Here is a 55,100-nt window from a genome sequence, read left to right on the forward strand (position 1 = left end):
ATCATGATGGAGATGTACGAGTCGGGCGAGCTGCAGCAGGTGATCGGCGGCGGCGCGTCCGCCTGAGCCTCCCGCTCCCCGTTTGACGGGCGCCGCGCCCCGCGCGCGCCCGGACCCGGTGCCAATCATGGCACCATGGCGGTCTACGACTTGCCGCCATGACCCTCACCCAAAGCCTGCTCATCATCGCGCTGCTGATCGCGATGAGCGCCTTCTTCTCCCTCGCCGAAATCTGCCTGGCCGCCTCGCGCCGCCTGCGTCTGCGCCAGATGGCCGACGAGGGCGACCCACGCGCGGAAAAGGTGCTGCGCGTGCAGGAGCAGCCGGGCCACTACTTCACCGTGGTGCAGATCGGCCTGAACGCCGTGGCGATCCTCGGCGGCGTGGTGGGCGAAGGCTCGTTGAGCCCGTATTTCGCCCGCTTCTTCGAGAACTGGCTGAGCGTGGAGGTGGCGGCCAACATCGCCTTCCTGTGCTCGTTCGTGATCGTGATCGCGGTGTTCCTGGTGTTCGCCGACCTGTTCCCCAAGCGCCTGGGCATGAGCGCGCCCGAGCGGCTTGCGGTGCGCATCGTCGGCCCGATGCTGCTGCTGATCACCGCCTTCAAGCCGCTGGTGTGGTTCTTCACGCGCGCGACCGACCTGCTGTTCAAGGTGCTGGGCATGCCGATGGCGCGCGACGACAAGATCACCTCGGCCGACATCCTGGCCATGACCGAGGCCGGCGCGCAGGCCGGCGTGCTGGCGGCGCGCGAGCAGCAGGTGATCGCCAACGTGTTCGAGCTGGACACGCGCCTCGTCAGCAGCGTGATGACCGCGCGCGAGAGCATCGCCTGGTTTCTGCACGACGACCCCGAGTCGGTGCTGCGCGCGCGCATCGTGGCCGAGCCCTTCTCGGCCTACCCGGTGTGCGACGGCGACATCGACCACGTGCTGGGCTACGTCGACGCCAAGGACATGTTCCAGCGCGTGCTCAGCGGCCAGCCGCTGGCCTTCGACCAGGGCCTGACGCTGCACAAGGCGCTGGTGATTCCCGACCGCCTCTCGCTCACCGAAGTGCTCGAGCAGTTCCAGCAGGCGCACGAAGACTTCGCGATCATCGTCAACGAGTACAGCCTGGTGGTGGGCGTGATCACGCTGAACGACGTGATGAGCACGGTGATGGGCGACCTGGTGTCGACCTCGACACCCGAAGAAGAGCAGATCGTGAAGCGCGACGAGAACTCGTGGCTGATCGACGGCATCACGCCCATCCAGGACGTTCAGCGCGCCCTGCACATCGACGAGTTGCCGCATGCCGAGGAGTACGAGACGCTGGCGGGCTTCCTGATGGTGATGCTGCGCCGCGTGCCCAAGCGCACGGACAGCGTGACCTGGGGCGGCTACACCTTCGAGGTGATGGACGTCGACAGCTACCGCATCGACCAGGTGATGGTCACCAAAGGCTCGGCGACCGCCAAGGCGGTGGTCGCCGACTGAGCAACGACCTTCAGGCCGCCGAGCGGTCCCTGTCGACGTACGCCCACAGCCGTTGGTTCGCGAACACCGCGTTCGGGTACGGCGCGCGGCCCCGGCTGCCGTTGTAGCGGCCCAGCGTCATGAACAGGTCGCCCTTCTCGCGGTCGAGGTAGTGGCGCAGGATCACGCAGCCGAAGCGCAGGTTGGTCTGCATGTGGAACAGCTTGGCCGAGTCGCTGTCGCCGATCACGCGGGTCCAGAACGGCATCACCTGCATGTAGCCACGCGCACCGGCGCTGGAAACCGCGAACTTGCGGAAGTTGCTCTCGACCTGGATCAGGCCCAGCACCAGGCTCACGTCGAGCCCCGAACGCTTGGCCTCGTACCAGACGGTCTGCAGGAACTCGATGCGCGTGGCCGGGTCGGCGACCTTCTTGCGCAGGCGCTCGCTCATCTCGCCGAGCCACCGCAGGTACGCGAGGCGGGCCTCGGTGTCGGCGAACTGCGGCACCGGCGGCGCCTTGTTGTGGATGGCCGAACTCAGCGCGGTGCGCACCGAGTCGATCAGCGGCTCTTCGATCTGCGCGCCGGCCCAGGCCGTTTGCGGCAGCGACAGAGCAGTGAGGGCGCCGGCGGCGGCGCTGCCCAACAGGCAGCTGCGTCGCGAAAGCCCCCCCACCACGCTCATGCCGCGAGCTTGCCGGCGATGAAGTCGGCGACGCCGGCCGCGGGCACCTTGGTGGCGGCGGTGTCGCGCCGGCCCTGGTACTCGAGCTGGCCTTCCTTGAGGCCGCGGTCGGAGATGACCACGCGGTGCGGCACGCCGATCAGTTCCCAGTCGGCGAACATCGCGCCCGGGCGCTCGCCACGGTCGTCCAGCAGCACGTCGACGCCCTTGGCCAGCAGTTCTTCGTAGAGCGCTTCGGCCGCGACCTTGACCTCGGGGCTGCGGTCCATGCCGATCGGGCAGACCACCACGGTGAACGGTGCCAGCGCGTCGGGCCAGATGATGCCGCGCTCGTCGTGGTTCTGTTCGATGGCGGCGGCCGGCAGGCGCGTGATGCCGATGCCGTAGCAGCCCATCTCGAGGAACTGAGGCTTACCGCCTTCGTCGAGGTAGGTGGCGTTCATGTCCTTGCTGTACTTGGTGCCCAGCACGAAGACGTGGCCCACCTCGATGCCGCGCTCGATGGCCAGCACGCCCTTGCCGTCGGGCGAGGCGTCGCCGGCGACCACGTTGCGCAGGTCGGCGACCAGGTCGGGCTCGGGCAGGTCGCGGCCCCAGTTGACGCCGGTCATGTGGAAGTCGATCTCGTTGGCGCCGGTGATCCAGTCGGCCAGCACGGCGGCCTCGCGGTCGGCCACGAGCTTGACGGGCTTCTTGAGGTTCAGCGGGCCGAGGTAGCCCGGCTTGCAGCCGAAGTGCTCGTCGATCTCGGCGGTGGTGGCAAAGCGGAAGCCCTTGTCCAGGCCAGGCAGCTTGCTGACCTTGATCTCGTTCATGTCGTGGTCGCCGCGCAGCAGCAGCAGCCAGATCTGCGCGCCTTGGATATTGCCGGCGTCGTCGAGGATGTCGGTGGCCAGCACCAGCGACTTGACCGTGGTGGCCAGCGGCACGCCGAGCAGTTCGGCCACGTCGGCGCAGGTGCTCTTGCCGGGCGTGGGCGTCTTCTCGAGCGCGTTGGCGGCGGCAGGACGCGGACCGGCCGGGGCCAGCGCCTCGGCCTTTTCCATGTTGGCGGCGTAGTTGCTGTCGGGGCAGTAGACGATCGCGTCTTCGCCGGTGGCAGCGATCACCTGGAACTCTTCGCTCAGGTCGCCGCCGATGGCGCCACTGTCGGCCGCCACGGCGCGGTAGCGCAGACCGAAGCGGTCGAAGATGTTGCGGTAGGCCTGGGCCATCACCTGGTAGCTGGCCTTGGCCGCGTCGAGGTCGCGGTCGAAGCTGTAGGCGTCCTTCATGATGAACTCACGCCCGCGCATCAGGCCGAAGCGCGGACGGCGCTCGTCGCGGAACTTGGTCTGGATCTGGTAGAAATTCTTCGGCAGCTGCTTGTAGCTGCGGATTTCCTGGCGCGCGATGTCGGTCACCACCTCTTCGCTGGTCGGCTGGATCACGAAGTCGCGGTCGTGGCGGTCCTTGATGCGCAAGAGCTCGGGGCCCATCTTGTCGAAGCGGCCGGTCTCCTGCCAGAACTCGGCCGGCTGCACCACGGGCATCGTGAGCTCGACGGCGCCGGCGCGGTTCATTTCCTCGCGCACGATCGCCTCGACCTTGCGGATCACGCGCAGGCCCATGGGCATGTACGTGTAGATGCCCGTGCCGAGCTTCTTGATCATGCCGGCGCGCATCATGAGCCGATGGCTCGCGACCTCGGCGTCAGCGGGCGCTTCCTTCAGGGTGGAGACAAAAAATCGGGAAGCTTTCATCGGGATCGCGCAGGTGGGTTCGAAGTGAGGAGGGAGACAGGCCCCCCGGAGAGACCCTGAGAGCCCGGAACCGGTCGCTTGCCGAGTGCAACCCGGCATGCATAATCGACTCAGTTCAAAAATTGGGGTTTGATTATGCTCGACCGGGACGGCTTCAGGCCCAACGTCGGCATCATCCTGCTCAACCAGAGAAACCAGGTTTTCTGGGGCAAGCGCATACGCACGCATTCCTGGCAGTTTCCGCAAGGCGGCATCGACCGTGGCGAAAGTCCCGAGCAAGCCATGTTCCGGGAACTGCACGAGGAAGTCGGGCTCCACCCGGAGCATGTGCGCATCGTGGCCCGTACCCGCGACTGGTTGCGCTACGAGGTGCCGGATCGGTTCATCCGCCGTGACGCACGGGGCCACTACAAAGGCCAGAAGCAGATCTGGTATCTGCTGCAACTTGTCGGCCACGACTGGGATCTCAACCTGCGTGCCACCGACCATCCCGAATTCGACGCCTGGCGCTGGCATGACTACTGGGTCCCGCTCGACGTGGTCGTCGAGTTCAAGCGCGGCGTCTACGAGATGGCGCTTACCGAGCTTGCTCGCTACCTGCCCCGGCAGGATTTCCGCAACCGCTTCCTGCGCAGCAACGTGCGCGCCCGAGAATTCGAGCGCCACACGCTGGACCATGGAGCACCTGCGGGCCTCGACCTGCCGCCCGGCGGCAGCTTCGACCCGCATCCCGACATTCCTTCTGCGAGCGATGAACCTCCTCCCAAGAACAGCGCGCCCTCTTCTTTCCCGACGCCACGCTGAGCGTGCGCTCGTCATCGCCTGCGTCGGCCTGCTGGCCGCCTGCGCTTCCCGCGGCTACGACACCGACAACCCCGACTGGGCCCAGGCCGGCATGCCGCCAGCGCCCAAGAGCACTGAGCAGGACAAGGAGTGGGAAGAAACTGCGGTGCCGCCGCCGCCCGCCTTCAGCGAAAGCCGTCTGCTGCCGATCGCGATGCCGCCCTACATGACGCTGAAGTTCGGCGTCGATCCGAACACCATCGCCATCACGAAGGACGGCATCGTGCGCTACGTGGTGGTGGCACAGAACCGGGCCGGTGGCGCCGTCAACGCGTTCTACGAAGGCGTGCGCTGCTCGACGGCCGAGATGAAGAGCTATGCCCGCTTCAACAACGGTGCCTGGCAGGAAACGAAGTCGCCCGAGTGGAAGCGCGTGAGGGACATGAACTCCAGCTACGTGCCGGCGCTGGCGTCGCAGGGCCTGTGCCGCGGCAACGCGCCGCGCAGCTCGGTCAACGAGATGGTGCAGAACATCCGCAACCCGCTGCGCGAACTGCCCTGAAGCAGCGGCGGGGCACGGCGCCCCGCCCTGAAGATCAACCGGGCATCAGCACCATGTTGTCGCGGTGCACCATCTCCGGCTCGGCCGCGTAGCCCAGCAACCGCTCGAACTCGGCCGAAGGCTTGCGGCACAGCAGCCGGGCCTCCACGCTCGAATAGTTGGCCAGCCCGCGGGCCAGCTCGACGCCGTCGACGTCGCGCACCGCGATCACGTCGCCGCGCGAGAACTCGCCCGACACACCCGTCATGCCGATCGGCAACAGGCTCTTGCCTTCGCCGCGCACCTTGGCGGCCGCACCGGCATCGACGATGACGGCACCACGCAACTGCAGGTGATCGGCCATCCAGCGCTTGCGCGCCTGGTGCTTGGCGGTCTGCGCTACCAACAGCGTGCCGATCGATTCGCCGCGCGTGAGCCGCAGCAGCGCGTCGGCTTCACGGCCCCAGGCGATGACCGTGGAAGCACCGGAACCCGCCGCGCGCTTGGCCGCGAGGATCTTGGTGATCATGCCGCCGCGCCCGATGCTCGAGCCGGCGCCGCCCGCCATGGCTTCGAGCGCCGGGTCGCCCGCGGCGGCTTCGTGGACGAACTTGGCGTCAGGGTCCTTGCGCGGGTCGGCCGTGTACAGGCCCTTCTGGTCGGTCAGGATGATCAGGGCATCGGCCTCGACCAGGTTGGCAACCAACGCGCCGAGCGTGTCGTTGTCGCCGAACTTGATTTCGTCGTTGACCACCGTGTCGTTCTCGTTGATCACCGGCACCACGCCCAGGCGCAGCAGCGTGACCAGGGTCGAGCGGGCATTGAGGTAGCGCTCGCGGTCCGCGAGATCGGCGTGCGTCAGCAGCACCTGCGCACTGCCGATCTGGTTCTCGCGCAGCTTGGTCTCGTACATCTGGGCCAGGCCCATCTGCCCGACGGCCGCTGCAGCCTGAAGCTCGTGCACCTCGTGCGGACGGGTCTTCCAGCCCAGGCGCTTCATGCCCTCGGCGATCGCGCCGCTCGACACCATGACCACCTCACGCCCGTCGCGCACCAGCTCGGCCAGCTGCCGGCACCACTCGCCGATGGCGCCCTCGTCGAGGCCGCGCCCCTCATTGGTCACGAGGCTGGAGCCCACCTTGACGACGATACGGCGGGCATCCCGCAAGGCAGTGGAACCGGAATTCGAGGTCATGAAGGAAGAAGGCGTGTTTCAGGGATGCAGCCTGCGCTGCTTGCTATCCATTTTGCAGCACCGAAGGCGCCGCAACGCCCTCAGTTTCCTTCGGGCGGCAGAGGAACGAAGCGCGGATCGACCACGACGGTTTCGTGCTCGGCCACCTGCTGCGCCTTGACCTGCTGGTACACGGCCTTGATCAGGTGCTCGCAGCCCTCGCGCGTGAGCGCCGAGATCTCGAAGACCGGGCCCTTGAAGCGCAGGCGCTTGACGAAGTCCTTGACGCGCGCGGCGCGCTCGTCGTCCGGCACCATGTCCAGCTTGTTCAGCACCAGCCAGCGCGGCTTCTCGTGCAGCGCCGCGTCGTACTTCTTGAGCTCGGCCACGAGGGCCTTGGCCTGGGCGACCGGGTCGACGCTGTCGTCGAACGGTGCCATGTCGACCACATGCAGGAGCAGGCGGGTGCGCTGCAGGTGACGCAGGAACAGGTGACCGAGGCCGGCGCCTTCCGACGCGCCCTCGATCAGGCCGGGCAGGTCGGCCACCACGAAGCTCTGCTCGGGGCCGACGCGCACGACACCGAGGTTCGGGTGCAGCGTGGTGAAGGGGTAGTCGGCAATGCGCGGGCGGGCGTTCGAAACGGCGCTGATCAGCGTCGATTTACCGGCATTCGGCATGCCCAGCAGGCCCACGTCAGCCAGCACCTTGAGTTCGAGCTTGAGGCTCTTCTTCTCGCCGGGCCAGCCGGGCGTCTTCTGGCGCGGCGCGCGGTTGATCGCGCTCTTGAAGCGCATGTTGCCGAAGCCGCCGTCGCCGCCCTTGGCGATGGTGATGACCTCGCCGTCCTTGAGCAGTTCGTACAACACCTCACCCGTCTCAGCGTCGGTGATGATCGTGCCGACAGGCATCTTGAGGACGATGTCGTCGCCGGCGGCGCCGAACATGTCGGAGCCCATGCCGTGCTCGCCGCGCTTGGCTTCGTGCCGGCGCGAGTAGCGGAAATCGACCAGGGTGTTGAGGTTCGAGTCGGCCACCGCGAACACGTGGCCGCCACGGCCGCCGTCGCCGCCGTTGGGGCCGCCGAACTCCTTGTACTTCTCATGACGGAACGACACGCAGCCGTTGCCGCCATCGCCCGCGGCGATGTCGATGAAGGCTTCGTCGACGAACTTCATGGGATGTCCAGTTTACAAATGAAGAAGCCCCGGCAATGCGGGGCCTCGGAAAGATCGAAGTGACTGCGGGGCTTAGGCCGCGGGCGTCACGTTGACCATGTGCTTGTTCAGCGCACCCTTGTGACCGAACGACACGTGGCCGTCGACCAGGGCGAAGAGCGTGTGGTCCTTGCCCACGCCGACATTCACGCCGGGGTGGAACTGGGTGCCGCGCTGGCGCACGATGATCGAGCCTGCGCTGATCAGTTCGCCGCCGAAGGCCTTCACGCCGAGCATCTTGGGCTTGGAATCGCGCCCGTTTCGCGTGGAGCCGCCGCCTTTTTTCTGTGCCATGGAATGTGCTCCTTAGCCGGCGATCGCGCCGATTTGCAGTTCGGTGAACTGCTGGCGATGGCCTTGACGTTTTTGATAGTGCTTGCGACGGCGCATCTTGAAGATGCGAACCTTGTCGTGCAGGCCGTGCGACAGCACCGTGACTGTCACCGTTGCGCCGGACACCAGGGGCGTGCCAACCTTGATTTCAGCGCCGTTTCCGACAGCCAGAACCTGGTCGATCACGATTTCCTGGCCTACGTCCGCAGCAATCTGTTCTACTTTAATTTTCTCGCCGGAAGCAACGCGATACTGCTTGCCGCCGGTTTTTATGACCGCGTACATGTAAACCTCTTAGAAATGAGTCTCCGCAGCGAATTCCGCAGAGCCCAAGATTATAGCGCGGTTTGCGGACACTCACCACCCCGACGCTGAGACGCTCCAGGGAATCGTGCACGCCTCCCTATAATTCCCGCGTTCCGGCCTCCAGGGCCGCCCTCATCCTCGCAGCGCCCCGCGCCTTCGCTTTGCCAGTTCCCGCCGCCGACACCTCCCCCACCGCCACCGTGCTGGACCTGATTGCCGGCGACATGGTCGAAGTCGACCGTGTGATCGCCCAACGCCTGAACACCGGCGTTCCGCTGGTCAGCCAGGTTTCGCAATACATCATCTCGGCCGGCGGCAAGCGGCTGCGACCAGCGCTGCTGCTGCTCATGGCAGGCGCGCTCGGCTACACGGGCGAACAGCGCTTCAATCTGGCGGCCGTGGTGGAGTTCATCCACACCGCGACCCTGCTGCACGACGACGTGGTCGACGAATCGACCCTGCGCCGGGGCCGCGCCACCGCCAACGAATCCTTCGGCAACCCCGCCAGCGTACTGGTGGGTGACTTCCTGTATTCGCGCGCCTTCCAGATGATGTTGGATGCAAACAACATGCGCATCATGCAGATCCTGGCCGAAGCGACCAACGTGATCGCGGAAGGCGAAGTGCTGCAACTGATGAACATGCACGACGCCTCGCTGGACGAAGCGGCGTACCTGCGCGTGATCCGCTCCAAGACCGCCAAGCTCTTCGAGGCAAGCACCCGGCTGGCCGCCGTGCTGGCCGGCACGACGCCCGAAGTCGAAGAAGCCTGCGCCACCTACGGACAGGCGCTGGGCACGGCCTTCCAGGTGATCGACGACGTGCTCGACTACGCAGGCGATGCACAGGAAACCGGAAAGAACGTCGGCGACGACCTGCGCGAAGGCAAGACCACCTTGCCGCTGATCTTCGCCATGCAGCGCGGCACTCCTGAGCAGAGCGCACTGGTGCGCGCCGCCATCGAGGCCGGCGACACCGCACAGCTGGGGAAAATCGTCGAGATCGTTCGCGAAACCGGCGCGCTGGAAGCCTCGCGCGCGGCTGCCGCGGCAGAGGCCGAACGCGCAATTCATGCATTGCGCGACCTTCCGTCGAATTTGCACGCTTCAGGTTTGCTACAATTAGCGGCTCAGTTGCTTGAGCGACGTGCCTGAAACACCTCCACAGAGTTGGCATCTAGGACGAGTTCTTTTTCTTGCAACCAATCGGGGTGTAGCTTAGCCTGGTAGAGCGCTACGTTCGGGACGTAGAGGCCGGAGGTTCGAATCCTCTCACCCCGACCAGTTTTTCTCGACTGGTCCAGTTAATGTCAGCCCCTGTTGCTGTGTAACGATTTACAGCACAGGCGTGTTCAGCGATGATCGTGAAGCACTTTTTCACATCTTTTGCATTCGCTGAATGGCCGCTGCCGAAATTCCCGTTAAAGAAACTACGCAGATCGCCCTTCCCGGCCTGGCGCGCGCCCTCGTGTCGGCCGGCAAGCTCGCGGCGAAGACAGCCGAAGACATCTATCAGAAGTCGCTGAGCGGCCGCACCAGCTTCATCGCCGAACTGACCGGCACCGGCGCCGTTTCGGCTGCGGACCTCGCCCACACCCTGTCGAGCGCCTTCGGAGCCCCGCTGCTCGACCTCGATGCCATCGATCACCAGCGCCTGCCCAAGGACCTGCTCGATCCGAAGCTCTGCCATGCGTACCGCATCGTCGTTCTCAGCAAGCGCAACAACCGCCTGATCGTCGCGACGGCCGACCCGTCGGACCAGCAGGCCGCGGAAAAAATCAAGTTCGCGTCGCAGATGGGCGTGGACTGGGTCATCGCCGAGTACGACAAGCTCTCGCGCATGATCGAAGCCGCCGCTGCGAGCGCGGCTGAAACCATCAACAGCATCGTCGGCACCGAGTTCGAGTTCGACGACGTCACGGCCGACACCTCGGGCGATGCCAACGAGCAGGCCATTGCCGAAGTCGAAGACGCACCCGTGGTGCGCTTCCTGCACAAGATGCTGCTCGACGCCGTGAGCATGCGGGCCTCGGACATCCACTTCGAGCCCTACGAACACCATTACCGGGTGCGCTTTCGGGTCGATGGCGAGCTGCGCGAAATCGCCAGCCCACCCACGGTCATCAAGGACAAGCTGGCCTCGCGCATCAAGGTCATTTCCCGGCTCGACATCTCGGAAAAACGCGTGCCACAAGACGGCCGCATGAAGCTCAAGATCGGCCCCGACCGAGTGATCGACTTCCGCGTGAGCACCCTGCCCACGCTGTTCGGCGAGAAGATCGTCGTGCGTATCCTGGACCCGAGCAGCGCGCGCATGGGCATCGACGCCCTGGGCTACGACGCCGACGAGAAAGAACGACTCCTCCACGCCATCGGCCGCCCCTACGGCATGGTGCTGGTGACCGGCCCCACGGGTTCAGGCAAGACCGTGTCGCTGTACACCTGCCTGAACCTGCTCAACCAGCCGGGCGTCAACATCGCGACGGCGGAAGACCCGTCGGAAATCAACCTGCCCGGCGTCAATCAGGTCAACGTCAACGAGAAGGCCGGCCTCACCTTCGCGGCCGCGTTGCGTGCCTTCCTGCGGCAGGATCCCGACATCATCATGGTCGGCGAAATCCGCGACCTCGAAACCGCCGACATCTCGATCAAGGCCGCGCAAACCGGTCACCTGGTGCTGTCGACGCTGCACACCAACGACGCCCCGACCACGCTCACGCGCATGCGCAACATGGGCATCGCGCCGTTCAACATCGCGTCGAGCGTGATCCTGATCACCGCGCAACGCCTCGCACGCCGGCTGTGCATGCTGTGCCGCGCGCCGATCGACATCCCACGCGAAGCCCTGCTCGATGCCGGCTTCAAAGAGGAAGACATCAACGGCACCTGGAAGCCCTACCGCCCGGTCGGCTGCGCCGCCTGCAGCGGTGGCTACAAAGGCCGGGTCGGCATCTACCAGGTGATGCCGATTTCGGAGGCCATCCAGGAAATCATCCTGCGCGACGGCAGCGCGCTGGACATCGCGAACCAATCCGAAGCCGAAGGCGTGCGCTCGCTGCGCCAGTCCGGCCTTCGCAAAGTCATGCAGGGTCTCACTTCACTCGAAGAAGTCGTCGCCTGCACCAACCTATAACGAACACACTGAACACCGGAGATCGAATGGCAACAGTGGCATCCTCCCGCTCCCAGGTCACGCACAAGGAATTCGTCTTCGAATGGGAAGGCAAGGACCGCAACGGCAAGCTGGTGCGCGGCGAGCTTCGCGCCGCCGGGGAGAACCAGGTGCAGGCGGCCTTGCGTCGCCAGGGCGTGCTGGCCTCCAAGATCAAGAAGCGCCGCATGCGCTCGGGCAAGGCGATCAAGCCCAAGGACATCGCGATCTTCACGCGCCAGCTCGCGACCATGATGAAGGCGGGCGTACCGCTGCTGCAGGCCTTCGACATCGTCGGGCGCGGCAACGCGAACCCGAGCGTCGCCAAGCTGCTGAACGACATCCGCAGCGACGTCGAGACCGGCACCTCGCTGTCGGCTGCTTTTCGCAAGTTTCCGAAGTACTTCGATAATCTCTATTGCAACCTCGTGGAAGCCGGGGAAGCGGCCGGTATTCTGGAGGAGTTGCTGGATCGTCTCGCGACGTACATGGAGAAAACCGAAGCGATCAAGTCGAAGATCAAGTCGGCGTTGATGTACCCAACCTCAGTGGTCGTCGTAGCCTTCATTGTGGTGGCGATCATCATGATCTTCGTGATTCCCGCCTTCAAGCAAGTGTTCACTTCATTCGGCGCCGACCTACCCGCACCGACGCTGATTGTGATGGCCATCAGCGAGTACTTCGTTTCTTACTGGTGGCTGATCTTTGGAGTCATCGGCGGCGGGACTTACTTCTTCCTGCAGGCCTGGAAACGCAACGAACGCGTCCAAAAATTCATGGACCGTCTGCTGCTGCGCCTCCCGATCTTCGGCACGCTGATAGAGAAATCCTGCATCGCCCGCTGGACCCGCACGCTCGCCACCATGTTCGCAGCCGGCGTACCGCTGGTGGAGGCTCTCGACTCCGTGGGCGGCGCATCGGGCAACTCGGTCTACGGCGATGCCACCGCCAAGATCCAGCAGGAGGTCTCGACCGGCACCAGCCTCACGACGGCCATGACCAACGTCAACCTGTTCCCCTCGATGGTGATTCAAATGACCGCCATCGGCGAGGAATCAGGCTCGATCGACCACATGCTCGGCAAGGCCGCCGACTTCTACGAGTCCGAAGTCGACGACATGGTCGCCGGCCTCTCCAGCCTGATGGAACCCATCATCATCGTGTTCCTGGGCGTCATCATCGGCGGCATCGTGGTGTCGATGTACCTGCCCATCTTCAAGCTCGGCCAGGTCGTCTGATGCTGGTGTCGCAAGGGTTCGACACCGCATTGGCCGGTGTGCTGGGGCTATTGATCGGCAGTTTCCTCAACGTGGTGATCTACCGCACCCCGGTCATGATGTACCGGGGCTGGCTGAGCGATGCGGTCGCCAACCTCATATCGTCGAAGGACGTGCCTTCGCTCTGGTCGCTGGTCTTCGGCCCGAAGGCGGTACCGCCCGCAGGGCTCGAGGCGGCCGCCGACAAGGCCGCCGAAGCGCTCGAGAAGCTCCCGCCCTTCGACCTCACGCGCCCCGCCTCGCGCTGCGGTGCGTGCGGCCACAAGATCCGCTGGTACCAGAATATCCCGGTGCTCAGTTACCTCGTGCTGCGTGGCCGGTGCGCCAGCTGCAAGACCTCGATCAGCCCCCGCTACCCGCTCGTCGAACTGATCACGAGTGCGCTGTTCGCCCTGTGCGCGCACCGCTTCGGCATCACCCCCACGGGCGCGCTCTGGGCGGCCTTCGGCGCGGTGCTGATCTGCCAGTTTCTGATCGACTTCGACACCCAGTTCCTGCCCGACGCCCTGAACTACCCGCTGCTCTGGCTCGGCCTGGTCGGTGCCGCCATGGGCTGGACCGGCGTCAGCCTGAACACCGCGGTCTGGGGCGCCGTGTTCGGCTACCTGAGCCTGTGGCTTGTGTACCATGCCTACCGTCTGGCCACAGGCAAGGAAGGCATGGGACATGGGGACTTCAAACTGCTCGCCGCTCTGGGCGCCTGGCTCGGCGCCGACTACCTCATTGCGATCATCCTCGTCTCCTCGGTGGTGGGCGCGGTGATCGGCCTCACGCTGCGCTTCGCCGGCAAGCTGGCCCACAAGGACATTCCCATCGCCTTCGGCCCCTTCCTGGCCGGCGCCGGCCTGATCTGCCTCGTGGCTGGTCCCGCCGTCGTCAAGCAGTGGATTCCCTTCGCCTTCCCTTTCGGGGCCCTGGCCCTTTGAGAACGACAGCGGCATGGCGGTAAAGCGCATCGGCCTGACCGGCGGCATCGGCAGCGGCAAGAGCACGGTCGCGTCGCTGCTGGTGGCCGAAGGCGCGGTGCTGGTCGACACCGACGCCATCGCACGCCGCATCGCGCAGTCCGGCGGCATCGCGATGCCCGCCATCGAGGCCGCATTCGGCCCTTCCGTCATCGCGCCCGACGGTAGCCTCGACCGGGCCGCCATGCGCCAGCTGGTGTTCGCCGACGCGGGCGCCAAGCTCCGCCTCGAAGCCATCCTGCATCCGCTGATCGGCACCGAGACGCAACGCCAGGCCGCCGCGGCCGGCGACGACGCCGTCGTCGTGTTCGACGTCCCCCTGCTGGTCGAATCCGGCCGCTGGCGCGCCCTCGTGGACCGCGTGCTGGTGGTCGATGCCCGCGAAGACACGCAGCTGCAGCGTGTGGTCGCCCGCTCGGGATGGGAGCCCGAGGCCGTGCGCGCCGTGATCGCCCAGCAGGCGCCGCGCAAGGCGCGCCGGGCCGCCGCCGACGCCGTGATTTACAACGAGTCACTGACGCTCGCGGAACTGGGCACCGAGGTGCGGGGTCTCTGGAAGCTGTGGGCTGCGGCCACCACGCGATAATCGGAGACCAGCCGCCCCGGCGGCTCTATAACGATTACGACAAAAAGGCGCTCGCCACTGCAGTGCCCTCCCCGAGATGCTTTTCAACTCGTATCCCTTCATTTTTGTCTATTTCCCGCTGGTCCTGATCGGGTTCTTCCTGATCGGCAAGCGCAACACCCGCGCCGCCGCCGGCTTCCTCGGACTGGCCTCGTTGTTCTTCTATGGCTGGTGGAGCATGCAGGCCCTGCCGCTGCTGCTGGGCTCCATCTGCGTCAACTACTGGTTCGGCCTGCAGCTGACACCCGCGCCGGGCCGCAACGACCGCAAGCGCAAGACGCTGCTGATCACCGCGCTGGTGATCAACCTGGGCGTGCTCGCCGTCTTCAAGTACGCCAACTTCTTCCTGGAAAACGTCGACGCCGGGCTGGTCGCCGCGGGTCTCACGCCGATCGATCTGGTGCACATCGTGCTGCCGATCGGCATCTCGTTCTATACCTTCACGCAGATCGCCTTCCTGGTCGACTGCTGGCAGGGCAAGGTGCATGAGCGCAGCTTCATCCACTACATGCTGTTCGTCACCTACTTCCCGCACCTGATCGCGGGCCCGGTGCTGCACCACGCGCAGATGATGCCGCAGTTCGCGAACCCCGCGACCTACCGGATGGACCCGAACAAGGTCGCCATCGGCCTCACGATCTTCGTCTTCGGCCTCGCCAAGAAACTGCTGATCGCCGACCCCATGGGGCAGTACGCCGACCTGATGTTCAACGGCGTTCACAAGGGCATCGAGCCCACGCTGTACACCGCGTGGTTCGGTGCGCTGGCCTATACGCTGCAGATTTATTTCGACTTCTCGGGCTACTCGGACATGGCCGTCGGCCTCTCGATGTGCCTGGGCGTGCAGCTGCCGCTCAACTTCCGCTCGCCCTACAAGTCGACCAACATCATCGAGTTCTGGCGCCGCTGGCACATCTCGCTGTCGACCTTCCTGCGCGACTACCTCTACGTGCCGCTGGGCGGCAACCGCAAGGGCCCGGCGCGGCGCTACCTGAACCTGTTCCTCACGATGCTGCTGGGCGGCCTGTGGCACGGCGCGGCCTGGACCTTTGTGGTCTGGGGCGCGATGCACGGCGCGTTCCTGATGGTCAACCACCTCTGGAACGCCAAGGTCCGCCGCAACGCCACCCCGGGGCGCATCGCGCGCGTGCTGGGCTGGCTGCTGACCTTCCTGTGCGTGGTGGTGGCCTGGATCGTCTTCCGCGCCGACGGCATGAACACGGCCATGTCCATCTACAAGGGCATGCTGGGCCTGCACGGCGCACCGGTCTCGGCGTTCAGCGAGTTCGGCAAGGTGCCGTTCCGCAAGCCGGAGTTCTTCCAGCTCATGCTGGTGGCGATCGTCATCTGCCTGACGCTGCCGCCGACCATCACCCTGGAGCGCTGGATTCCCCACCCGAAGTCGATGGCCGGCCGCCCGGTGATGGCCCGCCTGTCGACCGTGGTGCTCGCCATCGGTACCTTCGCACTGTTCGCGTGGTGCGTTTCGAAGCTGGGCGGCTACAGCCCCTTCCTCTATTTCCAATTCTGATTCGACATGACGACGACCACGACGCCCGCGAAAGTCTGGCTGCGGTTCTTCCTCTTCGGCTACTTCGTCCTGATGGCCCTGTGGATCATTTCGCTCACCAGCCCGGTGCCCTACGGCGACCTCACGCGCATCGGGCGCCTGTCCGAACGCGAGTTCGGCTGGCGCGACCCGCCGCCCAAGGTCGACCCGGTCTACCTCGCCAGCACACCCATCGAACAGGCGGACGTGATGGTCGTCGGCGACAGCTTCTCCATGACGCACCGCTGGCAGTCCGTGCTTGCCAAGGCCGGCTACCGGGTCTCGACCTCCTACTGGGGCCAGTACGGCGAATCGCTGTGCGGCGACTTCAGCCAGTGGGTCCATGACTCCGGCTTCAAGGGCAAGCTGGTCATCATCGAAAGCGTGGAGCGCCTGCTGGACATGCGCATGCGCTACAGCGAGCGCTGCAAGGATGGCAAGACCATCTTCCCCTACAGCGCCAAGGCCGAGCCCCTCATCGAGCCCGACGAGACCGTGCCGGCCTTCGCGCCCAACTGGGAAGTGCAGTACATGACCGGCGTCGTGACCTATTACCACACGTGGAAGGCCAAGAACTCGCCGGTAGACACCTATTTCGATCGTGACACCTGGGTAAGGAAAGTCCCCGACGGTTGCAAATTCTTCTCGCATCGCCAGTGCGACCGGATGCCCTTCTTCCAGGAAGACGAGGACAATGGCCCGTTGACCTCCGACACGCTGGCGCGAATGAAGAACTTCACCGCTGCGCACAGCACCATCCCGCTCCTGTGGATGGTGGTGCCCAACAAGACCACGGTCTACCTCAAGCCCGATTTCTCGAAGGACTTCGAAAGCGGCTTCCGCGACGCGAAGCTGGGCCCCGACCTCTACGCCTTCACCCGCGAAAAGCACACGCAGATCCGCGACTTCTACTTCTCGAACGACACGCACATGTCCATGCACGGACAGCTCGCACTCGGCGAGCGCATGCTGGCCGCGGTGCGTGAAGTGATGCCCACACCCCCTTCCAAATCGCCCTGAAGTTATGATTCCGCGACAGGAAACCGACAAATACGCGTGATCCTCTACGAGTACCCCTTCAACGAGCGCATCCGCACGTACCTGAGGCTGGAGCATCTGTTCCGTCGCCTCGGGGAACTGGTGCCCTCGGAATCGCCGCTTTCGCACCACTACGCCCTGGTCACGATCTTCGAGATCATGGACGTGGCGGCGCGCGCCGACCTCAAGGCCGACGTGCTGCGCGACCTCGACAAGCACAAGAACGTCTTCAACAGCTACCGGGGCAATCCGGCCATCGCCGAGACGGTGCTGAACCAGGTGGTCGACCAGCTCGAACGCAACTTCAGCGCGCTCAACGGCGTGGCCGGCAAGGCGGGACAGGCACTCACCGAGAACGAGTGGCTCATGAGCATCCGCAGCCGCGCCGGCATCCCGGGCGGCACCTGCGAGTTCGACCTGCCCGCCTACTACGCGTGGCAGCACCGCACGCCGGCCAGCCGCCGCGCCGACCTGGAACGCTGGTCGAACACGCTGTCGCCGCTGGCCTCGTCGATCTACCTGCTGCTCAAGCTGCTGCGCGACGCCGACGTGCCCTACAAGGTGATCGCCACCCACGGGCAGTTCCAGCAGAACCTGCCGCAGGGACGCAGCTTCCAGCTGCTGCGGCTGCGCATCGATCCCAAGCTGGGCCTGGTCCCGGAAATCAGCGGCAACCGCCTCATGGTCTCGGTGCGGCTCATGCGGCACGAGGCCGACGACCGCCTGCACCCGAGCACGGAAGACACCCCCTTCGAACTGACCCTCTGCGCGTGAGGCCCGGTGTGAGCAAGAAGAAAGAAGACGAACGCATCGTCCGCTGCCCGACCTGCGGCGGCGACAGCATTTATGCGGAGCGCAACCCGTTCCGGCCGTTCTGCAGCGCACGCTGCAAGGGCATCGACTTCGGCGCTTGGGCGACCGAGGAATTCAGGATGCCGGCGGAGACACCGCCCGACGAAGAGCCTTTCGGCGATCCCAAGCTGCAGCAATAGATTGCATGCACGCCGCCGCAGCCCAGGGCTGCGGGGCCGTCAGTTGGCTGCCGCGGGCTGCACGCCCTCTTCCAGGAACACCTTGTCCAGGTAGGTCGCGAACTGCCGCGTGAACGCAGGCCGCAGATGGCCGTGGTCCTTGTAGGCCGGCGCACCGTCGGGCATGGTCCGCGGGCACTGGCCGTCCTTGCACAGGGCGCCCAGCACGTCGATCGCCTCCGCGCCGCTGGCGGCCGCGATCTGCAGGAGCCGCTGGTTGAGCTTCACCTGGTCAGCCAGCACGGGCGCGGTCGGCGAATTGCCCACCACCGAGAGCGTGCGCAGCCGGCTGCCCTCGATCATGCGGCGGGGTTCGAAGTCGTCGCCCAGCGCGTTGTCCAGCAGCAGATAGACCTTTTTCTTCTGCTTGACCAGTTCGGTCACCCAGGCCTGCAGCGCCGCCAGCGAGGGCTCGATGCCGGCGCGGTCGCCGCGGGTCAGGGAGAGCGACGCGCCGTTCGCGCGCAGCACATAGTCCAGCGGGAAGTCGCCCGTGAAGTAGCAGTTCCAGCAGCTGCCGATCAGCACGGTGTCGATCTGCGGGTCGCGTGCCATCGCCATCCACTGGTCGCGGGCCGGGCCGCAGCCGGGGTTCTGCTCGGCGAAGACGTTCGGAATGGCCGGGCACGCGCCGTAGGTGAAGAAGTACGTGGTCGCCATGCGCTCGGGCGCGAGGCGTGCCAGCTCCGCGGCGCGCGGGCCGTATTCGATGACGTGGCTGTCGCCGATCAGCAGCACCTTGCGGGCGCCGTTGCCGATGCGATTCACCGCGTAGGGTCCGAAGTTCTCCGAGGAAAAGCCGGCGTAGTAGTCGCCGTCCACCGTCGCGTCGGTCACCTTCTGCAGCAGCTCGCTGTTGTGGCGTGCGGGCAGGCCGTTGAGCACGGCCACGCCGGCCACGGCCACGAAGGCACCGGTGCCCACGAGCGTGCGCAGCATGCCCGCGCCCAGGCGGGCCCGCGTGAACCGCTCGATGAAGCGGTAGGTCAGCCAGGCCAGCAGCACGCTCGCGACCACCATCGTCACGCGCGTGCCCACCGACGGCTCCGCGCCCTTGACGATCCGCGCGTACACCAGCAGCGGCCAGTGCCACAGGTACAGCGGATAGCTGATCAGGCCGATCCACACCATCGCGCGGTTCGACAGGAAGTACTTGTTCAGCACGCCCGTCGGGCCGGCCGCGATGCAGCTCACCGCGCCCAGCGTCGGCAGCAGCGCCCACCAGCCGGGGAAGGCCTTGTCGCTGCGGATCATCACGAGGCCCAGCACGATCAGGCCCACGCCCAGCACCGACTGCACATGGCTGCGCCAGACGCTCGGTGCCGACGGCTTCATCCGCATGCAGGCCAGGATGCCGCCCACCATGAGCTCCCAGAAGCGCGAGGCCGGCGAATAGAAGGCCGCCGTGCGGAACGGGTGGATCGTCGTCACGTTGATGAGGAACGACACCACCGCCAGGACCCACAGCACGCGCACGATCGGCCAGCGCCGGCGCCAGGCCAGCCCGAGCAGCAGCGGCCAGAAAATGTAGAACTGTTCTTCGATGCCCAGCGACCACAGGTGCAGCAGCGGCTTGGTCTCGGCGGCCGTGTCGAAGTAGCCGGCCTCGCTCCAGAAGACGAAGTTGGCCACGAAGCCCACGCCGCCCAGCGCCTGCTTGCCCAGCTCGACGAATTCCTTGTTGAGCAGCACGTACCAGCCGAAGGCCAGCACGCCCGCCAGCATCAGCATCAGTGCGGGGAAGATCCGGCGGATGCGCCGCGCATAGAAGTCGCGGTAGCTGAAATCGCCGGCCGCGTGGCTCTGCATGATGATCGTCGTGATCAGGAAGCCCGAGATCACGAAGAAGATGTCGACGCCGATGAAGCCGCCCGGCAGCAGCTTCGGGAACGCGTGGAAGATGACGACCGAGGCCACGGCCACGGCGCGCAGGCCGTCGATGTCGGCACGGTACTTGGGATGCATATCTCTTACTTCCGGACCACGGTCGTGCCGTGCGTCGTCAGGCGACGCTCGACACCGCCTCGGCGGCCGACGCGGGCAGGCCGCGTTCCTCGACCAGCCACGCCAGCACCGGCAGCGCGCCCGGCAGCACCGGCGCCACGTCGAGCGGCAATTGCTGCCAGGCCATGGCCTGGCTTTCGCGCATTTCGAACTCGCCGGTCCAGTCCGTCACCTTGCACCAGTGCAGGCGCACCAGCGCATGCGGGTAGTCGTGCTCCGTGACCTTCCAGACCTCGGCGCCACCGATGGTGATGCCCAGCTCTTCCTGCAGCTCGCGGCGCAGGGCTTCCTCGACCGTTTCACCGGCCTCGATCTTGCCGCCCGGAAACTCCCAGTAGCCTGCATAGGCCTTGCCTTCGGGGCGCGTGGTGAGCAGCAGCGCCTCGTCGGCCAGCCGGATCAGCACGCCGACGGCCACTTCGGTGTGCTTGCGTGCCGTCTCGCTCACGCGCCGGCCCGTCCTGCGTAGTCGCGCGCGAACTGGTAGGCCACGCGGCCGCTGCGCGAGCCGCGCTCCAGCGCCCACACGAGCGCCTCGGGCCGCGCCGCCGCGATGGCCGCGTCGTCGACGCCGAACGACGAGAGCCACTGGCCCACGATCGTCAGGTATTCGTTCTGGCTGAAGGGGTAGAAGCTCACCCAGAGGCCGAAGCGCTCCGACAGCGAGATCTTCTCTTCGATCACCTCGCCCGGATGCACCTCGCCATCGTCCGTGTGCTTGTACGTGAGGTTGTCCTTCATGTACTCGGGCAGCAGGTGGCGCCGGTTGCTGGTCGCGTAGATGAGCACGTTGGGCGTCGACGCGGCAATCGAGCCGTCGAGGATCGACTTGAGCGCCTTGTAGCCCGGCTCGCCCTCGTCGAAGCTCAGGTCGTCACTGAAGACGATGAACTTCTCGGGACGCTGCGACACCACCTCGACGATGTCGGGCAGGTCGGTGAGCTCGGCCTTGTCGACCTCGATCAGGCGCAGGCCCTGCGGCGCGTAGGCCTGCAGGCAGGCGCGGATCAGCGACGACTTGCCCGTGCCGCGTGCGCCGGTCAGCAGCACGTTGTTGGCCGGCTTGCCTTCGACGAACTGGCGCGTGTTGCGCTCGATCTTTTCCTTCTGGACGTCGATTTCCCTCAGCGAATCAAGCGCCATCGTGGCCACGTGCTTCACGGGCTCCAGCACGCCATGGCCGGAGCTGCGGCGACGGTAGCGCCACGCGATGGAGGCGCTCCAGTCGGCGGGCGCGGCCAGCGGCTGCGGCAGGATCGATTCGATGCGGCCGATGAGCTGTTCGGCGCGCTCGATGAGCTTCTGGAACTGCTCGTTCATGACCGGTAGTCGGCGTTGATGGTCACGTATTCGTGGCTGAAGTCGCAGGTCCACACGGTGTCGCTGGCGGTGCCGCGGCCCAGGCCGATGCGCACGGTGATTTCGCTCTGCTTCATCACGCGCTGGCCGTCTTCCTCACGGTACGACGGGTTGCGCCCGCCCTTCACCGCCACGTGCACGTCGTCCAGGAACAGATCGATGCCGGTCTGGTCGAGGTCGGCAATGCCGGCGTAGCCGACGGCCGCCAGGATGCGGCCCAGGTTCGGGTCGCTGGCGAAGAAGGCGGTCTTGACCAGCGGCGAATGCGCCACGGCATAAGCCACCTGGCGGCACTCGGCCCCGTCCTTGCCGCCGTCGACCTGGATGGTGATGAACTTGGTCGCGCCTTCGCCGTCGCGCACGATGGCCTGCGCCAGCAGGCGGGCCACGTCACGCATCGCGGCCACGAGCGCCTGGCCGTCGGTCGAGTCGAGCGAGGTGATGGTCGCGTGCGCGGCCTTCTGCGTGGCGATGACCACGAACGAGTCGTTGGTCGAGGTGTCGCCGTCGATGGTCACGCGGTTAAACGAGGCGTCGGCCAGTTGCGTGGCCAGCGGCTGGATCAGCGCCGGGTCGATCTTCGCGTCGGTCGCCATGAAGCCGAGCATGGTCGCCATGTTCGGACGGATCATGCCGGCGCCCTTGCTGATGCCGGTGATGGTGACCGTGGCACCGCCGATCTGCACTTGGCGGCTGAACGCCTTGGGGATCGTGTCGGTGGTCATGATGCCTTCGGCGGCACGGGCCCAGTTGTTTTCCGACGCATCGGCCAGCGCGGCCGGCAGGCCGGCCTCGATGCGGTCCACGGGCAGCGGCTCCATGATCACGCCGGTCGAGAACGGCAGGATCTGCTCGGGAGCGAGCTCCAGGTGGCGCGCCAGCGCGATGCAGGTGGAGCGCGTGCGCATCAGGCCGTCTTCGCCGGTACCGGCGTTGGCGTTGCCGGTGTTGATCACCATCGCGCGGATGCCGTAGTTGGCCTTCAGGTGGTCGCGGCAGACCTGCACCGGGGCGGCGCAGAAGCGGTTCTGCGTGAACACGCCGCCGACCGCCGAGCCTTCGTCGATCAGCACGACGGTCAGGTCCTTGCGGTTGGCCTTGCGCACGCCGGCTTCGGCCACGCCGATGCGGACGCCGGGCACCGCGAACAAGGCGGCGGGATCGGGAGCGGACAGGTTCACGGGCATGGGATTTCTCTCAATGAAAGGTGCGGGACTTCAGCTCAGTTCAGCTTGCCGTGGCACGCTTTGTACTTCTTGCCGCTGCCGCAGGGGCAGGGGTCGTTGCGGCCGACGCGCGCAAAGGCGGCGGCTTCGGCGCTCAGGGCGCCCGTGCCGACGGCCGCGAGGCGGCGCTGGTTCTCTTCGTCGACGCGCACCTCGACCTCGCCGGTCTCGGTGGGCGCGGTGTAGGTGATGTTCGAGACGTTCTCGCCGCGGCTTTCCATTTCCTCGGCCGCCTGCTCGAGCTGTTCGCCCGACTGCACGCGCACCGTCATGAGCTGGCGCGTGACTTCGTTCTTGACCGAGTCGAGCAGCTGGCCGAAGAGCTCGAAGGCCTCGCGCTTGTATTCCTGCTTGGGCTGCTTCTGCGCATAGCCGCGCAGGTGGATGCCCTGGCGCAGGTAGTCGAGCGAGGCCAGGTGTTCGCGCCAGTGGGTGTCGATGCTCTGCAGTAGCACCATGCGTTCGAACTGGGTGAAGTTCTCCTGGCCGATGAGTGCAACCTTGGCGTCGAAGCTCTCGTTGGCGTAGGCCACGATCTTCTCGACCACTTCCTCGTCGGAGATGGCATCGGCGGCCTCGACCTGCTGCTTGAGCGGCATGTCGATGCCCCACTCGGTGAACAGGCTCTTCTCGAGGGTGTCGAGGTCCCATTGCTCCTCGACCGATTCGCGCGGCACGTACTGGCGCGCGAGGTCGGTGAAGCAGCCTTCGCGCAGCGCGGCGATCTGCGCCGTGAGGTCGGCCGCGTCGAGGATGTCGTTGCGCTGCTGGTAGATCACCTTGCGCTGGTCGTTCGACACGTCGTCGTACTCGAGCAGCTGCTTGCGGATGTCGAAGTTGCGCGCCTCGACCTTGCGCTGCGCGCTCTCGATGCTGCGCGTGACGATGCCGGCCTCGATGGCTTCGCCGTCGGGCATCTTCAGGCGGTCCATGATCGCCTTCACGCGGTCGCCCGCGAAGATGCGCATGAGCGGATCGTCCAGGCTCAGGTAGAAGCGCGAGGAGCCCGGGTCGCCCTGGCGGCCCGAACGGCCGCGCAGCTGGTTGTCGATGCGGCGCGACTCGTGGCGTTCGGTGGCGATGATGCGCAGGCCGCCCAGCGACTTCACGAACTCGTGGTCCTTGGTCCACTCGGCGCGCACGTGGGCGATGTCGGCCTGCTTGGTGGCTTCGTCGCGGCCTTCGTCGGCCTCGATCGCCTCGATCATCTTCTCGATGTTGCCGCCCAGCACGATGTCGGTGCCGCGGCCGGCCATGTTGGTCGCGATGGTGATCATCTTCGTGCGGCCGGCCTGCGCGACGATGTCGGCTTCGCGGGCGTGCTGTTTGGCGTTCAGCACCTGGTGCGGCAGGCCTGCCTTCTCGAGCAGGGCGTCGATGATTTCGGAGTTCTCGATGGACGAGGTGCCCACCAGCACCGGCTGGCCGCGCTCGTAGCACTCGCGGATGTCCTGGATCGCCGCTTCGTATTTCTCGCGCGTGGTCTTGTAGACGCGGTCGAGCTGGTCGTCGCGCTTGCTGATGCGGTTCGGCGGAATGATCGTGGTCTCGAGACCGTAGATTTCCTGGAACTCGTAGGCCTCGGTGTCGGCCGTGCCGGTCATGCCGGCCAGCTTGCCGTACAGGCGGAAGTAGTTCTGGAAGGTGATCGAGGCCAGGGTCTGGTTCTCGGCCTGGATCTCGACACCTTCTTTGGCTTCCACGGCCTGGTGCAGGCCGTCGCTCCAGCGGCGGCCGCTCATGAGGCGGCCGGTGAATTCGTCGACGATGACCACTTCGCCCTGCTGCACCACGTAGTGCTGGTCGCGGTGGTACAGGTGGCGGGCACGCAGCGCGGCATTCAGGTGATGCATCAGCGTGATGTTGGCCGGGTCGTACAGCGACGCGCCTTCGGGGATCAGCTTGAGCTCGCCCAGGATGCGCTCGGCGTTCTCGTGGCCGTCTTCGGTCAGGAAGACCTGGTGAGTCTTTTCGTCGACCGTGAAGTCGCCGGGCACTGTGACGCCCTCGCCCGTGCGCGGATCGGCTTCGCCTTCCTGCTTCTTGAGCAGCGGCACCACCTTGTTGATCGCCAGGTACAGGTCGGTGTGGTCTTCGGCCTGGCCGCTGATGATCAGCGGCGTGCGGGCCTCGTCGATCAGGATGGAGTCCACCTCGTCGACGATCGCGAAGTTCAGGCCGCGCTGCACCCGGTCGCCGGGCTCGTAGACCATGTTGTCGCGCAGGTAGTCGAAGCCGTACTCGTTGTTCGTGCCGTACGTGATGTCGCTGCCGTAGGCGGCCTGCTTCTCTTCGCGTGGCATCTGCGGCAGGTTGATGCCGACCGACAGGCCCAGGAAGTTGTACAGGCGGCCCATCCAGGTCGCGTCGCGGTTGGCCAGGTAGTCGTTCACCGTGACCACGTGCACGCCCTTGCCGGACAGCGCGTTCAGGTACACGGGCAGCGTGGCGGTCAGCGTCTTGCCTTCGCCGGTGCGCATTTCGGAGATCTTGCCGTTGTGCAGTGCCATGCCGCCGAGCAGCTGGACGTCGAAGTGGCGCATCTTCATGACGCGCTTGGAGCCTTCGCGCACGGTGGCGAAGGCTTCGGGCAACAGGTCGTCGAGCGACTCGCCCTTGGCGATGCGGTCCTTGAATTCCTGCGTCTTGGCGCGCAGCGCGTCGTCGCTGAGCTTTTCGAATTCGGGTTCGAGCGCATTGATGCGCGTCACCGTCTTGCGATACTGCTTGAGGAGCCGGTCGTTGCGACTGCCGAAGATCTGGGTCAGGAAGTTGGTTGCCATGGGCGTGGAGAGGGGCGGGCACCTGACACGACAGGCACTGCGACCGGATTCCCTAAGATATGGTGAAAGCAGTTGGGCGCACCTTCTTCGAATGCAAGCTTCGCAAGTCTCGAAGTCGGATGGCCCCGTTCCGGAACAAACGCCGACGCACGCGTCGGCAAACCGGGCATTTTAGCTGTCTTGTTTCTAACCCCTGGATTACCCATGTATCGCCGACTGCCCCCCGCCATTTCACTGCACGATGCTGCGGCAGGCGCCCCCACCCTGGGGAGCCTGATGGCGCGCGCGCGGGACACGGCCGAGCGGCTGAAGGCGATCGAAGGGTTGATTCCGCCGGCCATGCGCGCGGCCATCCAGCCGGGGCCAGCCGAGGGCGATGTCTGGTGCCTGCTGGTCAAGGGCAGCGCCGCGGCCGCCAAGCTGCGGCAGCTGTCGCCGATGTTGGTCACGCGGCTGAAGAACCGGGGCTGGGACGTCGCGACGATCCGCATCAAGGTGCACACGGGGCGCTGAGCCCCGGGGTTGCACGGCACGCGCGGCTCAGGCCACGGCGCGGTCAGGCCAGCTCGGGTCGCTCGACGCGTCGGAGGTCAGCACCATCACGACATGCGCATCGGCCGCGATGGTCTCGGCCTCGCGCAGTTGTCGCACAGCCCCTAGGCCTGCCGCTGCCGCCAGTTCGGCGCTCACGCCGGCCGCGGTGAGCAGCCGCCGCGCCGCGCGGGCCTCGTCGTCGCCCACCACCACCGCCCCGCCGCCGCTGGCCGTGGCGGCCTGCCATTGCAGATACGTGACCGTCGCGCCCGCGCTCGACAGCTGCGCCGTGCGACCGGGGTAGCTGCCGTTGAGCGCCCCGCCGCCGAGCACGCGCGACAGCCGCGGGAAGGGCTCGACCAGCCACATCCGCGGCAGGCGCGCGATGCGCCCCGCCGCCAGCAGCTCGCGAAAGCCGGCGTAGATGCCCCAGGCCATGTCGCCGCGGCCGGTCGGCACCACGACGTGGTCGGGCAGGCCGCCGTCCTTCAGGCACTCTTCGGCGATGGCCTTGTAGCCCTCCACGCCCAAGGGTGCGCTGCCCAGTGCCGGCAGGCGGTAGTTGGACAGCGCGAAATACCCCGGGTACTGCGAGCGCTCGCGCACGAAGCCCCAGCGGCCGGTGTTGTCGGCGAACACATAGCGCCGCGCGCCCAGCGCGTCGAGCTGGCGGGCGTAGGTGGCGGGCATCGCCTCGTAGGAGGCCACCTCGCAACCGAGCCCCGCGGCCCAGGCGTAGTGCGCCGCCGACACTGCCGTGTTGCCCGACGAGGCGAGCACCAGCGTGTGGGCCCCGGCGTCCAGCGCCTGCGCCACGCCCATCGCGGTCAGCCGGTCTTTCGGCGAGCCGGTGGGGTTGCGCGATTCGTCCTTGATGCTCAGGCGCGCGATGTCGAACTGCCGCGCGAGCTCGGGCATGTCGTGCAGCGGCGTGTTGCCCTCGCCGAGCGAAAAGCCCTGCACGTACGGCATCGGCACCACGTCCGGGCCGCCGGGCCGGTAGCTGGCGCGCAGCCCGACGTGAAAGCCGGCCTGCCGGCAGGCCGGGCAGCCGTCGTTGGCGAGCGTGACCGGGTACAGCGCGTCGCAGCGCAGGCACTGCAGCCCCTGCAGGCGCGGATTGCGCTGCGGCGTGAACGAGCGGCCGAGCACCCCGGCCGGCCGCCCCGGCAGGAAGGTCTGCGCAGGGCTCTCCGGCGGCGCGGTGAACTTGAAGTCCAGGACGGGCGATGGGGTCACGGATCGTTGACTCGTTAATAAATGTGACCGAATCTTATTCAAAATCAACAAAATCCACGATACGGGAGTTCATCCCATTGCAGCGGATTTCAGTTTTCCTTCACTTATTTCCAGCTGAATTCGTGGTTCAGCCCGATCACCACGCCGCGCACGCCCTGCGGCCCGGTGCGCGAGGTGCTGATGTCGACGCTGATCAGCGGCGTCAGGCTGAAGCGGCCGCCCACGCGCGAGGTCCACAGGCCCCCGGCCCGGTGGCGCTCGGCGATCAGCGACACCGCGTCGTTCAGCGCCCACTCCACGGCCAGGCCGCCGCGCGGCGTGCGCACGCCGGTGCCCAGCGCCCAGTCGGCACCGACGTTGGCGTGAAATTGCAGGCTCTCGGTGGGCCGCCAGGTCAGCGGCACCACCAACTGGCCGCCCCAGCGACCGCCGCGCCGCAGGTCGGCCACCGCGCCCATCGACACGGCGGCGCTGAAAGGCGCGTCGGCGGCCGCGCCGGCAAAGGTCCATTTGAGTTGCGGGCCACCCGTGACCGAATGCACGCCCTGCGCCGACAGCCGGTCGAAGTTCAGCCCCAGCTCGACCGGCCCGACCCGGCAGGCCGGCCCGACATGGAAACCCGTCATGACCGGCTCGGCGCCACTGCGGCCCCACCAGGTTTCGTACTGGCACTGGCCGGGATCGAGCGTGCCGGCGTCGTCGACATCGAAGTGGCCGGCGGCCTGTGCGCCCAGGCCCGGCAACGCCGCGACTGCGGCAAGGAGCAGGCGTGCGGTGCGCGTGTTGTTGTTCTTCATTTCGTGCTTCCCTCGGAGAGCCCTGCCTCATTCTAGGAAGCCGGAAAGTCCGCGCCATGACGCGGCAACGCCATCCCCCCACCCTTCAGAGTTCGAACTGCGGCTGCAGCTCGCGGATGCGCTTGATCGCCACGCCGGCCGCTGCCGTGCGCGTCTCCACGCCCAGCTTCACGTACACGCGCTCCAGGTGTTTCTTGGCGGTGGCCGGGCTGCTGCCGAGGATCTCGCCGATGTCCTTGTTGGTCTTGCCCTTGACCACCCAGTACAGCACCTCGGCCTCGCGCGCCGTGAGCTTCAGGCTCAGGCTCATGGCTTCGATCACGGCGGTGTCGGACACCTCGCGCATGACGATCATCCATTCGTCGCCGGCGTCGTCCTCGCCGGTCTGGCGGTGCAGCCGCAGGCTCAGGCTGCGCGCGCCCTGCGCGATCACCAGCGCGGGCGGCTCGATGCCGCGCGCGCGGGCGTCGGGCGCGTGCTGGCGCAGCCAGCCGAGCACGGCCGGCGGCGTCTCGGGCGCCTGCGTTTCGCAGTAGCGCGCCAGCAGGTCGCGCGCCAGCGCCGTCTGCCAGATCAGCCGCCCCTCGGGCAGCCGCACCGTGATGCTCGCGTAGCCGAAGGCGTCGAGCGCATTGCGTGCCTGCCCGGCCTGGTGCGCCTCCTGCCGCGCGCGGCGGGCGCCCTGCAGGTGCACGTTCATGCGCGCCAGCACCTCCTTCGGCTTGATCGGCTTGGTGACGTAGTCGACCCCGCCCGCCTCGAGCGCGGCCACGAGGTGCTCGGTTTCGGTGAGGCCCGTCATGAACACGATGGGAATGTGCGCGGTGGCCGCATCGGCCTTGAGCCGGCGCGCCACCTCGAAGCCGTCGATGCCCGGCATCATGGCGTCGAGCAGCACGATGTCGGGGCGTGCCTGCGCGGCGCGCTGCAGCGCCTGCTCGCCGTTCGTGGCGATGAGCACGGTGTAGCCCGATTCGTCGAGCGCGTCGTGCAGCACGGCGAGGTTGTCGGGCACGTCGTCGACGATCAGCACCAGGTCGCCGTGGGCGCCCTGCTGCTCACGCAGCGTGCGGGCAAGCGGTGAAGCGGGCATGGTCGATGGAGACAAGAGAGTCATGCGGCGCCCTCGGCGGCCTCGGCCAGCGCGCGGCCCATGGCTTCGAACTGGAACTGGCGGGCCAGCGCGCGCTGGGCCTCGGTCCACGCGGCGCACTCGGGCTGCGCGGCGTCGATGTCGTCGAGCTGGTTCATGATGCCCCGGAAGTAGCCCAGGCCCACGGCCTCGTCGAGCGCGCGCAGGCGCGCCAGCGACGGCGGCTGCATCGCGCGCGGCGCCGCCACGGCGGGCGCGGGCCGCGCGGCGGTGTCGGTCCACTGCAGGGCGAGCCGGCGCTCCAGCCAGTCGAGCAGTTCGGTGTGGCGCACGGGCTTGACGAAGAAATCTTCGGGCGCAATGCCCACGTCGTTGTCCAGGCCCTTGTCGAAGGCGTTGGCCGAGACGATGGCCACCGACGCATCGGCCAGCCCCAGCTTGCGCGCGCGGCGGATGGTCTCCCAGCCGTCGATGCCGGGCATCGCGAGGTCGACGAACATGGCGTCGGGCCGGTAGCCGGCGGCGATGAGGTCCAGCGCATCGTGCCCGCTGGCTGCGCTGCGCAGCTCGAAGCCCAGCGGCGCGAGCACATGGCCCAGCAGCTCGCGGTCGGCCTCCTCGTTGTCGACCACCAGCAGGCGCCGCCGCGCGCCCTCGTAGCCGCGCCGCGCGCGCGGTGCCGGCGCAACGCGCGCGCTGCCCGCCACCGCCTCGTGCACGCGCGGCAGGAACAGCCGCACGCAGAACAGCGAGCCCTCGCCCGGCGTGCTGCGCACCTTCATCTCGCCGCCCATCAGGTCGGTCAGCATCTTCGCGATGGTCAGGCCCAAGCCCGCGCCCGGCGCCGACGACACCGCCGCGTGGCCGCGCGCGAAGGGCTCGAAGATGCGCTCGATGTCGGCCGCCGTCATGCCCGGCCCGGTGTCCTCGATCTCGATGGCAGCGAACTCGCGTGCGTACGAAATGCGCAAGGTCACCTGCCCCGCCGCCGTGAACTTGATCGCGTTGCCCAGCAGGTTGATGAGGATCTGGCTCACGCGTTTTTCGTCGGCGCGCACCACGTCGGGCAACGCACCGGCCGCCTCGAAGCGAAAGCGCAGGCCCTTCTCGGCCGCCTGCAGCTCGAACATGTCGGCCAGCTCGCGCATCGCATCGGCAAAGCGCATCGGCCGCGCATCGAGCGTGAGCTTGCCGGCCTCGATGTGGGCGATGGCCAGCGTGCCCTCGATGAGCGACAGCAGGTGCTCGCCGCCGCGCTTGATGACGGCCACCGCCTGCTGGCGGTGCGGCGGCACCGAGTGGTCTTCGCCCATGAGCTGCGCGTAGCCCAGGATGCTGTTGAGCGGCGTGCGCAGCTCGTGGCTGATGGCGCTGATGTAGCGGCTCTTGGCCTGGTTCGCGAGGTCCGCCGCGCGCCGCGCCTGGTCGGCCGCGAGCTTGGCGTGCTCGGCGATCTCGCGGGCCTCTTCGGCGCTTTGCTTCGCGTCCTGCAGCGCGCGGTCGGTCTCGCGGTGCAGCGCAATCTCGCGCACCAGCAGGTGGGTCTGCCGGTTCGATTCTTCCTGCGCCACCTTGCGGCTCTGGTGCGCCAGCACCAGCCACCACGCGACGATGCCCGCGATGACCAGCAGCGCCATGTAGGCCTTGAGAAAGCCCGAGCGCAGCGACGCCTGCTGCACCGCGACCAGCGCCCCGCCCACGTCGGCCTGCGCCGCCAGCGCGAGCGCGCCTTCGCTCAAGGCCCGCAGCTCCTGCTGGTAGAGCACGCCGAACACCACCGCCAGCAGCGGCACGATGACCAGCATCAGCAGCAGGAAATGCCCGAGCCCCGTGTCCAGGTAGCGCCAGCTGCGGCGCGGCAGCAGCCAGCGCAGCACGGCGGACCACTGCGCGGACAGGCTCGCGTGCGGCTTGCACAGGTCGCCGCAGCGCGCGTCGAGCGTGCAGCACAGCGAGCAGATCGCGCCCTGGTAGGCCGGGCAGTGCGCCATGTCGGGGCCTTCGTACTCGCGCTCGCAGATCACGCAGTGCTGCACCTTCAGGCGCTGGTAGCTGCCGCCTTCGTCCGGCGACGGCTCGACCCGCGCCCAGCGCACCTTGCGCCCGCCCGCGGCCGGCGCGAACAGCACCGAGCCGCCCGCGTCGGAAGTGCGCGCGAGGTAATACTTGCCACCCGTGGCCCACGCCAGCAGCGGCGACGCGACCAGCGCCGTGCCCAGCGCAATGAGCGCCGAGAAGGCCTGCGCCAGCGGCCCGAACACACCCAGGTGCGCCGTGATCGACAGCACCGACGCCAGCGCCATCGCGCCCACGCCCACCGGGTTGATGTCCCACAGGTGCGCGCGCTTGAACTCGATGCCCGGCGGCGACAGCCCCAGCGGCTTGTTGACGACCAGGTCGGCCACCACGGCCATCATCCAGGCGATGGCGATGTTGGCGAAGAGGCCGAGCACGTCGCCCAGCGCCTCGAACACGTTCATCTCCATCAGCATGAAGGCGATGAGCGCGTTGAACACCACCCACACCACGCGCCCCGGGTGGCTGTGCGCCACGCGCGAGAAGAAATTGCTCCAGGCCAGCGAACCCGCATAGGCGTTCGTCACGTTGATCTTCAGCTGTGAGACCACCACGAACAGCGCCGTCGCCGCCACCGCCCAGCCGTAGTTCGGGAACACGTACTCGTAGGCCGCCAGGTACATCTGGTTCGGATCGACCGCGCGCTCGACCGGCACCATGTGCGTGATCGCCAGATAGGCCAGCGCCGCCCCGCCCAGCATCTTGACCACGCCCAGCACCACCCAGCCCGGCCCCCCCGCCAGCACGCCGGCCCACCAGCGGCGCGCCGTGCCCGCGGTGCGCGCCGGCATGAAGCGCAGGTAGTCGGCCTGCTCGCCCATCTGCGTGATGAGCGCGATGCCGACCGTCAGCGCGGCACCGAACAGGTGCAAGTTGAATCCTTGCGCGCCCGACTTCGCCCCGCCGTAGTGCGTGATGCCCGCGAACGCACCAGGATCGCGCACGAGCACGAAGACAAAGGGCACCACCAGCATCAGCAGCCACAGCGGCTGTGTCCACAGCTGCAGCCGGCTGATCACCGACACCCCGTGCGTGACCAGCGGAATCACCACCAGCGCGCACACCAGGTAGCCCCACACCGGCGGAATGCCCAGCGCCAGCTCGAGCGCATAGGCCATCACGGCCGCCTCGAGCGCGAAGAAGATGAAGGTGAAGCTCGCGTAGATCAGCGAGGTGAGCGTGGAGCCGATGTAGCCGAAGCCCGCGCCGCGCGTGAGCAAATCCATGTCGACGCCGTAGCGCGCCGCGTACACGCTGATCGGCAGGCCTGCCAGGAAGATGATGAGCCCCGTGACCAGGATCGCCCAGAAGGCGTTGGCAAAGCCGTACTGCACCAGCAGCGTCGCGCCGACCGCCTCCAGCACCAGGAACGAGGCCGCCCCGAACGCCGTGTTGGCCACCCGCCATTCGGACCATTTGCGAAAGCGCTGCGGCGTGTAGCGCAGCGCGTAGTCCTCCAGCGTTTCGCTCGCGACCCAGCTGTTGTAGTCGCGCCGCACCTTGACGATGCGCTGGGGAGCGTCGTCGGTCAGGAGAGGTGGTTCGGCGGAATTCACACCGTTTCGGTGCAGCTTCCGTGCCACCGGGTACGGCATTTGGCGAACAGGGCACGACTGTTGCAAAGAGACAGCCTTGCCCATAATCACCGACCGCCACCCGACCCCACCCCCGCCATGGAACTGACCCCGCGCGAAAAAGACAAGCTGCTGATCTTCACGGCCGCGCTGCTGGCCGAGCGCCGCAAGGCACGCGGGCTCAAGCTCAACTACCCGGAAGCCGTCGCGCTGATCACCGCCGCCGTGATGGAAGGCGCCCGCGACGGCAAGAGCGTCGCCGAGCTGATGAGCGAGGGCCGCAGCGTGCTCACCCGCGCCGACGTGATGGACGGCATCGCCGAGATGATTCCCGACATCCAGGTCGAGGCCAGTTTTCCCGACGGCACCAAGCTCGTGACCGTCCACCAGCCGATCGTCTGAACCTCCGCCACAAGAAGAAAGATCCCTCCATGCGCTTCGCAAAGACTTCCGCCCTGCTCGCCGCCCTCCTCCTGCCGCTGGCCGCCAGTGCCCACACCGGCGTCGACGGCGGCGTGCACCACGGCTTCACCGCCGGCTTCATGCACCCGCTGACCGGCGCGGACCACCTCGCGGCGATGGTCGCGGTCGGCCTGTGGAGCGCGCTGGTCGCGCGCCGCGCCTGGCCCGACCTGCTGTGGGCGCCGCTGGCCTTCGCGGGCATGCTGCTCGCGGGCGCGCTGGCCGGCCTGGCCGGTGTGCAGCTGCTGGCGGTGGAGCCGATGATTGCCACCTCGCTGCTGGTGCTGGGCCTGCTGGTCGCCACGCGCGTGCACCTGCCGGCCGGCGTCGCCATGGCCGTCGTGGGCCTGTTCGCCGTCTTCCATGGCGTGGCGCACGGCCACGAGCTGGCGGGCGAGCACGGCGCGGCCCTCACGCTGGCCGGCATGGTCAGCGCCACGCTGCTGCTGCACGCGGCCGGCATCGCGCTGGGCTGGGCGCTGCGCCATGCCAACGCCTGGCTGCCCCGCGTGGCCGGCGCTGCCGTCGTCGCCCTCGGCGCCACGCTGCTGGCCCAGGCAATCTGAGGCGGCCATGACGCCCGGCGAACTCCTCACCGACGACAGCGAGCACACGCTCAACCCCGGCCGCCGCGCCCTCACGCTGGTGGTGCGCAACACGGCCGACCGGCCGATCCAGGTCGGCTCGCACTACCACTTTGCCGAGACCAACGGCGCCCTCGACTTCGACCGCGCCGCCGCGCGCGGCATGCGGCTGAACATCGCCTCGGGCGCCGCGGTGCGCTTCGAGCCGGGGCAGCAACGCACCGTCGAGCTGGTCGACTTCTCGGGCGATCGCATCGTCTACGGCTTTCGCGGCCTGGTTCAAGGAAAGCTCTAAAACATGGCCACCATCGGGCGACGCGCCTACGCAGAAATCTTCGGCCCCACCGTGGGCGACCGGGTCCGCCTTGCGGACACCGACCTGCTGATCGAAGTGGAGGCCGACTACACGCTGCGCGCCGGCGGCTACGGCGAAGAGGTGAAGTTCGGCGGCGGCAAGACGATCCGCGACGGCATGGCGCAGTCGCAGCGCACGCGCGCGCAGGGCGCCGTCGACACGGTGATGACCAACGCCCTCATCCTCGACCACTGGGGCATCGTGAAAGCCGACATCGGCCTGAAGGACGGGCGCATCGCCGCCATCGGCAAGGCCGGCAACCCTGACGTGCAACCGGGCGTGGACATCGTCATCGGCCCGGGCACTGAGATCATCAGCTGCGAGGGCACCATCGTCACCGCGGGCGGCATCGACAGCCACATCCACTTCATCTGCCCGCAGCAGATCGAGGAAGCGCTGGCCTCGGGCGTGACGACCATGCTCGGCGGCGGCACCGGCCCGGCCACCGGCACCTTCGCGACCACCGCCACGCCCGGCCCGTGGCACATCGAGCGCATGCTGCAGGCGGCCGACGCGTTCCCGATGAACCTGGGTTTCCTCGGCAAGGGCAACGCCAGCCTGCCCGACGCGCTGCACGAGCAGATCGAGGCCGGCGTCATGGGCCTGAAGCTGCACGAAGACTGGGGCACCACGCCTTCGGCCATCAGCAACTGCCTGGACGTGGCCGACGCCACCGACACGCAGGTGGCGATCCACAGCGACACGCTGAACGAATCGGGCTTCGTCGAGAACACCATCGCCGCCGTGGGCGGGCGCGCCATCTGCGCCTTCCACACCGAGGGCGCGGGCGGCGGCCATGCGCCCGACATCCTGCGCGTGGTGGGCGAGGCGAACTTCCTGCCCTCGTCGACCAACCCGACGATGCCCTACACCGTGAACACGCTCGACGAGCACGTCGACATGCTCATGGTGTGCCACCACCTGGACGCCGGCATCGCCGAAGACCTGGCCTTTGCCGAGTCGCGCATCCGCAAGGAAACCATCGCCGCCGAAGACGTGCTGCACGACCTGGGCGCGATCAGCATGTTCAGCTCCGACAGCCAGGCCATGGGCCGTGTCGGCGAGGTGGTCATCCGCACCTGGCAGACCGCGCACAAGATGAAGCAGCAGCGCGGCACGCTGCCCGAGGACAGCGAGCGCAACGACAACTTCCGCGCGCGGCGCTACGTGGCCAAGTACACGATCAACCCGGCCCTCGCGCACGGCATCGCGCACGAGGTGGGCTCCATCGAAGTCGGCAAGTGGGCCGACCTCGTGGTCTGGAAGCCGGCCTTCTTCGGTGTGAAGCCCTTCACCATCATCAAGGGCGGCACCATCGCGATGGCCGCGATGGGCGATCCCAGCGCGTCGATTCCCACGCCGCAGCCGGTGCACTTCCGGCCGATGTTCGGCGCCTACGGCGGCTCGCTCGCCAAGAGCTCGCTGACCTTCGTCTCGCAGGCCGGGCTGGCCGCGGGCATCAAGGAGCGCTACGGCCTGAGCAAGCACCTGAGCGCGGTGAAGAACATCCGCAACGTGCGCAAGCAGGACCTGATTCACAACGGCTACACGCCGAAGATGGAGATCGACGCGCAGACCTATGCCGTGCGCGCCGACGGCCAGCTGCTGACCTGCGAGCCGGCCAAGGTGCTGCCGATGGCGCAGCGCTACTTCCTGTTCTGAAGACTCAGACCGCGGGATGCCGGCGGTGCCAGTCGGTCGCCCGCTGGAACGCCCATCCCGCGCGCACCAGCAGGTCCTCGCCGAAGTGCGGCGCCACGAACTGGAAGGCCACCGGCACGCCCGCCTCGGTGGCGCCACCCGGCAAGGTGAGCGTGGGGCTGCCCGTGAGGTCGAACGGGCAGGTGTAGCGCAGCATGCCCGCCAGCAGCTCCGGGTCCACGCCGAGCTGGCCGGCACGCTCGAGCGTCGGCGCCGCGAAGGGAATGGCCGGGATCAGCAGCAGGTCGACCTGTTCGAAGAACGTGCGCACGCGGCCGGTGAAATCGGCGCGGCGCAGCAGCAGCTTCTGGTAGTCGGTGGCGCTTTGCGACAGGCCCAGGTCGATCAGCCCCGAGAGGCCCGGGCCGTACTCATCGCGCCGCGACGGGTAGGTGGCCTCGTGCGCCACGGCGGTCTCGACCGCGCACAGCGGCGACCAGTCGAGCACCGCCTGTGTCGTGTCGGGAAACACCACCTCGCGCACCGAGGCGCCCAGCGATTCGACCGTGCGGATCGCAGCCGCCAGCGTGGCGCGCGTGGGGGCGTCCACGCGGTCCAGCGTCCAGGCGGGGTCGATGCCCACGCGCAGGCCGGCCAGGCCGCGCGTCATCGTCGCCAGGTAGTCGGGCACCGGCAGCGTGCTGGCCGTCGGGTCGCGCGGGTCGGCACCGGCGATGGCCGCCAGCATCGCGCCCGCATCGGCGGCGCTGCGCGTCATCGGGCCGATGTGGTCGAGCGAGGCGGCGAGTTCGAAGGCGCCGTGGCGGCTCACCCGTCCCCACGTCGGCTTCAGGCCCGTGATGCCGTTGGCCGCCGACGGAAAGCGGATCGATCCACCCGTGTCGGTGCCCAACGCGCCGAAGCACAGCCCCGCCGCCGTGGCCACGCCCGAGCCGCTGGACGACACGCCGGGCCACAGCGTGGCGTCCCATGGGTTGACCGGCGACGCGATCTGCGGATGGTGGTCGGCGAAGGCGCCTTCGGTCTGCTGCAGCTTGCCCAGGATCACCGCGCCGGCCTCGCGCAGGCGGTGCACCACGGTCGCGTCTTCCGTCGGACGGAACGCTTTGTGGATCGTCATGCCGTGCGCGCTCGGCACGCCCTCGGTCCACAGCAGGTCCTTCACGGCCAGCGGCACGCCGTGCAGCGGCCCGCGCGCGCGGCCGGCGGCGATCTCGGTGTCGGCGCGGCGTGCCTCGTCGAGCGCCTGCGCGTCCATGCGCGTCGCGTAGCTGCGCAAGCGGCCGTCGACGGCCTCGATGCGCGCGAGCATGGCGCGCGTGACCTCTTCCGACGAGCGCTCGCGCGACTGGATCTGCCGGCCGACTTCCAGCAGTTCGAGATGATGCAATTCCTTGTCCGCCATGACTGACTCCCGCGTGTGTAGGGTTGAGAAAGAAGGTCCGAATCCAAGTGGCGAAGCTGCCACCCCGGGCGAACCTTATCGGCGCGCGGCAGCCCGCGCTGGTCTCTTTCGGACATGCACTTGTGCTGGGGCGGACACCCCGCGCGCGGCGCTCAGCGCGGCTTCAGCAGCGTGTGCGGCGCGCAGCCGTAGGCCTTGCGGAAGACCCGGCTGAAATGCGACAGGTCGGAAAACCCGTGCTGGAACGCGACGTCGGTCACGCTGTGCGCGCGCCCGCCCACCAGCGCCTCGCGGCTGGCTGCGAGACGCGCCTGCCAGACCGCGCCCATCGCCGTCTCGCCCTGGCGCGCGAACGCACGGGCCACGGTGCGCGCCGAGACGTGGTGCGCCTGCGCCAACGTGTCGAGCGAGAGCGCCGGATCGTCCAGGTGGCGTTCGATGTAGGCCGTCATGCGCGCATGCAGGCCGCGCTCGGCGCCGGCGTCGCCAGCCATGTCCTGCTGCAGCTCGAGCGTCACGGCCAGCAGGTCGATGAGCGCGCCGCCGAAGCGCTCGGCGGCGGCGGAATGCGGTTGCGCAAAGGCCGGGTTCGCCGTCTCCCGCAGCATCGCGTGCAGCGGCGCCGCGCCGGGGCGGTCCGCGGCGATGGTGCGGGCGGTGAAGTCCTCGGCCTTCGCGAAACGCCGCAGCAGCAGCCGGCGCGGCATGCGCGCCAGGTAGACCGAGCGCGCGTCCAGCGTGCATTCGAAGGGCCGGCCGGCGTCGTAGAGCAGCATGTCGCCGCTGCGCAGCCGCCCCTGCCGCCCGCCTTGCACCAAGGTGCCCTCGCCCTCCTGCACGAACGCCAGCCACAGGTCGTCCAGCGGATGCTGGCGCAGGTGGGGCGCGTCGCGCGACCAGTGATGCATCGGCGCCGACATGCGGTTGACGCTGACCGCGCCCACCTCGCGCACATCGAGCCGCCCTTCGAACGGCTCGGCCGTCATCGCACGGCTGGCCGCGGGAATGCAGTGGCGGCACACGACGTCGTGCCAGTAGTCGAAACGCAGCGGGGTCGCGACGTCGGTCGTCAGGTAGGCCAGGCTGTTCATGACGCGGATGCTGGGGCGGATGGGGCGCGCAGGCAAGCCCTGCGCGGGGCCCGGTACTTGCTACGGGAGGAAGAACCCTTGTTGCACCGTGCCCATGCCTGCGTTTTCACTCACCCGCGCCGCGCGCGCCACTTCAGTCGTTGCATGGCGCCAGGTGCTCGCGAATCCACTGGGCGAGCGCGTCTTCGTCCAGCCCGCCTTCGGCGAGCTTCAGCGTGATGAGTACGCAGTCGTGGTCGGACGCCACCAACTCGAAGCCATTGAGGTCGAGGAACACTTCCATCGCGACGAAAGCGGTTCGCTTGTTGCCGTCCGTGAAGGGGTGGTTGCGCGCAATGCCGAAGGCGTAGGCGGCGGCCAGCGTGGCGGCATCGGGCGATTCGTACAGCGCGCGGTTCTGCGGTCGGCCCATGGCCGAGGCCAGCAAACCCTCGTCGCGCACGCCCGCCGGCCCGCCATGCTCGGCCAGCTGCTCTTCATGCACCGCATGGATCAACTGCAGGCTGAGCCAGACCCAGGCCTGGTTGGCCGCGCTCATTTCGCCAGCTCGCGCAGCACGTTGCGTCGCTTCTTCATGACGCGCCGCGCCGCCTCCATCTGGCGTTCGAAGGCGTCGTCGTACGGCGTGAGCGTGAAGCCGCCACCCGCGGCCTGCGTGAGGTAGACCGTGTCGCCCTTGCCGACCTTCATGCTGGCCAGCACCTCCTTGGGCAGGATGACGCCGACCGAGTTGCCGATCTGGGTCAGTTTGAGTGCGGACATGGCGGACTCCCACGAGCAAAAGTTATAACAAGCGTTATATTATTCCGCCTCATCTGGAGTCGCAACCCGCCATGCTCACCGCCAACAAACTCATGCCCCAGGGCCGCGGTCTCGCGCCCGTGCTGCTCAAGCGTGCCGCCACCATCGAACTCGATTGGGACGTGCGCCAGAAAAGCCGTTTCGACGCCACCGACTCGCAGGGCCGGCAGATCGGCATCTTCCTGCCGCGCGGCACCGCGGTGCGCGGCGGCGACGTGCTGGTGGCGGAAGACGGCTCGCTGGTGCGCGTGATCGCGGCGCCGCAGCCCGTGCTGCGCATCACGCACTGCACCGCCCACGGCACGCCCTTCGACCTGACGCGCGCGGCCTACCACCTGGGCAACCGGCATGTGCCGATCGAGCTCAAGCCCGACCACCTGAAGATCGAACCCGACCACGTGCTGGCCGACATGCTGCGTTCGATGCACCTGATCGTCGTGGCCGTCGAAGAAGCCTTCGAGCCCGAAGGCGGCGCGTACGGCGCGCAGGGGCATTCGCATGGCGGCCACAGCCATGATCACGGCCACGACCACAGTCACGACCACAGTCACGACCACGGGCACTCGCACAGCAGCGGCCCGAAGCCCCTCGTGCTCGCCCCCGAACTGCTCGACGACGATCACGGCCACTCGCACTGAAATGAACGACGGCCTTCCCGTGCGCAGGACACTGGGTGCTTCCCGCAGCGAAATCAAGGAGGAGGCCGCAGGCCGGGGGACATTCGCGGAGGGAAGTACCCGGTGGCCTGCGCACGCGCCCTGAACCACAGCGCTGAAAAATGCCAACCCCGCACAGCCTCCTCCAGCTCATCTGGCTCGCCTCCCCCGCCCTGCCGGTCGGCGGCTTCTCGTACTCCGAAGGCGTCGAGGCCGCAGTCGAATGGGCCGGCATCCATTCCGAAGCCAGTGCCACCGAGTGGCTCTCCGACCAGCTGCACCTGAGCTTCGCGCGCGGCGACCTCGCCCTCGCAGCCCAGGCGATCACCGCCTGGCGCGCGAGCGACACACAGCGCATCCGCACCCTCAACGATTGGGTGCTGCACACCCGCGAATCCGCCGAGTTCTTCCTGCAGACCGAGCAGATGGGCCGCTCCTTCGTCGAGTGGCTCAAGCTGCACCATGCCGACACGGCCGAAGTCTTCGCCGGCCTGCCCGCGACCTACCCCGTGGCCTTCGCGTTCGCCGCCAGCCGCACCGAAGCCACCGTGCAGGACGGCTGCCTGGCCTTCGCCTTCGGCTGGGCCGAGAACATGGTCGCCGCCGCCGTCAAGGCCGTGCCGCTGGGCCAGAGCGCGGGCCAGCGCATCCTGGCGCGGCTCGCGAACGAAATTCCTGCGGCCGTCGACCGAGCGATGACCCTGGGCGACGACGAGCGCCAGGCCTTCGCGCCCCTGCTGGCGGTGTTGTCGGCCCGCCATGAAACACAATATTCCCGCCTCTTCCGAAGCTGACCGAACCGGACCTTTTCGCCCATGACCTCCGCCCTGCACCACATCCCGAACCGCACCAAGAAGCTCCCGCCGCTGCGCGTGGGCATCGGCGGCCCCGTCGGCTCGGGCAAGACCACCCTGCTCGAAATGCTCTGCAAGGCGATGCGCGACAAGTACGACCTGGTCGCCATCACCAACGACATCTACACCAAGGAAGACCAGCGCCTACTCACCGTGGCCGGCGCGCTGCCGGCCGAGCGCATCATGGGCGTGGAAACCGGCGGCTGCCCGCACACCGCGATCCGCGAAGACGCGTCGATCAACCTCGAGGCCATCGACCGCATGCTCGAAGACTTTCCCGACGCCGACATCGTGTTCGTCGAATCGGGCGGCGACAACCTCGCGGCCACTTTCAGCCCCGAGCTCTCGGACCTCACCATCTACGTGATCGACGTGGCGGCCGGCGAAAAGATCCCGCGCAAGGGCGGCCCCGGCATCACCAAGAGCGACCTGTTCGTCATCAACAAGACCGACCTCGCGCCCTACGTGGGCGCGAACCTCGACGTGATGGAACAGGACACCCAGCGCATGCGCCGCCAGCGCCCCTACGTGATGACCAACCTCAAGACGCTCACGGGCGTCGCCGAGGTGGTGGCCTTCATCGAAACGCGCGGCATGCTCACCGCCGCCTGATTCTTCCACCAGGGCGGCGGTGGGCGCTCAGTGCGCCACGGCCTCCGGCATCTGCCCGAACTTCCCGCTGCCGAAGTCCTTCATCGCCTGCACGATCTCGTCGCGCGTGTTCATCACGAACGGGCCGTGGCCGACGATGGGTTCGTCGATCGGCTCGCCGCTGAGCAGCAGCACCACCGCGTCGTTGTTGGCGTCCAGCGTGAGCGCATCGCCCGCGCGGTCGAGCAGCACCATCTGCGCGTCGCGCACGACCGTCTCGCCGTTCACCTGCACCGTGCCGCGCAGCACCACCACCGCGGCCGTGTGGCCTTCGGGCACTGGCAGCGTCACCTGCGCGCCCTGGTTCAGGCGCAGGTCCCACACGTCGATGGGCGTGAAGGTGTGCGCCGGCCCCTTGTGGCCGAGGTAGTCGCCCGCGATCACGCGCACGCTGCCCGCGCCTTCCGGCAGCGGCACCGACGGAATCTGCGCATCCACGATGGCCTGGTAGCCGGGCGCGGCCATCTTGTCCTTGGCGGGCAGGTTGACCCACAGCTGCACCATCTCGAGTTCGCCGCCGTCGCGCGTGAACGCTTCGGAATGGAACTCCTCGTGCAGGATGCCCGCGCCCGCGGTCATCCACTGCACGTCGCCGGGGCCGATGGTGCCGCCCTGCCCGGTCGAGTCGCGGTGCGACACCTCGCCCTTGTAGACGATGGTCACGGTCTCGAAGCCGCGGTGCGGGTGCTGGCCCACGCCGCGCGGCTGTGCGGTCGGCGTGAACTGGGCCGGGCCGGCGTAGTCGAGCAGCAAGAAGGGGCTGGCGTGGCGGCCCAGCGTGTCGTAGCTGAACAGCGAGCGCACGGGAAAACCGTCGCCCACCCAGTGCGGGCGCGGTGCGCTGTAGGTGCCGAGGATCTTCTTCATGGTCTGTGTTCCTTTCCATCTGGCGGCTCGCCCGGAACGGGAAAGCCATGGATCAAGGATGGGGCCGCAACGATGCTTTGAGTAGATGCCAGAATTCGCCCTCATCGTTCCATCTGGCGAACGATCAACGGCACGGAGGGCCCCCAGCCATGCGCGACCTGAACGATCTCTACTACTACGCCCAGGTGGTCGACCATGGCGGTTTTGCCCCCGCCGGCCGCGCGCTCAGCGTGCCCAAGTCGAGCCTGAGCCGGCGCATCGCGCTGCTCGAGGAGCGGCTGGGCGTGCGCCTCATCCAGCGTTCCACGCGCCGCTTCAGCGTCACCGACATCGGCCGCCAGTACTACGAGCACTGCGTGGCCATGCTGGTCGAGGCCGACGCCGCGCAGGAGGCCATCGACCGCCTGCAGGCCCAGCCGCAGGGGCTGGTGCGGCTGTCGTGCCCGCCGGCGCTGGTGTACTACCAGGTGGCCGAGATGCTCGCCCGCTTCATGACCGAGTGCCCGCGCGTGACGGTGCAGCTGGAGAGCACCAACCGCCGCGTCGACGTGATCCGCGAAGGCTTCGACCTCGCGCTGCGCGTGCGCTTTCCGCCGCTCGAGGACACCGACCTCGTGATGAAGGTGCTGGGCCACAGCACGCAGCGCCTCGTGGCCCACCCGCGCCTGCTCGAAGGCCTGACGGCGCCGGCCAGCCCCGCCGACATCGGCCTGCTGCCCAGCCTGGACCTCGGCCCGGCCCAGCCGCACCACACCTGGTCGCTCGAAGGCCCCGACGGCGCCAGCGCCGAGGTGCGCCACCAGCCCCGCCTGGTGACCGACGACATGGCCGCGCTGCGCCATGCCGCCCTGCAGGGCGTGGGCGTGGCCAAGATGCCGACGATGATGGTGCGCGACGACCTGCAGGCCGGCCGCCTGGTCGACGCGCTGCCGCAATGGGCACCGCGCAGCGGCATCGTGCACGCAGTGTTTCCGTCGCGCCGCGGCCTGCTGCCGTCGGTGCGCAAGCTGGTGGACTTCCTGGCGGTGGAGTACGAGGCGCTCGAGACCCTTGAACTTTCGGGCGTATCGGCCGCATCGGCGCCGACGCGCACCTCAGTCAACTGATCCAGCGGCCACCGCCGGCGCGTGCAGCGGCAGACGCAGCGTCAGCCCGAGCACGCCGCCGTCGTCCGGCGCCGAATAGATGCGCCCACCGTGGCGCCCCGCGATGCGCTCGCAGATGCGCGCGCTGGCCAGGGAGGCGGCGTCGAGCGCGTCGAAGAAGCGCGCCAGCGGTGGGCGTTCGCTGTCTGCGTCGAGGTCGCGCCAGTGAACGACGGCCTGCGTGCCTTCGATGCGCGCGCGCACCTGCAGCGTCGCGTCCGCCGCCATCACGCGCGCGGCATGTGCGGCCACCTTGGTCAGCAGCTCGCGCAGCTCCGATGGAATGCCGAAGACCGGCACCGCTTCCGCGGGCAGGTCCACCGCGAGGCGCAGCGCCGTGGCATCGCCCGGCTCGGCGCCGAGCAAGGGCCGCAGGTCCTGCACGCGGCTGTCCGCCAGTTGCTGGCGCTGCTGCGTGCGGGCCTGCTGCGCAAGGCCACGGGCGTGCACGGCCGCGCGGGCGTTGGCGACAAACAGCACGCCCATCAGCGCGAGCACGCCAGCCAGGCCGAGGCCGATGAGCGTGGCAATGACCAGGCCGAGTGAACTGCCGTACACGGTCGACAGTCCTCAGCGCGTTTCAGGAAAGGCCGGCCGCGCGCAGCCGCTCGGGGCCTCACAGCGGGGCGGGGGCCCTTCGCGAAATCCCGGCGGTGGCCCGGGCGGGAAAAGAGGGGGCGGCAGAACGATGCAGCCCGACAGGCCGAGTGCTGCCAGCACGCCTGCGAGGTGGTGAATTCGGATCATGTGAATCGATGCGTTGCTTGTTCAACGGCAGGGCCCGTTCGCGTGCGCCGGCAGCGCCGCCGCACGCGAACGGAAGCCAATCAGAACGCGTGGCGGATGCCGAAGTCGTAGCCGGTCGAAGAACGCGGCAGGCCCGTATAGCCCACGCCGGTGCTGCCGTAGCCCGTGGTGCTGGCGGCCGTGAGGCTGCCCGTGTAGTTCGCGTCGTTGCGGTTGCTCACGCGCGCCACGGTGGCGTACAGCGCGGTGCGCTTGGACAGGTTGTGCACGTAGCCGATCGCGAGCTTGTTCGCACGCGGGTCGTCGCCCGTGACGCCGACCGCGCCTTCGTTGTAGCGCACCGTCGAGTACGACGCGCGGATCAGGCCCGCGCCCACCGGCATGCTCGCGCCGATCAGGTAGCCGTTGTAGCTGTCATGGCTGTTGCCCAGTGCCGCGAGGTCGAACTTGTTCTTCACGTTCGACAGCTCGCCGAAGAGCTTGACCGGGCCGAAGTCGTACGACGCGCCGAGGTTGATGGTCTGCACCTTGCGCGTGAGCGTGGTGGTGTCGGCTGCGACGTTCTGGCCCACCGCCAGCGCGATGTCCAGCGGCCCGTTCGCATAACCGAAACGCCCGCCGACATAGCGCCCGGCGCTGCTGCTGGTGGCCGCCGCGGTGTCGGTGGCGCTGGTCTTCGTGTTCTCGTTCAGGCTGTACTGCAGCTGGCCGTAGAAGCCGCCGAGGTTGGGCGGCAGGAAGTAGCCGACCATGTTGCTGGCGCGCACGTAGTTCGTGTTGCCCAGCGCGGTGCTGCCGCTCACCGTGTTGATCACGCTGGAGCCCGAGCCGTTGGTGCCGAACGGGTCGAACACCGTGTCGTTCCAGAACGTGGCCGTGTAGTCGCGGCCCAGCCGCACTTCGCCGAAGCCGCCCGACAGGCTGACGGTGGAACGGCGGTTGAAGTTGGCGATGCCGGTGGTGCCGTCGTCGTTGCTGATCGGCGCCTCGAGCCAGAAGCTGGCGGCGAGCCCGCCGCCCAGGTCTTCCGTGCCGCGAAAGCCGATGCGGCTGGAGTTGTAGCCCGAGTTGGCCAGGCTCCATTGGCTCTGCTTGCTGGTGGTGCCCGTGACGGGGTTGCGCGAGGTCGCGCTCTGGTAGCTCACGCCGGCATCGACGACGCCGAACAGGGTGACCGACGATTGGGCAGAGGCCAGGCCGGTGACGGCCAGCGCGGCGAGTGCCGTGAGGGATTTCTTCATTCAGGTTTCTCCGGGGTTTTCAGCTGCTCTTCATCGAGCCGCTGACCGGATGGTCCTGTTCAAAATTGGAGGAATCTGGTGGACGCCAGCCCTCCCCTCAGGGGTGTTGTTTTGCGTTCACGCGCCGGCCGGTGCGTGAACGCCTTGCGCCGGGCGGCTACTCAGCCGTGCGCAGCGCAGGCGCCGGGGCTGGCGCCGCACGCCGTGCGTAGCGCTGCGCCAGCACCGCACACACCATGAGCTGCATCTGGTGGAACAGCATCAGCGGCAGCACGATCGCGCCGACGGCGTGCGAGGCGAACAGCACCTTGGCCATCGGAATCCCGCTCGCCAGGCTCTTCTTGGAGCCGCAGAAGACGATGGTGATCTCGTCCTCGATGTTGAAGCCGAAGCGCCGCGCCATGAAGGTCGTCAGGCCCAGCGCCAGCGCCAGCAACACGCCGCACACCAGCAGCAGCCCCAGCAGCGCGCTCACGGGAATCTGCTTCCAGAGCCCTTCGATCACCGCCGCGCTGAACGCCGTGTAGACCACCAGCAGGATCGAGCCCTGGTCCACGAACTTCAGCACCGCTGCGCGCTTCTGGATCCACTTGCCGATCAACGGACGCGACAGGTGGCCGATGACGAACGGCACCAGCAGCTGCAGCAGGATGCGACCGATCGCATCGAGCGACGAAGACGACGCCACCGCGCCGCCTTCAGGCAGCACCACCAGGCTCACCAGCACCGGCGTGATGAACACGCCCAGCAGGGTCGAGGCCGAAGCGCTGCAGATGGCGGCCGGCATGTTCCCCCGCGCCATCGCAGTGAAAGCAATCGCCGACTGCACCGTCGCCGGCAGCACACACAGGAACAGCACGCCCGTGTACAGCTGCGGCGTCACCAGTGGGCCCAGCACAGGCCGCAGCGCGAGCCCCAGCAGCGGAAACAGGATGAAGGTGCAGGCGAACACCAGCAGGTGCAGCCGCCAATGCGTGATGCCCGCGAGGATCGCCTCGCGCGACAGCTTGGCGCCGTGCAGGAAGAACAGCAGCCCGATCGCGACCGTGGTCAGGCCCTCGAAGAAATGGGCCACGCGGCCGCTGGCGGGCAGCAGGCTGGCCAGGGTGACGACCGCGACGAGCGTGAGCGTGAAGTTGTCGGGAAGAAAGCGTGAACGTGCCATGGCCTGCATTGGACCTTTCGGCCATTCAAAAGAGAAATGGATTTATCGGATGGATATATGATTTGAGCGCATGAACGTCACGCTGCGCCAACTCCGCGTCTTCCGCTCGGTGGCCGAGGGCCGCAACTTCAGCCGTGCCGGCGACCAGGTCGGCCTGAGCCAGCCGGCGGTGAGCCGCTCGATCTCGGAGCTCGAGGCCCAGCTCGGCCTCAAGCTGCTCGACCGCACCACGCGCGAGGTGGTGCTGACCGAAGCCGGCCACTCGTTCGCGGCCCGGCTCGACCGCGTGCTCGACGAACTCGACCAGACCCTGCAGGACGTGGCCGGCCTGGCCAGCGCGCGCGGCGGCAAGGTGCGCGTGGCCAGCAGCCCCACGCTCTCGGCCAACCTCATGCCCGACTGCATCGCGGCCTGCGCGGTGCAGGCGCCGGGCATCCAGTTCTTGCTGCTCGACCGCATCCAGCAGGACGTGCTGGACAGCGTGCGCAGCGGCGAGGTCGACTTCGGCGTGGTGATCGAACCCTCCGAGGCCGACGACCTGCACTGCGAATCGATCCTCGCCGATCCCTTCATGGTGGTCACGCTGCCCGGCCACCGGTTGACGGAAAAGAAGGCCTCGGTGAACTGGTCGGCGCTCGACGGCCAGCCGCTGGTGCTGCTCGATCACGCCTCGGGCAGCCGGCGACTCATCGACCAGGCGCTGGAGCGGCACGGCGCGCGCTGCGACGTGAAGCAGCAGCTGGGCCATGCGACCACCGTGTTCCGCATGGTCGAGGCCGGCATCGGCATCAGCGTGATGCCGGGGCTGTCGCTGCCGCCCGAAGGGCTGGCGCGGCTGGTGGTGCGCCCGCTGGTGCCGAACGTGCAGCGCGCGATCATGCTGATCCGGCGCCGCAACCGCGAGCTGTCGCCGCTGGCGCAGCGGGTCTGGCGCATGGTGCGCGAGACGGCGGCGCTCAGTGAGGCGCCCGCGGCGCCGCCGACGAAGGCGCGCTGAAGAAGCGCTCCTGCCGCTGGCGCACGCAGAAGTCGATCAGCTCCTCGACCTCGGTGGCCTTGTCGAACACCGCGTCGGCGCCGAGTTGCGCGCACTTGCGGCGCGTCTCGGGCGTGGCGTGGTTGCTGAGCACCACCATCTTCTGCTTCGGGTCGCGGTTGCGGCAGGCCTCGAGCACGCTGAAGCCGGTGCCGTCGCCCAAAAACAGATCGACGATGGCTAGGTCCCACAGCGCCGGGTTGCGCGTGAGCCAGCGCGTGCCCTCGGCCTCCGATTCGGCCTGGCCGACCGGATCGATGCGCGCCATCTCGCGCAGCGTGCCCGCCAGGCTGGCGCGCTGGGCGGGGTTGTCTTCGACGATGAAGGCGCGGACGGTGGTCATGGCGGGCTCTGCAAAGGGACAAGTGCAGGCTACAAATTGCGCCCGCCACAAGTCGAAGGTGTGACACCCCACCGCGCGTAGGACATCACCCGCCGGCCACTGCGCCGGTTCAGAGCGTGAGGATCGTGCAGCCCGTGGTCTTGCGCGCCTCGAGGTCGCGGTGCGCCTGCTGCACGTCGGCCAGGGCGTAGCGCTGGTCGATCGGGATCTTCACCGCGCCGCTTTGCACCACGGCGAACAGGTCGTCGGCCATGGCCTGCGTGCGCTCGCGCGTGGCGATGTGCGTGAACAGCGTCGGGCGCGTCACGTAGAGCGAGCCCTTCGAGGCCAGCAGGCCGAGGTTGACCGGCGGCACCGGGCCCGAGCCGTTGCCGAAGATCGCCAGCAGGCCGAAGGGGCGCAGGCTGTCGACGGAGCCTTCGAAGGTGTCCTTGCCCACCGAGTCGTACACCACCTTCACGCCCTGGCCGCCGGTGATCTCCTTCACGCGCGCCGCGAAGTTCTCGGTGCTGTAGTTGATGGCGTGCGCCGCGCCGTGCGCCAGCGCGAGCTGGCACTTGGCGTCGCTGCCGGCCGTGCCGATGAGCTGCAGGCCGAGCGCCTTGGCCCACTGGCAGGCGATGAGGCCGACACCGCCGGCCGCCGCATGGAACAGCACGAAGTCGCCGGGCTGCAGGCCTTCGGCGGGCAGCGTCTTCTTCAGCAGGTACTGCGCAGTGAGGCCCTTGAGCATCATGGCCGCGCCGGTCTCGAAGGAGATGTCGTCGGGCAGCTTGCACACGCACTTGGCCGGCATCACGCGCAGCTCGCAGTAGGCGCCGGGCGGCTGGCTCGCGTAGGCGGCGCGGTCGCCCACCTTCAGGTGCGTCACGCCCTCGCCCACCGCCTCGACGATGCCCGAGGCTTCCATGCCCAGCTGCAGCGGCATCTGGAACGGGTACAGACCGGTGCGCTGGTAGGTGTCGATGAAGTTCAGGCCCACGGCCTTGTGGCGGATGCGGATCTCGCCGGGGCCGGGCTCGCCCACCTCGACCTCGACGACCTTCAGTTCCTCGGGACCGCCGTGGCGGTCGATACGGACGGCTTTGCTCAACATCGTTGCTGTCTCCACGCAGGGGAAAAAAGAATGGGACGGGCATCGTGCCACGTTTGACCATTTCTCGACGGGCCACGGACACTGCGCGGGCCCGGTAGAGTCGGCGGCCATGTCGTCCGCATCGCACCACCGCCTCACGCCCCTCACCGCCCTGCTCCTCACCGTGCCGCCGCTGCTGTGGGCCGGCAATGCGGTGGTCGGCCGGCTGGTGCGCGCGCTGGTGTCGCCGCTGACGCTGAACTTCGTGCGCTGGGTGATCGCGTTCGTGCTGCTGCTGCCGCTGGCGGCCTGGGTGCTGCGCCGCGACAGTCCGCTGTGGGCGCACTGGCGGCGCTATGCGCTGCTGGGCCTGCTGGGCATCGGCCTGTACAACGCCTTCCAGTACCTGGCGCTGCAGACCTCCACGCCGATCAACGTCACGCTGGTGGGCTCCAGCCTGCCGCTGTGGATGCTGGCCGTGGGCACGCTGTGCTTCGGCGCGCGCGTCAGCCGGCGCGCGCTGGGCGGCGCGCTGCTGTCGATGCTGGGCGTGCTGCTGGTGCTGAGCCGCGGCGAGTGGCAGCAGCTGCTGGCGCTGCGGCTGGTGCCGGGCGACCTGTACATGATCGCGGGCACCATCGCCTGGGCCTTCTACAGCTGGCTGCTGGCGCGCACGCACGAGCCCGCCGACGTGCGCAGCGACTGGGCTGCCTTCCTGATGGCGCAGCTGGTTTTCGGCGTGGCGTGGTCGGGCGCGCTGGCCGCCGGCGAGTGGACGTTCACGCCCGCCCACCTCGACCTGGGCTGGCCGCTCATTGCGGCGATGCTGTTCATCGGCATCGGCCCCGCCGTGCTGGCCTACCGCTGCTGGGGCACCGGCGTGCAACGCGCGGGCCCGCAGGCGGCGAGCATCTTCATGAACCTCACGCCGCTGTTCGCGGCCGTGCTGTCGGCGGCCTTCCTCGGCGAGGCGCCGTACTGGTACCACGGCGCCGCCTTCGTGCTGATCGTGGGCGGGATCGTGGTGTCGTCGCGGCGCTGAACGCGCGCCGCTGTGTGGGTCAGTACGTTCCGGGGTACGCGCCGCCGTCGGCGAGCACGTTCTGGCCGGTCATGTAGCCGGCCTGCATGCTGCACAGGAACGCGCAGATCGCACCGAACTCGGCCGGGTTGCCGAAGCGCTTGGCCGGAATGTTCTTCTTGCGCGCTTCCCACACGGTGTCGAAATCCTGGCCCGACTTCTGCGCCGCGCCGGCCATCGTGCCCTTGAGGCGGTCGGTCTCGAAGGAGCCCGGCAGCAGGTTGTTGATGGTCACGCCCTGCGCCGCCACCGACGTGCGCGCCACGCCGGCCACGAAGCCCGTGAGGCCGCTGCGCGCGCCGTTCGACAGGCCCAGGATGTCGATCGGCGACTTCACCGAGCTCGACGTGATGTTGACGATGCGGCCGAAGCCGCGTTTCGCCATGCCATCGACCGTGGCCTTGATGAGCTCGATGGGCGTGAGCATGTTGGCGTCGACCGCCTTGATCCACGCCTCGCGGTCCCAGTTGCGGAAGTCGCCGGGCGGCGGGCCGCCGGCGTTGGTGACGACGATGTCGAAGTCGTGGCCCAGCGCGAACACGGCCGCGCGGCCGGCTTCGGTGGTGATGTCGGCCGCCACCTGCTTGACGAACGGACCCGACGGCCCGGCCACCGCCACCAGCTGCTTCGCAGCCGCGTCGAGCGCCTCGGCGCCGCGCGCCACGATCACCACGTTGACGCCTTCGCGCACCAGCGCCTCGGCGCAGCCGTAGCCCAACCCCTTGCTCGCGCCGCACACCAGCGCGGTCTTGCCTGCAATGCCCAGATCCATGTGTTTGCTCCAGTCGATCGATCGATCGATGTTGCAAGGACGGCTAACGCCCCTTGCGTGTGAAAACGAAGATGCCCGCGATGACGAGCACCGTGCCGGCCGCGATCCACGCGGTGAACGGCTCACCCAGTATGACCACCCCCATGAGGATGGTCGACAGGGGTCCGATCATGCCGGTTTGCGCCGCAATGGCGGGGCCGATGCGCTCGATGGCCATCATCACCATGAGGACAGGCACAGCCGTGCACAGCGTGGCGTTGAGCACCGACAGCCAGATCACCTCGGGCGCCACCGCCATCGCCGCGCTCATCGGCCGCGTCAGCACGAACTGCAGGATGCACAGCACGCAGGCCACGGTGGTCGCCAGCCCCACGAGCCGCAGCGAGCCCAGCCGCTTGACGAACTCGCCGCTGTACACAAGGTAGCCCGCGTAGCTCACCGCGCTCAGGAACACGAGGAACGCGCCCCATGCGGCCGCGCCGCCGCCCTTGCCGTCGCCGCCGGTCCACAGCTCGTGGCCGAACACCAGCAGCACGCCGGCGTAGCTCACGACCATGCCGACCACCTGCGGGCGCGTTGGGCGGCGCCGGTACAGCAGCCAGCCGAAGAACAGCACCAGCGTGGGGTTGAGGTAAAGAATCAGCCGCTCGAAGCTGGCCGAGATGTAGGCCAGCCCGGCAAAGTCGAGAAAGCTCGCGAGGTAGTAGCCCGAGAAGCCGAGCCCGAGGATGCCGAGCCAGTCGCGCGTCGTGAGCGCGGGCTTGCCGCGTCCGGCCCACCACGCCATCAGCGCGAACAGCGGCAGCGCGAAGAGCATGCGCAGCATGATGAGCGTGATGGCGTCGACGCCGTAGCGGTACGCCAGCTTGACGATGATGGCCTTGCCACTGAACGCGATGGCGCCCAGCGTGGCAAGGACGAGGCCGGTGGCGTAGCCCTTGCGGGCGGCCTCGTGTCCGTGCGGGGGAATGCCGACCGATGCGGCTGTCTTGTTCATCCCCCGATCATCCCTTGATCCTCAGTAGCCTGCAGCGAGGCCGTCGCGGCGCGGGTCGCTCGCGGCCACGTAGCCTTCCACCGAAGGCTCGCCCGCGCGCCAGATGAACTGGCCGGCGCCGAAGTCCTGGTAGGAGTCGTTGATCACCTCGAGGTGGTGGCCCAGGTCGCGCAGCCCTTGCAACGTATTGGCATTCATCGCGGCCTCGACGTTGATCTCGAGCCCCGCGTTGAAGCGCCAGCGCGGCGCATCGCACGCAGCCTGCGGGTTCTGGCCGTAGTCGAGCATGCGCACCAGCGTCTGCATGTGGCCCTGCGGCTGCATGTTGCCGCCCATCACGCCGAAGCTCATCACCGGCTGGCCGTCCTTGGTGAGGAAGGCCGGGATGATGGTGTGGAACGGGCGCTTGCCCGGCGCCACCACGTTCGGGCTCTCGGCCTTGAGGCTGAAGCCGTGGCCTCGGTTCTGCAGGCTGATGCCGAACTCCGGCTCGACGCAGCCCGAGCCGAAGCCCATGTAGTTGCTCTGGATGAAGCTCACCATCATGCCGCTCTCGTCCGCCGCGGTGAGGTAGATGGTGCCGCCCTTGACCGGGTTGCCGGCCTTGAAGTCCTGCGCCTTGTTCACGTCGATGAGTCTCGCACGCGAAGCCAGGTAGGCGTCATCGAGCATTTGCGCGGGGGTCACCGTCATCGACGATGGCTCCGACACGTAGCGGTACACGTCGGCGAAGGCCAGCTTCATGGCTTCGATCTGCAGGTGCTGCGACTGCACGGAGTCGACCGGCAGCGAGGCGATGTCGAACTTCTCGAGGATGCCCAGCGCGATCAGCGCCGCAATGCCCTGGCCGTTCGGCGGGATCTCGTGCAGCGTGTGGCCGCGGTAGTCGCGCGAGATGGGCTTGACCCACTCGGGCTGGTAGGCCGCCATGTCGGCCACGGTGAGCGCGCCGCCCTGTTCTTGCGAGAACTTGGCGATGGCCTCGGCGATCTCGCCGTTGTAGTAGGCCTCGCCCTTGGTGCGGGCGATGGCCTTGAGCGCGCGGGCCGCCGCGGTGAAGCGGAACAGCTCGCCGACCTCGGGCGCGCGGCCCCAGGGCAGGAAGGCCTGCGCAAAGCCGGGCTGCGACTGCAGGATCGGCGTGGCCGCCGCCCACTTGCCCTGCACCACCGGCGGCACGAGGTAGCCGCGCTCGGCGATGTCGATGGCGGGCGCCATCAGGTCGGCGAAAGGCAGCTTGCCGAAACGCTCGCTCATCGCGACCCAGCCGCGCACCGCGCCCGGCACCGTGACCGAGTCGATGCCGCGCATCGGCGGCGTGGCGGCGTCGGCGCCGTACTTGGCCTTGAAGTACGCGGGCGTCCAGGCCTTCGGCGCGGGGCCCGAGGCGTTCAGGCCGTGCAGTTCCTTGCCGTCCCACAGGATGCAGAAGGCGTCGCTGCCCAGGCCGTTGCTCACGGGCTCGACCAGCGTCATCACGGCGGCCGTGGCAATGGCCGCATCGACCGCGTTGCCGCCCTGCTGCAGGATGCGCAGGCCCGCCTGCGCGGCCAGCGGGTGCGAGGTCGCGACCACGTTGCGCGCGAAGACCGGGAGGCGGGTCGAGAGGTAGGGATTGTTGAAGTCGAAGTTCATGTCGGCGTGCTCTCGTTAGTCGTTGGTGATCTTGCGATCGACGACGATCTTTTTCCACTTGGCGGCATCGATGGCCACCATCTTTGCGAACTGCTCGGGCGTGCCCGCGTTCGCCGGCTCGATGCCCAGGCGGGCGAGCTTGTCCTTCAGCTCCGGATCGGCCAGCGCCTCGTTGGCGGCCTTGTTCACGCGCGCCACGATGTCGGCCGGCAGCCCCTTCGGGCCGTAGAAGCCGAACCAGGTGGTCGACTCGAAGCCCGGCAGCGTGTCGGCGATGGGCGGCAGCTCGGGCGCGAGCGGGCTGCGCTTGAGCGAGGTCACGCCCAGCGCGCGCAGGCGGCCGTCGCGCACGTGCGGCATGCCGGTGGGCAGCGAGTCGAACAGCACGTCGACCTTGCCGCTGATGAGGTCGGGCACCGCCAGCGCCGTGCCGCGGTAGGGGATGTGCGTGACGAACACGCCGGCCTGCGCCTTGAAGAGCTCGGCCGTGAGCTGCACGATGGTGCCGTTGCCGCTCGATGCGTAATTGAGCTTGCCGGGGTTCTTCTTGGCGTTGTCGATCCATTCGCGCACCGTCTTGGCAGGCGTGTTGATCGGCACCAGCATGATGCTCGGCGCGTCGCCCACGTGGGCGATGGGCGTGAAGTCGCGCACCGTGTCGTAGGGCAGCTTGGGCGTGATGGCCGGGCCGATGGCGTGCGTGCTCGTGGTCGCGAGCAGCAGCGTGTAGCCGTCGGGCGGCGCCTTGGCCGCGAGGTCGGAACCGATCGCACCGCCCGCGCCGGGCTTGTTGTCGACCACCAGCGTGGCGCCGAGCTTCTCGCCCATCTTCTGCCCCAGCGTGCGGGCAAAGAGGTCGGTGGCGCCGGCCGCCGGGAACGGCACGATCAGGCGGATGGGCCGGTTCGGGTAGTTCTGGGCCAGTGCGGGCACCGCGGCCAGCACCAGCGCAGCCGCGGCAAGCGCGGCGCGGGTGGTTCGTTTCATGGAATTCATTGTGTCCGAGGTGGTGTGTCGGGAGCGCGCCTTGTCCGACGTGGCCGCAGGATTGGACACGCGGGGCATTGAAAAGGGAAATGGATTTATCGGATAGATATATGAATCCAGCGCATCAATGTGGCCACGGCCATCACGCGGCGCGCGGCCTTGCGCCCGACCATCAGAAATAGCGATGGGGTCGCATCAGCAAACGGTATTTCCTCCCGGGCGCCCTGCCGTCCGATAGTCGCGCCAGTCCACTCGACACAGAAGTGGCGCACAGGAGACCTCCCCTTGAACTTTTCTTCCTTCGAGGGCGCCGATGCCGGCGCCCTCTGCTTCAGCTCGCGCGTTCTTCGCGTGAAGCGGCACCCGCTCGGCCTGGCCCTGCTGGCGCTGGCCGGCGCGGCCTCGGCGCAGTCCTCGGTGACGCTGTTCGGCGTCATGGATGCGGGCGTCAGCCATTTCGAGACCGTCAGCGAGTACCGCCCGGCGTTCGATCCGCGGCGCCCTGCCGCCGCCGTGCTCGCCGCGGCCGTGCCGCGGGTGACGCAAAGCCAGACCACGCTGTCGCGCGGCGGCTACCGCGGCAGCAGCCTGGGTTTTCGGGGCACGGAAGACCTGGGCGGCGGCCTGGCGGCGAGCTTCTGGCTGGAGTCGAACATCGCCAACGACGACGGCAAGACTGGCCTGGCCTCGTTCGCCAAGCGTTCGACGCTGAGCCTGTCGGGTGGCTTCGGCGAGCTGCGGCTGGGCCGCGACTACACGCCGATCTTTCGCAACGACTCGCTGGCCGACCCCTTCGCCGTGCAGGGCGCGGGCCTGTCGGTGATCGCGCGCGTCAACAGCGCCTCGTCCACGCTCCTGGGCGGCGCACCGGCCGGCGTGGCGGCCGGCGACAACTACGCGCGCGCCAGCAACAGCATCGGCTACTTC

Annotated in this window: 54 protein-coding genes and 1 tRNA gene (2 of these 55 only partly in view); 26 read left to right on the forward strand and 29 right to left on the reverse strand. The window is 68.0% G+C overall.

Annotated elements, in window-relative coordinates; translation table 11 throughout:
* Nucleotides 1–66 carry the 3' portion of a Grx4 family monothiol glutaredoxin gene (gene grxD, locus AC1RL8_RS19650; protein ID WP_062474501.1) on the forward strand. The gene continues 264 nt to the left of window position 1, outside the view, so the window shows 66 of its 330 coding nt (coding positions 265–330); its start codon lies off the left edge, out of view; its stop codon occupies nt 64–66.
* 92 nt (nt 67–158) lie between these two features.
* Complete coding sequence (gene paeA / locus AC1RL8_RS19655) at nt 159–1,478, forward strand: polyamine export protein PaeA (RefSeq protein ID WP_492685763.1); 1,320 nt, start codon at nt 159–161, stop codon at nt 1,476–1,478.
* Between the two features lie 10 nt (nt 1,479–1,488).
* Here paeA and AC1RL8_RS19660 read toward each other — a convergent pair whose 3' ends face one another.
* Both AC1RL8_RS19660 and AC1RL8_RS19665 read right to left on the reverse strand, forming a co-directional pair.
* Entirely contained in the window at nt 1,489–2,145 is a 657-nt protein-coding gene (locus AC1RL8_RS19660; protein WP_492685762.1) for a lytic transglycosylase domain-containing protein, read from the reverse strand.
* Nucleotides 2,142–3,887 (reverse strand): proline--tRNA ligase, encoded by a 1,746-nt coding sequence (locus tag AC1RL8_RS19665; protein WP_492685761.1) that lies wholly within the window; start codon nt 3,885–3,887, stop codon nt 2,142–2,144. The genes AC1RL8_RS19660 and AC1RL8_RS19665 overlap by 4 nt, the downstream gene beginning before the upstream one ends.
* A gap of 135 nt (nt 3,888–4,022) precedes the next feature.
* Here AC1RL8_RS19665 and AC1RL8_RS19670 point away from each other — a divergent pair, with 135 nt between their 5' ends.
* The gene (locus AC1RL8_RS19670; protein WP_062474507.1) at nt 4,023–4,691 is read left to right on the forward strand and encodes an RNA pyrophosphohydrolase; all 669 of its coding nucleotides are present in this window, start codon (nt 4,023–4,025) and stop codon (nt 4,689–4,691) included.
* Nucleotides 4,639–5,232: a CNP1-like family protein gene (locus tag AC1RL8_RS19675; RefSeq protein ID WP_492685760.1), complete on the forward strand. Its 594-nt coding sequence runs from the start codon at nt 4,639–4,641 to the stop codon at nt 5,230–5,232. Before AC1RL8_RS19670 ends, AC1RL8_RS19675 begins: the two co-directional genes overlap by 53 nt.
* Nucleotides 5,233–5,266: 34 nt before the next feature.
* On the opposite strand, the gene proB is transcribed toward AC1RL8_RS19675, so the two are convergent.
* The 4 genes from proB to rplU all read right to left on the reverse strand — a co-directional run bounded on the left by proB (nt 5,267) and on the right by rplU (nt 8,220).
* Nucleotides 5,267–6,406, reverse strand: a complete 1,140-nt coding sequence (gene proB, locus AC1RL8_RS19680; protein ID WP_062474510.1) for a glutamate 5-kinase — start codon at nt 6,404–6,406, stop codon at nt 5,267–5,269.
* Nucleotides 6,407–6,486: 80 nt separating this feature from the next.
* The gene (cgtA, locus tag AC1RL8_RS19685) at nt 6,487–7,563 is read right to left on the reverse strand and encodes an Obg family GTPase CgtA (RefSeq protein ID WP_062474512.1); all 1,077 of its coding nucleotides are present in this window, start codon (nt 7,561–7,563) and stop codon (nt 6,487–6,489) included.
* Nucleotides 7,564–7,635: 72 nt separating this feature from the next.
* The gene (gene rpmA, locus AC1RL8_RS19690) at nt 7,636–7,896 is read right to left on the reverse strand and encodes a 50S ribosomal protein L27 (protein WP_013543198.1); all 261 of its coding nucleotides are present in this window, start codon (nt 7,894–7,896) and stop codon (nt 7,636–7,638) included.
* Between the two features lie 12 nt (nt 7,897–7,908).
* Nucleotides 7,909–8,220, reverse strand: a complete 312-nt coding sequence (rplU, locus tag AC1RL8_RS19695) for a 50S ribosomal protein L21 (RefSeq protein WP_062474515.1) — start codon at nt 8,218–8,220, stop codon at nt 7,909–7,911.
* A 182-nt stretch (nt 8,221–8,402) separates the two neighbouring features.
* On the opposite strand from rplU, the gene AC1RL8_RS19700 reads away from it, so the two are divergent.
* The 10 genes from AC1RL8_RS19700 (at nt 8,403) to AC1RL8_RS19745 (ending at nt 17,837) form a co-directional block, all read left to right on the forward strand.
* Nucleotides 8,403–9,395: a polyprenyl synthetase family protein gene (locus tag AC1RL8_RS19700; protein ID WP_070063612.1), complete on the forward strand. Its 993-nt coding sequence runs from the start codon at nt 8,403–8,405 to the stop codon at nt 9,393–9,395.
* A gap of 52 nt (nt 9,396–9,447) precedes the next feature.
* Nucleotides 9,448–9,524, forward strand: a tRNA-Pro gene (locus AC1RL8_RS19705).
* 115 nt (nt 9,525–9,639) lie between these two features.
* Nucleotides 9,640–11,373, forward strand: a complete 1,734-nt coding sequence (gene pilB / locus AC1RL8_RS19710; protein ID WP_062474518.1) for a type IV-A pilus assembly ATPase PilB — start codon at nt 9,640–9,642, stop codon at nt 11,371–11,373.
* 26 nt (nt 11,374–11,399) lie between these two features.
* On the forward strand, nt 11,400–12,629 hold the full coding sequence (locus AC1RL8_RS19715) for a type II secretion system F family protein (protein ID WP_492685759.1): 1,230 nt from the start codon (nt 11,400–11,402) through the stop codon (nt 12,627–12,629).
* A complete protein-coding gene (locus AC1RL8_RS19720; RefSeq protein WP_492685758.1) occupies nt 12,629–13,594 on the forward strand; it encodes a prepilin peptidase in 966 nt (321 codons plus the stop codon). The genes AC1RL8_RS19715 and AC1RL8_RS19720 overlap by 1 nt, the downstream gene beginning before the upstream one ends.
* A gap of 13 nt (nt 13,595–13,607) precedes the next feature.
* Nucleotides 13,608–14,219 carry a dephospho-CoA kinase gene (gene coaE, locus AC1RL8_RS19725; RefSeq protein ID WP_492685757.1) on the forward strand — a complete coding sequence of 204 codons (612 nt, stop codon included), beginning with the start codon at nt 13,608–13,610 and terminating at the stop codon, nt 14,217–14,219.
* A 76-nt stretch (nt 14,220–14,295) separates the two neighbouring features.
* Entirely contained in the window at nt 14,296–15,789 is a 1,494-nt protein-coding gene (locus tag AC1RL8_RS19730) for an MBOAT family O-acyltransferase (protein ID WP_095949377.1), read from the forward strand.
* Nucleotides 15,790–15,795: 6 nt separating this feature from the next.
* Nucleotides 15,796–16,827 carry an alginate O-acetyltransferase AlgX-related protein gene (locus AC1RL8_RS19735; RefSeq protein ID WP_062474527.1) on the forward strand — a complete coding sequence of 344 codons (1,032 nt, stop codon included), beginning with the start codon at nt 15,796–15,798 and terminating at the stop codon, nt 16,825–16,827.
* Nucleotides 16,828–16,863: 36 nt separating this feature from the next.
* Entirely contained in the window at nt 16,864–17,619 is a 756-nt protein-coding gene (gene zapD / locus AC1RL8_RS19740; RefSeq protein WP_070063618.1) for a cell division protein ZapD, read from the forward strand.
* An 8-nt stretch (nt 17,620–17,627) separates the two neighbouring features.
* Nucleotides 17,628–17,837: a DNA gyrase inhibitor YacG gene (locus AC1RL8_RS19745; protein WP_062474531.1), complete on the forward strand. Its 210-nt coding sequence runs from the start codon at nt 17,628–17,630 to the stop codon at nt 17,835–17,837.
* 39 nt (nt 17,838–17,876) lie between these two features.
* Here the strand turns inward: AC1RL8_RS19745 and AC1RL8_RS19750 are convergent, their stop codons facing one another.
* Genes AC1RL8_RS19750 through secA form a run of 5 tightly spaced genes read right to left on the reverse strand, consistent with a single transcriptional unit; the run spans nt 17,877 to nt 25,248 of the window.
* Nucleotides 17,877–19,841, reverse strand: a complete 1,965-nt coding sequence (locus AC1RL8_RS19750) for an acyltransferase family protein (protein ID WP_307637095.1) — start codon at nt 19,839–19,841, stop codon at nt 17,877–17,879.
* Nucleotides 19,842–19,878: 37 nt separating this feature from the next.
* A complete protein-coding gene (locus AC1RL8_RS19755; protein WP_492685756.1) occupies nt 19,879–20,328 on the reverse strand; it encodes an NUDIX domain-containing protein in 450 nt (149 codons plus the stop codon).
* Nucleotides 20,325–21,200, reverse strand: a complete 876-nt coding sequence (locus tag AC1RL8_RS19760) for an ATP-binding protein (RefSeq protein ID WP_307696286.1) — start codon at nt 21,198–21,200, stop codon at nt 20,325–20,327. The genes AC1RL8_RS19755 and AC1RL8_RS19760 overlap by 4 nt, the downstream gene beginning before the upstream one ends.
* Nucleotides 21,197–22,426, reverse strand: a complete 1,230-nt coding sequence (gene argJ, locus AC1RL8_RS19765; protein WP_492685755.1) for a bifunctional glutamate N-acetyltransferase/amino-acid acetyltransferase ArgJ — start codon at nt 22,424–22,426, stop codon at nt 21,197–21,199. Before argJ ends, AC1RL8_RS19760 begins: the two co-directional genes overlap by 4 nt.
* Nucleotides 22,427–22,461: 35 nt before the next feature.
* On the reverse strand, nt 22,462–25,248 hold the full coding sequence (secA, locus tag AC1RL8_RS19770) for a preprotein translocase subunit SecA (protein WP_492685754.1): 2,787 nt from the start codon (nt 25,246–25,248) through the stop codon (nt 22,462–22,464).
* A gap of 204 nt (nt 25,249–25,452) precedes the next feature.
* Here secA and AC1RL8_RS19775 point away from each other — a divergent pair, with 204 nt between their 5' ends.
* Nucleotides 25,453–25,761: a DciA family protein gene (locus AC1RL8_RS19775; RefSeq protein WP_062474543.1), complete on the forward strand. Its 309-nt coding sequence runs from the start codon at nt 25,453–25,455 to the stop codon at nt 25,759–25,761.
* Between the two features lie 27 nt (nt 25,762–25,788).
* On the opposite strand, the gene AC1RL8_RS19780 is transcribed toward AC1RL8_RS19775, so the two are convergent.
* From AC1RL8_RS19780 to AC1RL8_RS19795, 4 genes are all read right to left on the reverse strand, one after another.
* Nucleotides 25,789–27,021, reverse strand: a complete 1,233-nt coding sequence (locus AC1RL8_RS19780) for a pyridoxal-phosphate dependent enzyme (protein WP_369644503.1) — start codon at nt 27,019–27,021, stop codon at nt 25,789–25,791.
* A gap of 104 nt (nt 27,022–27,125) precedes the next feature.
* The gene (locus AC1RL8_RS19785) at nt 27,126–27,818 is read right to left on the reverse strand and encodes a PA4824 family protein (protein ID WP_492685753.1); all 693 of its coding nucleotides are present in this window, start codon (nt 27,816–27,818) and stop codon (nt 27,126–27,128) included.
* A gap of 85 nt (nt 27,819–27,903) precedes the next feature.
* Nucleotides 27,904–28,911, reverse strand: coding sequence for a response regulator transcription factor (locus AC1RL8_RS19790; RefSeq protein ID WP_159275059.1), 1,008 nt, complete (start codon nt 28,909–28,911; stop codon nt 27,904–27,906).
* A 20-nt stretch (nt 28,912–28,931) separates the two neighbouring features.
* Nucleotides 28,932–32,582: a hybrid sensor histidine kinase/response regulator gene (locus AC1RL8_RS19795; RefSeq protein WP_492685752.1), complete on the reverse strand. Its 3,651-nt coding sequence runs from the start codon at nt 32,580–32,582 to the stop codon at nt 28,932–28,934.
* A 78-nt stretch (nt 32,583–32,660) separates the two neighbouring features.
* Here AC1RL8_RS19795 and AC1RL8_RS19800 point away from each other — a divergent pair, with 78 nt between their 5' ends.
* From AC1RL8_RS19800 to ureC, 4 genes are read left to right on the forward strand one after another with little or no spacing between them, the layout of a single operon-like run.
* The gene (locus AC1RL8_RS19800; protein ID WP_062474548.1) at nt 32,661–32,963 is read left to right on the forward strand and encodes an urease subunit gamma; all 303 of its coding nucleotides are present in this window, start codon (nt 32,661–32,663) and stop codon (nt 32,961–32,963) included.
* A 29-nt stretch (nt 32,964–32,992) separates the two neighbouring features.
* Nucleotides 32,993–33,589, forward strand: a complete 597-nt coding sequence (locus tag AC1RL8_RS19805) for a HupE/UreJ family protein (protein ID WP_492685751.1) — start codon at nt 32,993–32,995, stop codon at nt 33,587–33,589.
* Between the two features lie 7 nt (nt 33,590–33,596).
* Complete coding sequence (locus AC1RL8_RS19810; protein ID WP_492685750.1) at nt 33,597–33,902, forward strand: urease subunit beta; 306 nt, start codon at nt 33,597–33,599, stop codon at nt 33,900–33,902.
* Between the two features lie 3 nt (nt 33,903–33,905).
* Entirely contained in the window at nt 33,906–35,624 is a 1,719-nt protein-coding gene (gene ureC / locus AC1RL8_RS19815) for an urease subunit alpha (RefSeq protein ID WP_062482937.1), read from the forward strand.
* Nucleotides 35,625–35,628: 4 nt separating this feature from the next.
* Here the strand turns inward: ureC and AC1RL8_RS19820 are convergent, their stop codons facing one another.
* From AC1RL8_RS19820 to AC1RL8_RS19835, 4 genes are all read right to left on the reverse strand, one after another.
* Nucleotides 35,629–37,029: an amidase gene (locus AC1RL8_RS19820; RefSeq protein ID WP_492685749.1), complete on the reverse strand. Its 1,401-nt coding sequence runs from the start codon at nt 37,027–37,029 to the stop codon at nt 35,629–35,631.
* 152 nt (nt 37,030–37,181) lie between these two features.
* Nucleotides 37,182–38,120, reverse strand: a complete 939-nt coding sequence (locus AC1RL8_RS19825; RefSeq protein WP_492685748.1) for an AraC-like ligand-binding domain-containing protein — start codon at nt 38,118–38,120, stop codon at nt 37,182–37,184.
* A gap of 133 nt (nt 38,121–38,253) precedes the next feature.
* The gene (locus AC1RL8_RS19830) at nt 38,254–38,658 is read right to left on the reverse strand and encodes a type II toxin-antitoxin system death-on-curing family toxin (protein WP_492685747.1); all 405 of its coding nucleotides are present in this window, start codon (nt 38,656–38,658) and stop codon (nt 38,254–38,256) included.
* Nucleotides 38,655–38,882, reverse strand: a complete 228-nt coding sequence (locus AC1RL8_RS19835) for an AbrB/MazE/SpoVT family DNA-binding domain-containing protein (RefSeq protein WP_095743901.1) — start codon at nt 38,880–38,882, stop codon at nt 38,655–38,657. Before AC1RL8_RS19835 ends, AC1RL8_RS19830 begins: the two co-directional genes overlap by 4 nt.
* 71 nt (nt 38,883–38,953) lie before the next feature.
* Here AC1RL8_RS19835 and ureE point away from each other — a divergent pair, with 71 nt between their 5' ends.
* The 3 genes from ureE (at nt 38,954) to ureG (ending at nt 41,043) form a co-directional block, all read left to right on the forward strand.
* Nucleotides 38,954–39,559, forward strand: a complete 606-nt coding sequence (gene ureE / locus AC1RL8_RS19840; RefSeq protein WP_492685746.1) for an urease accessory protein UreE — start codon at nt 38,954–38,956, stop codon at nt 39,557–39,559.
* Between the two features lie 140 nt (nt 39,560–39,699).
* The gene (locus AC1RL8_RS19845) at nt 39,700–40,371 is read left to right on the forward strand and encodes an urease accessory protein UreF (RefSeq protein ID WP_492685745.1); all 672 of its coding nucleotides are present in this window, start codon (nt 39,700–39,702) and stop codon (nt 40,369–40,371) included.
* Between the two features lie 21 nt (nt 40,372–40,392).
* Nucleotides 40,393–41,043: an urease accessory protein UreG gene (ureG, locus tag AC1RL8_RS19850; RefSeq protein WP_095949388.1), complete on the forward strand. Its 651-nt coding sequence runs from the start codon at nt 40,393–40,395 to the stop codon at nt 41,041–41,043.
* A gap of 27 nt (nt 41,044–41,070) precedes the next feature.
* On the opposite strand, the gene AC1RL8_RS19855 is transcribed toward ureG, so the two are convergent.
* Nucleotides 41,071–41,949, reverse strand: a complete 879-nt coding sequence (locus AC1RL8_RS19855) for a pirin family protein (protein ID WP_139700109.1) — start codon at nt 41,947–41,949, stop codon at nt 41,071–41,073.
* Nucleotides 41,950–42,098: 149 nt separating this feature from the next.
* Here AC1RL8_RS19855 and AC1RL8_RS19860 point away from each other — a divergent pair, with 149 nt between their 5' ends.
* A complete protein-coding gene (locus tag AC1RL8_RS19860) occupies nt 42,099–43,055 on the forward strand; it encodes a LysR family transcriptional regulator (RefSeq protein WP_492685744.1) in 957 nt (318 codons plus the stop codon).
* On the opposite strand, the gene AC1RL8_RS19865 is transcribed toward AC1RL8_RS19860, so the two are convergent.
* The 3 genes from AC1RL8_RS19865 to AC1RL8_RS19875 all read right to left on the reverse strand — a co-directional run bounded on the left by AC1RL8_RS19865 (nt 43,044) and on the right by AC1RL8_RS19875 (nt 46,247).
* Entirely contained in the window at nt 43,044–43,652 is a 609-nt protein-coding gene (locus tag AC1RL8_RS19865; protein ID WP_492685743.1) for an ATP-binding protein, read from the reverse strand. The genes AC1RL8_RS19860 and AC1RL8_RS19865 overlap by 12 nt on opposite strands.
* A 269-nt stretch (nt 43,653–43,921) precedes the next feature.
* Complete coding sequence (locus AC1RL8_RS19870) at nt 43,922–45,082, reverse strand: porin (protein ID WP_492685742.1); 1,161 nt, start codon at nt 45,080–45,082, stop codon at nt 43,922–43,924.
* Between the two features lie 157 nt (nt 45,083–45,239).
* The gene (locus tag AC1RL8_RS19875) at nt 45,240–46,247 is read right to left on the reverse strand and encodes a bile acid:sodium symporter family protein (RefSeq protein WP_492685741.1); all 1,008 of its coding nucleotides are present in this window, start codon (nt 46,245–46,247) and stop codon (nt 45,240–45,242) included.
* 70 nt (nt 46,248–46,317) lie between these two features.
* Between AC1RL8_RS19875 and AC1RL8_RS19880 the strand changes: the two genes are divergently transcribed.
* Nucleotides 46,318–47,244 (forward strand): LysR family transcriptional regulator, encoded by a 927-nt coding sequence (locus AC1RL8_RS19880; protein WP_095949393.1) that lies wholly within the window; start codon nt 46,318–46,320, stop codon nt 47,242–47,244.
* Here the strand turns inward: AC1RL8_RS19880 and AC1RL8_RS19885 are convergent.
* Nucleotides 47,204–47,626: a response regulator gene (locus AC1RL8_RS19885; RefSeq protein ID WP_492685740.1), complete on the reverse strand. Its 423-nt coding sequence runs from the start codon at nt 47,624–47,626 to the stop codon at nt 47,204–47,206. The two genes, AC1RL8_RS19880 and AC1RL8_RS19885, sit on opposite strands and share 41 nt — an antisense overlap.
* Nucleotides 47,627–47,735: 109 nt before the next feature.
* Nucleotides 47,736–48,722 carry a quinone oxidoreductase family protein gene (locus tag AC1RL8_RS19890; RefSeq protein WP_307696304.1) on the reverse strand — a complete coding sequence of 329 codons (987 nt, stop codon included), beginning with the start codon at nt 48,720–48,722 and terminating at the stop codon, nt 47,736–47,738.
* Nucleotides 48,723–48,831: 109 nt separating this feature from the next.
* On the opposite strand from AC1RL8_RS19890, the gene AC1RL8_RS19895 reads away from it, so the two are divergent.
* Nucleotides 48,832–49,743 (forward strand): DMT family transporter, encoded by a 912-nt coding sequence (locus tag AC1RL8_RS19895; protein ID WP_492685739.1) that lies wholly within the window; start codon nt 48,832–48,834, stop codon nt 49,741–49,743.
* A 19-nt stretch (nt 49,744–49,762) separates the two neighbouring features.
* Here AC1RL8_RS19895 and AC1RL8_RS19900 read toward each other — a convergent pair whose 3' ends face one another.
* The 4 genes from AC1RL8_RS19900 to AC1RL8_RS19915 are packed head-to-tail and all read right to left on the reverse strand — an operon-like array spanning nt 49,763 to nt 54,173.
* Nucleotides 49,763–50,554: an SDR family oxidoreductase gene (locus AC1RL8_RS19900; protein ID WP_492685738.1), complete on the reverse strand. Its 792-nt coding sequence runs from the start codon at nt 50,552–50,554 to the stop codon at nt 49,763–49,765.
* Nucleotides 50,555–50,597: 43 nt separating this feature from the next.
* Nucleotides 50,598–51,551 carry a DMT family transporter gene (locus AC1RL8_RS19905; protein ID WP_095743893.1) on the reverse strand — a complete coding sequence of 318 codons (954 nt, stop codon included), beginning with the start codon at nt 51,549–51,551 and terminating at the stop codon, nt 50,598–50,600.
* A 21-nt stretch (nt 51,552–51,572) separates the two neighbouring features.
* Nucleotides 51,573–53,186, reverse strand: coding sequence for a gamma-glutamyltransferase family protein (locus tag AC1RL8_RS19910; protein WP_492685737.1), 1,614 nt, complete (start codon nt 53,184–53,186; stop codon nt 51,573–51,575).
* A 15-nt stretch (nt 53,187–53,201) separates the two neighbouring features.
* Nucleotides 53,202–54,173 carry a tripartite tricarboxylate transporter substrate binding protein gene (locus tag AC1RL8_RS19915; RefSeq protein WP_139700092.1) on the reverse strand — a complete coding sequence of 324 codons (972 nt, stop codon included), beginning with the start codon at nt 54,171–54,173 and terminating at the stop codon, nt 53,202–53,204.
* A gap of 351 nt (nt 54,174–54,524) precedes the next feature.
* Between AC1RL8_RS19915 and AC1RL8_RS19920 the strand changes: the two genes are divergently transcribed.
* Nucleotides 54,525–55,100, forward strand: the 5' end (the start) of a protein-coding gene (locus tag AC1RL8_RS19920; RefSeq protein ID WP_492686119.1) for a porin. It continues 702 nt past the right edge of the window; the window shows 576 of its 1,278 coding nt (coding positions 1–576); the start codon lies at nt 54,525–54,527; its stop codon lies off the right edge, out of view.

It is taken from the genome of Variovorax sp. GW822-FHT04E09 (assembly GCF_058800845.1).

Bases quoted from the DNA above. Each gene is read 5' to 3' on its own strand.
- cgtA (WP_062474512.1), bottom strand. From the start codon at position 7,563: ATGAAGTTCGTCGACGAAGCCTTCATCGACATCGCCGCGGGCGATGGC.
- AC1RL8_RS19825 (WP_492685748.1), bottom strand. From the start codon at position 38,120: ATGAACAGCCTGGCCTACCTGACGACCGACGTCGCGACCCCGCTGCGT.
- AC1RL8_RS19915 (WP_139700092.1), bottom strand. From the start codon at position 54,173: ATGAAACGAACCACCCGCGCCGCGCTTGCCGCGGCTGCGCTGGTGCTG.
- AC1RL8_RS19715 (WP_492685759.1), top strand. From the start codon at position 11,400: ATGGCAACAGTGGCATCCTCCCGCTCCCAGGTCACGCACAAGGAATTC.
- AC1RL8_RS19790 (WP_159275059.1), bottom strand. From the start codon at position 28,911: ATGCCCGCTTCACCGCTTGCCCGCACGCTGCGTGAGCAGCAGGGCGCC.
- AC1RL8_RS19890 (WP_307696304.1), bottom strand. From the start codon at position 48,722: ATGTTGAGCAAAGCCGTCCGTATCGACCGCCACGGCGGTCCCGAGGAA.
- AC1RL8_RS19805 (WP_492685751.1), top strand. From the start codon at position 32,993: ATGCGCTTCGCAAAGACTTCCGCCCTGCTCGCCGCCCTCCTCCTGCCG.
- AC1RL8_RS19775 (WP_062474543.1), top strand. From the start codon at position 25,453: ATGTATCGCCGACTGCCCCCCGCCATTTCACTGCACGATGCTGCGGCA.
- AC1RL8_RS19905 (WP_095743893.1), bottom strand. From the start codon at position 51,551: ATGAACAAGACAGCCGCATCGGTCGGCATTCCCCCGCACGGACACGAG.
- AC1RL8_RS19730 (WP_095949377.1), top strand. From the start codon at position 14,296: ATGCTTTTCAACTCGTATCCCTTCATTTTTGTCTATTTCCCGCTGGTC.
- AC1RL8_RS19875 (WP_492685741.1), bottom strand. From the start codon at position 46,247: ATGGCACGTTCACGCTTTCTTCCCGACAACTTCACGCTCACGCTCGTC.
- ureE (WP_492685746.1), top strand. From the start codon at position 38,954: ATGCTCACCGCCAACAAACTCATGCCCCAGGGCCGCGGTCTCGCGCCC.
- AC1RL8_RS19820 (WP_492685749.1), bottom strand. From the start codon at position 37,029: ATGGCGGACAAGGAATTGCATCATCTCGAACTGCTGGAAGTCGGCCGG.
- pilB (WP_062474518.1), top strand. From the start codon at position 9,640: ATGGCCGCTGCCGAAATTCCCGTTAAAGAAACTACGCAGATCGCCCTT.
- AC1RL8_RS19810 (WP_492685750.1), top strand. From the start codon at position 33,597: ATGACGCCCGGCGAACTCCTCACCGACGACAGCGAGCACACGCTCAAC.
- AC1RL8_RS19895 (WP_492685739.1), top strand. From the start codon at position 48,832: ATGTCGTCCGCATCGCACCACCGCCTCACGCCCCTCACCGCCCTGCTC.
- AC1RL8_RS19665 (WP_492685761.1), bottom strand. From the start codon at position 3,887: ATGAAAGCTTCCCGATTTTTTGTCTCCACCCTGAAGGAAGCGCCCGCT.
- paeA (WP_492685763.1), top strand. From the start codon at position 159: ATGACCCTCACCCAAAGCCTGCTCATCATCGCGCTGCTGATCGCGATG.
- AC1RL8_RS19885 (WP_492685740.1), bottom strand. From the start codon at position 47,626: ATGACCACCGTCCGCGCCTTCATCGTCGAAGACAACCCCGCCCAGCGC.
- proB (WP_062474510.1), bottom strand. From the start codon at position 6,406: ATGACCTCGAATTCCGGTTCCACTGCCTTGCGGGATGCCCGCCGTATC.
- AC1RL8_RS19720 (WP_492685758.1), top strand. From the start codon at position 12,629: ATGCTGGTGTCGCAAGGGTTCGACACCGCATTGGCCGGTGTGCTGGGG.
- AC1RL8_RS19750 (WP_307637095.1), bottom strand. From the start codon at position 19,841: ATGCATCCCAAGTACCGTGCCGACATCGACGGCCTGCGCGCCGTGGCC.
- AC1RL8_RS19880 (WP_095949393.1), top strand. From the start codon at position 46,318: ATGAACGTCACGCTGCGCCAACTCCGCGTCTTCCGCTCGGTGGCCGAG.
- AC1RL8_RS19795 (WP_492685752.1), bottom strand. From the start codon at position 32,582: ATGCCGTACCCGGTGGCACGGAAGCTGCACCGAAACGGTGTGAATTCC.
- AC1RL8_RS19855 (WP_139700109.1), bottom strand. From the start codon at position 41,949: ATGAAGAAGATCCTCGGCACCTACAGCGCACCGCGCCCGCACTGGGTG.
- ureG (WP_095949388.1), top strand. From the start codon at position 40,393: ATGACCTCCGCCCTGCACCACATCCCGAACCGCACCAAGAAGCTCCCG.
- rpmA (WP_013543198.1), bottom strand. From the start codon at position 7,896: ATGGCACAGAAAAAAGGCGGCGGCTCCACGCGAAACGGGCGCGATTCC.
- AC1RL8_RS19845 (WP_492685745.1), top strand. From the start codon at position 39,700: ATGCCAACCCCGCACAGCCTCCTCCAGCTCATCTGGCTCGCCTCCCCC.
- AC1RL8_RS19785 (WP_492685753.1), bottom strand. From the start codon at position 27,818: ATGAAGAACAACAACACGCGCACCGCACGCCTGCTCCTTGCCGCAGTC.
- AC1RL8_RS19830 (WP_492685747.1), bottom strand. From the start codon at position 38,658: ATGAGCGCGGCCAACCAGGCCTGGGTCTGGCTCAGCCTGCAGTTGATC.
- argJ (WP_492685755.1), bottom strand. From the start codon at position 22,426: ATGCCCGTGAACCTGTCCGCTCCCGATCCCGCCGCCTTGTTCGCGGTG.
- AC1RL8_RS19860 (WP_492685744.1), top strand. From the start codon at position 42,099: ATGCGCGACCTGAACGATCTCTACTACTACGCCCAGGTGGTCGACCAT.
- AC1RL8_RS19670 (WP_062474507.1), top strand. From the start codon at position 4,023: ATGCTCGACCGGGACGGCTTCAGGCCCAACGTCGGCATCATCCTGCTC.
- AC1RL8_RS19735 (WP_062474527.1), top strand. From the start codon at position 15,796: ATGACGACGACCACGACGCCCGCGAAAGTCTGGCTGCGGTTCTTCCTC.
- AC1RL8_RS19870 (WP_492685742.1), bottom strand. From the start codon at position 45,082: ATGAAGAAATCCCTCACGGCACTCGCCGCGCTGGCCGTCACCGGCCTG.
- AC1RL8_RS19900 (WP_492685738.1), bottom strand. From the start codon at position 50,554: ATGGATCTGGGCATTGCAGGCAAGACCGCGCTGGTGTGCGGCGCGAGC.
- AC1RL8_RS19835 (WP_095743901.1), bottom strand. From the start codon at position 38,882: ATGTCCGCACTCAAACTGACCCAGATCGGCAACTCGGTCGGCGTCATC.
- AC1RL8_RS19760 (WP_307696286.1), bottom strand. From the start codon at position 21,200: ATGAACGAGCAGTTCCAGAAGCTCATCGAGCGCGCCGAACAGCTCATC.
- AC1RL8_RS19660 (WP_492685762.1), bottom strand. From the start codon at position 2,145: ATGAGCGTGGTGGGGGGGCTTTCGCGACGCAGCTGCCTGTTGGGCAGC.
- coaE (WP_492685757.1), top strand. From the start codon at position 13,608: ATGGCGGTAAAGCGCATCGGCCTGACCGGCGGCATCGGCAGCGGCAAG.
- ureC (WP_062482937.1), top strand. From the start codon at position 33,906: ATGGCCACCATCGGGCGACGCGCCTACGCAGAAATCTTCGGCCCCACC.
- secA (WP_492685754.1), bottom strand. From the start codon at position 25,248: ATGGCAACCAACTTCCTGACCCAGATCTTCGGCAGTCGCAACGACCGG.
- AC1RL8_RS19675 (WP_492685760.1), top strand. From the start codon at position 4,639: ATGAACCTCCTCCCAAGAACAGCGCGCCCTCTTCTTTCCCGACGCCAC.
- AC1RL8_RS19800 (WP_062474548.1), top strand. From the start codon at position 32,661: ATGGAACTGACCCCGCGCGAAAAAGACAAGCTGCTGATCTTCACGGCC.
- AC1RL8_RS19910 (WP_492685737.1), bottom strand. From the start codon at position 53,186: ATGAACTTCGACTTCAACAATCCCTACCTCTCGACCCGCCTCCCGGTC.
- rplU (WP_062474515.1), bottom strand. From the start codon at position 8,220: ATGTACGCGGTCATAAAAACCGGCGGCAAGCAGTATCGCGTTGCTTCC.